Source organism: Bacillus gaemokensis (assembly GCF_001590835.1).
In the GTDB taxonomy this organism is placed as follows: domain Bacteria; phylum Bacillota; class Bacilli; order Bacillales; family Bacillaceae_G; genus Bacillus_A; species Bacillus_A gaemokensis.
Map to the genome: position 1 here is coordinate 173,014 of NZ_LTAQ01000012.1, position 57,671 is coordinate 230,684.

At 36.9% G+C, this 57,671-nt stretch carries 58 protein-coding genes and 1 pseudogene (1 of these 59 running past the window's edge); 56 read left to right on the top strand and 3 right to left on the bottom strand.

Going from position 1 to position 57,671, the window contains the following annotated elements; translation table 11 throughout:
• Positions 1 to 127 precede the first annotated feature (127 nt).
• The 8 genes from prfA (at position 128) to AZF08_RS12100 (ending at position 6,242) form a co-directional block, all read left to right on the top strand.
• Positions 128 to 1,195: a peptide chain release factor 1 gene (gene prfA, locus AZF08_RS12070; RefSeq protein WP_033673363.1), complete on the top strand. Its 1,068-nt coding sequence runs from the start codon at positions 128 to 130 to the stop codon at positions 1,193 to 1,195.
• Positions 1,195 to 2,046 (top strand): peptide chain release factor N(5)-glutamine methyltransferase, encoded by an 852-nt coding sequence (gene prmC, locus AZF08_RS12075; protein ID WP_033673362.1) that lies wholly within the window; start codon positions 1,195 to 1,197, stop codon positions 2,044 to 2,046. Before prfA ends, prmC begins: the two co-directional genes overlap by 1 nt.
• 313 nt (positions 2,047 to 2,359) lie before the next feature.
• Positions 2,360 to 3,211, top strand: coding sequence for a stage II sporulation protein R (gene spoIIR, locus AZF08_RS12080; RefSeq protein ID WP_033673360.1), 852 nt, complete (start codon positions 2,360 to 2,362; stop codon positions 3,209 to 3,211).
• A 50-nt stretch (positions 3,212 to 3,261) separates the two neighbouring features.
• The gene (locus AZF08_RS12085) at positions 3,262 to 3,720 is read left to right on the top strand and encodes a GNAT family N-acetyltransferase (RefSeq protein WP_033673359.1); all 459 of its coding nucleotides are present in this window, start codon (positions 3,262 to 3,264) and stop codon (positions 3,718 to 3,720) included.
• Positions 3,721 to 3,828: 108 nt separating this feature from the next.
• Entirely contained in the window at positions 3,829 to 4,872 is a 1,044-nt protein-coding gene (locus AZF08_RS12090; RefSeq protein ID WP_033673357.1) for an L-threonylcarbamoyladenylate synthase, read from the top strand.
• 291 nt (positions 4,873 to 5,163) lie between these two features.
• On the top strand, positions 5,164 to 5,712 hold the full coding sequence (locus AZF08_RS12095) for a manganese efflux pump MntP (RefSeq protein WP_033673356.1): 549 nt from the start codon (positions 5,164 to 5,166) through the stop codon (positions 5,710 to 5,712).
• A 36-nt stretch (positions 5,713 to 5,748) separates the two neighbouring features.
• Positions 5,749 to 5,880: a hypothetical protein gene (locus AZF08_RS31770; protein WP_265182890.1), complete on the top strand. Its 132-nt coding sequence runs from the start codon at positions 5,749 to 5,751 to the stop codon at positions 5,878 to 5,880.
• 86 nt (positions 5,881 to 5,966) lie between these two features.
• Positions 5,967 to 6,242: a DUF3935 domain-containing protein gene (locus tag AZF08_RS12100; protein ID WP_033673354.1), complete on the top strand. Its 276-nt coding sequence runs from the start codon at positions 5,967 to 5,969 to the stop codon at positions 6,240 to 6,242.
• Between the two features lie 624 nt (positions 6,243 to 6,866).
• Here the strand turns inward: AZF08_RS12100 and AZF08_RS12110 are convergent.
• Positions 6,867 to 7,478, bottom strand: coding sequence for a flavin reductase family protein (locus AZF08_RS12110; protein ID WP_033673352.1), 612 nt, complete (start codon positions 7,476 to 7,478; stop codon positions 6,867 to 6,869).
• A gap of 382 nt (positions 7,479 to 7,860) precedes the next feature.
• Positions 7,861 to 8,247, bottom strand: coding sequence for a DoxX family protein (locus AZF08_RS12120; RefSeq protein WP_033673349.1), 387 nt, complete (start codon positions 8,245 to 8,247; stop codon positions 7,861 to 7,863).
• A gap of 389 nt (positions 8,248 to 8,636) precedes the next feature.
• Here AZF08_RS12120 and AZF08_RS12125 point away from each other — a divergent pair, with 389 nt between their 5' ends.
• From AZF08_RS12125 to AZF08_RS12210, 19 genes and pseudogenes are all read left to right on the top strand, one after another.
• Entirely contained in the window at positions 8,637 to 9,134 is a 498-nt protein-coding gene (locus AZF08_RS12125; protein WP_033673348.1) for a PTS sugar transporter subunit IIA, read from the top strand.
• Positions 9,135 to 9,400: 266 nt separating this feature from the next.
• The gene (locus AZF08_RS12130; protein ID WP_033673347.1) at positions 9,401 to 9,841 is read left to right on the top strand and encodes a low molecular weight protein arginine phosphatase; all 441 of its coding nucleotides are present in this window, start codon (positions 9,401 to 9,403) and stop codon (positions 9,839 to 9,841) included.
• 133 nt (positions 9,842 to 9,974) lie between these two features.
• On the top strand, positions 9,975 to 10,418 hold the full coding sequence (gene rpiB / locus AZF08_RS12135) for a ribose 5-phosphate isomerase B (RefSeq protein ID WP_033673346.1): 444 nt from the start codon (positions 9,975 to 9,977) through the stop codon (positions 10,416 to 10,418).
• A gap of 66 nt (positions 10,419 to 10,484) precedes the next feature.
• Positions 10,485 to 11,057, top strand: a complete 573-nt coding sequence (locus AZF08_RS12140; protein WP_033673345.1) for a TIGR01440 family protein — start codon at positions 10,485 to 10,487, stop codon at positions 11,055 to 11,057.
• Positions 11,058 to 11,306: 249 nt separating this feature from the next.
• Complete coding sequence (gene glyA / locus AZF08_RS12145; protein ID WP_033673344.1) at positions 11,307 to 12,548, top strand: serine hydroxymethyltransferase; 1,242 nt, start codon at positions 11,307 to 11,309, stop codon at positions 12,546 to 12,548.
• A gap of 397 nt (positions 12,549 to 12,945) precedes the next feature.
• On the top strand, positions 12,946 to 13,575 hold the full coding sequence (gene upp / locus AZF08_RS12150) for a uracil phosphoribosyltransferase (RefSeq protein ID WP_033673343.1): 630 nt from the start codon (positions 12,946 to 12,948) through the stop codon (positions 13,573 to 13,575).
• Between the two features lie 391 nt (positions 13,576 to 13,966).
• Positions 13,967 to 14,080 (top strand): DUF4024 domain-containing protein, encoded by a 114-nt coding sequence (locus AZF08_RS28620; protein WP_082246008.1) that lies wholly within the window; start codon positions 13,967 to 13,969, stop codon positions 14,078 to 14,080.
• A 26-nt stretch (positions 14,081 to 14,106) separates the two neighbouring features.
• Positions 14,107 to 14,331 (top strand): AtpZ/AtpI family protein, encoded by a 225-nt coding sequence (locus AZF08_RS12155; protein ID WP_033673342.1) that lies wholly within the window; start codon positions 14,107 to 14,109, stop codon positions 14,329 to 14,331.
• Positions 14,331 to 14,723 (top strand): ATP synthase subunit I, encoded by a 393-nt coding sequence (locus AZF08_RS12160; protein WP_033673341.1) that lies wholly within the window; start codon positions 14,331 to 14,333, stop codon positions 14,721 to 14,723. The genes AZF08_RS12155 and AZF08_RS12160 overlap by 1 nt, the downstream gene beginning before the upstream one ends.
• 7 nt (positions 14,724 to 14,730) lie before the next feature.
• A complete protein-coding gene (gene atpB / locus AZF08_RS12165; protein ID WP_033673340.1) occupies positions 14,731 to 15,450 on the top strand; it encodes a F0F1 ATP synthase subunit A in 720 nt (239 codons plus the stop codon).
• A 60-nt stretch (positions 15,451 to 15,510) separates the two neighbouring features.
• Entirely contained in the window at positions 15,511 to 15,729 is a 219-nt protein-coding gene (atpE, locus tag AZF08_RS12170) for a F0F1 ATP synthase subunit C (protein WP_000052064.1), read from the top strand.
• A gap of 128 nt (positions 15,730 to 15,857) precedes the next feature.
• Positions 15,858 to 16,364 (top strand): F0F1 ATP synthase subunit B, encoded by a 507-nt coding sequence (gene atpF, locus AZF08_RS12175; RefSeq protein ID WP_033673339.1) that lies wholly within the window; start codon positions 15,858 to 15,860, stop codon positions 16,362 to 16,364.
• On the top strand, positions 16,361 to 16,903 hold the full coding sequence (locus AZF08_RS12180) for a F0F1 ATP synthase subunit delta (RefSeq protein WP_033673337.1): 543 nt from the start codon (positions 16,361 to 16,363) through the stop codon (positions 16,901 to 16,903). The genes atpF and AZF08_RS12180 overlap by 4 nt, the downstream gene beginning before the upstream one ends.
• 11 nt (positions 16,904 to 16,914) lie before the next feature.
• A complete protein-coding gene (atpA, locus tag AZF08_RS12185; protein WP_033673335.1) occupies positions 16,915 to 18,426 on the top strand; it encodes a F0F1 ATP synthase subunit alpha in 1,512 nt (503 codons plus the stop codon).
• 335 nt (positions 18,427 to 18,761) lie between these two features.
• Positions 18,762 to 19,622, top strand: coding sequence for a F0F1 ATP synthase subunit gamma (gene atpG, locus AZF08_RS12190; protein WP_033673334.1), 861 nt, complete (start codon positions 18,762 to 18,764; stop codon positions 19,620 to 19,622).
• Positions 19,623 to 19,859: 237 nt separating this feature from the next.
• On the top strand, positions 19,860 to 21,254 hold the full coding sequence (gene atpD / locus AZF08_RS12195) for a F0F1 ATP synthase subunit beta (RefSeq protein ID WP_033673333.1): 1,395 nt from the start codon (positions 19,860 to 19,862) through the stop codon (positions 21,252 to 21,254).
• 20 nt (positions 21,255 to 21,274) lie between these two features.
• A complete protein-coding gene (gene atpC, locus AZF08_RS12200; protein ID WP_033673332.1) occupies positions 21,275 to 21,676 on the top strand; it encodes a F0F1 ATP synthase subunit epsilon in 402 nt (133 codons plus the stop codon).
• Positions 21,677 to 21,706: 30 nt separating this feature from the next.
• Positions 21,707 to 21,994: pseudogene (locus AZF08_RS12205) on the top strand (DUF975 family protein); the annotation flags it as partial.
• 117 nt (positions 21,995 to 22,111) lie between these two features.
• On the top strand, positions 22,112 to 22,741 hold the full coding sequence (locus tag AZF08_RS12210) for a DUF975 family protein (RefSeq protein WP_033673331.1): 630 nt from the start codon (positions 22,112 to 22,114) through the stop codon (positions 22,739 to 22,741).
• Positions 22,742 to 22,767: 26 nt separating this feature from the next.
• On the opposite strand, the gene AZF08_RS12215 is transcribed toward AZF08_RS12210, so the two are convergent.
• Positions 22,768 to 25,476: a putative bifunctional diguanylate cyclase/phosphodiesterase gene (locus AZF08_RS12215; RefSeq protein WP_033673584.1), complete on the bottom strand. Its 2,709-nt coding sequence runs from the start codon at positions 25,474 to 25,476 to the stop codon at positions 22,768 to 22,770.
• Between the two features lie 404 nt (positions 25,477 to 25,880).
• Here AZF08_RS12215 and AZF08_RS12220 point away from each other — a divergent pair, with 404 nt between their 5' ends.
• The 29 genes from AZF08_RS12220 to AZF08_RS12360 all read left to right on the top strand — a co-directional run.
• Entirely contained in the window at positions 25,881 to 26,249 is a 369-nt protein-coding gene (locus AZF08_RS12220; protein ID WP_033673330.1) for an NADH-quinone oxidoreductase subunit A, read from the top strand.
• Complete coding sequence (gene nuoB, locus AZF08_RS12225; protein ID WP_033673329.1) at positions 26,240 to 26,758, top strand: NADH-quinone oxidoreductase subunit NuoB; 519 nt, start codon at positions 26,240 to 26,242, stop codon at positions 26,756 to 26,758. Before AZF08_RS12220 ends, nuoB begins: the two co-directional genes overlap by 10 nt.
• Positions 26,755 to 28,017, top strand: coding sequence for an NADH-quinone oxidoreductase subunit C (locus AZF08_RS12230; protein ID WP_063177287.1), 1,263 nt, complete (start codon positions 26,755 to 26,757; stop codon positions 28,015 to 28,017). The genes nuoB and AZF08_RS12230 overlap by 4 nt, the downstream gene beginning before the upstream one ends.
• A gap of 4 nt (positions 28,018 to 28,021) precedes the next feature.
• Positions 28,022 to 29,122, top strand: a complete 1,101-nt coding sequence (locus AZF08_RS12235; RefSeq protein WP_033673327.1) for an NADH-quinone oxidoreductase subunit D — start codon at positions 28,022 to 28,024, stop codon at positions 29,120 to 29,122.
• Positions 29,122 to 30,123 (top strand): NADH-quinone oxidoreductase subunit NuoH, encoded by a 1,002-nt coding sequence (nuoH, locus tag AZF08_RS12240; protein ID WP_033673326.1) that lies wholly within the window; start codon positions 29,122 to 29,124, stop codon positions 30,121 to 30,123. The genes AZF08_RS12235 and nuoH overlap by 1 nt, the downstream gene beginning before the upstream one ends.
• Before the next feature lie 24 nt (positions 30,124 to 30,147).
• Positions 30,148 to 30,567: an NADH-quinone oxidoreductase subunit NuoI gene (gene nuoI / locus AZF08_RS12245; protein WP_033673325.1), complete on the top strand. Its 420-nt coding sequence runs from the start codon at positions 30,148 to 30,150 to the stop codon at positions 30,565 to 30,567.
• Positions 30,564 to 31,088: an NADH-quinone oxidoreductase subunit J gene (locus AZF08_RS12250; protein ID WP_033673324.1), complete on the top strand. Its 525-nt coding sequence runs from the start codon at positions 30,564 to 30,566 to the stop codon at positions 31,086 to 31,088. The genes nuoI and AZF08_RS12250 overlap by 4 nt, the downstream gene beginning before the upstream one ends.
• Complete coding sequence (gene nuoK, locus AZF08_RS12255) at positions 31,081 to 31,395, top strand: NADH-quinone oxidoreductase subunit NuoK (RefSeq protein ID WP_033673323.1); 315 nt, start codon at positions 31,081 to 31,083, stop codon at positions 31,393 to 31,395. The genes AZF08_RS12250 and nuoK overlap by 8 nt, the downstream gene beginning before the upstream one ends.
• A gap of 29 nt (positions 31,396 to 31,424) precedes the next feature.
• Complete coding sequence (gene nuoL / locus AZF08_RS12260; RefSeq protein ID WP_033673322.1) at positions 31,425 to 33,287, top strand: NADH-quinone oxidoreductase subunit L; 1,863 nt, start codon at positions 31,425 to 31,427, stop codon at positions 33,285 to 33,287.
• Positions 33,284 to 34,786 (top strand): NADH-quinone oxidoreductase subunit M, encoded by a 1,503-nt coding sequence (locus AZF08_RS12265; RefSeq protein WP_033673320.1) that lies wholly within the window; start codon positions 33,284 to 33,286, stop codon positions 34,784 to 34,786. The genes nuoL and AZF08_RS12265 overlap by 4 nt, the downstream gene beginning before the upstream one ends.
• 7 nt (positions 34,787 to 34,793) lie before the next feature.
• A complete protein-coding gene (nuoN, locus tag AZF08_RS12270) occupies positions 34,794 to 36,308 on the top strand; it encodes an NADH-quinone oxidoreductase subunit NuoN (protein ID WP_033673583.1) in 1,515 nt (504 codons plus the stop codon).
• Between the two features lie 214 nt (positions 36,309 to 36,522).
• Positions 36,523 to 36,759, top strand: a complete 237-nt coding sequence (locus tag AZF08_RS12275) for a DUF1146 family protein (protein ID WP_003202077.1) — start codon at positions 36,523 to 36,525, stop codon at positions 36,757 to 36,759.
• Between the two features lie 45 nt (positions 36,760 to 36,804).
• Positions 36,805 to 37,518 (top strand): YwmB family TATA-box binding protein, encoded by a 714-nt coding sequence (locus tag AZF08_RS12280; protein ID WP_033673319.1) that lies wholly within the window; start codon positions 36,805 to 36,807, stop codon positions 37,516 to 37,518.
• Positions 37,519 to 37,553: 35 nt separating this feature from the next.
• Positions 37,554 to 38,858 (top strand): UDP-N-acetylglucosamine 1-carboxyvinyltransferase, encoded by a 1,305-nt coding sequence (murA, locus tag AZF08_RS12285; protein WP_033673318.1) that lies wholly within the window; start codon positions 37,554 to 37,556, stop codon positions 38,856 to 38,858.
• 310 nt (positions 38,859 to 39,168) lie between these two features.
• Positions 39,169 to 40,182 (top strand): stage II sporulation protein D, encoded by a 1,014-nt coding sequence (gene spoIID / locus AZF08_RS12290; RefSeq protein ID WP_033673317.1) that lies wholly within the window; start codon positions 39,169 to 39,171, stop codon positions 40,180 to 40,182.
• 227 nt (positions 40,183 to 40,409) lie between these two features.
• A complete protein-coding gene (locus AZF08_RS12295) occupies positions 40,410 to 41,417 on the top strand; it encodes a LytTR family transcriptional regulator DNA-binding domain-containing protein (protein ID WP_033673316.1) in 1,008 nt (335 codons plus the stop codon).
• A gap of 189 nt (positions 41,418 to 41,606) precedes the next feature.
• Positions 41,607 to 42,449, top strand: a complete 843-nt coding sequence (locus AZF08_RS12300) for an ABC transporter ATP-binding protein (RefSeq protein WP_033673315.1) — start codon at positions 41,607 to 41,609, stop codon at positions 42,447 to 42,449.
• The gene (locus AZF08_RS12305; RefSeq protein ID WP_033673314.1) at positions 42,449 to 43,156 is read left to right on the top strand and encodes an ABC transporter permease; all 708 of its coding nucleotides are present in this window, start codon (positions 42,449 to 42,451) and stop codon (positions 43,154 to 43,156) included. The genes AZF08_RS12300 and AZF08_RS12305 overlap by 1 nt, the downstream gene beginning before the upstream one ends.
• 162 nt (positions 43,157 to 43,318) lie before the next feature.
• Complete coding sequence (locus AZF08_RS12310; protein ID WP_063177288.1) at positions 43,319 to 44,242, top strand: M23 family metallopeptidase; 924 nt, start codon at positions 43,319 to 43,321, stop codon at positions 44,240 to 44,242.
• A gap of 226 nt (positions 44,243 to 44,468) precedes the next feature.
• Positions 44,469 to 44,603, top strand: a complete 135-nt coding sequence (locus AZF08_RS12315; RefSeq protein ID WP_033673312.1) for a hypothetical protein — start codon at positions 44,469 to 44,471, stop codon at positions 44,601 to 44,603.
• A 165-nt stretch (positions 44,604 to 44,768) separates the two neighbouring features.
• Positions 44,769 to 45,608 (top strand): polysaccharide deacetylase family protein, encoded by an 840-nt coding sequence (locus tag AZF08_RS12320; protein ID WP_033673311.1) that lies wholly within the window; start codon positions 44,769 to 44,771, stop codon positions 45,606 to 45,608.
• Between the two features lie 344 nt (positions 45,609 to 45,952).
• Positions 45,953 to 46,225: a sporulation transcriptional regulator SpoIIID gene (gene spoIIID, locus AZF08_RS12325; RefSeq protein WP_000544012.1), complete on the top strand. Its 273-nt coding sequence runs from the start codon at positions 45,953 to 45,955 to the stop codon at positions 46,223 to 46,225.
• Positions 46,226 to 46,387: 162 nt separating this feature from the next.
• Complete coding sequence (mreB, locus tag AZF08_RS12330) at positions 46,388 to 47,389, top strand: rod shape-determining protein (RefSeq protein ID WP_033673309.1); 1,002 nt, start codon at positions 46,388 to 46,390, stop codon at positions 47,387 to 47,389.
• 303 nt (positions 47,390 to 47,692) lie between these two features.
• Entirely contained in the window at positions 47,693 to 48,952 is a 1,260-nt protein-coding gene (locus AZF08_RS12335) for a glycosyltransferase family 4 protein (protein ID WP_033673308.1), read from the top strand.
• A complete protein-coding gene (locus tag AZF08_RS12340) occupies positions 48,903 to 50,201 on the top strand; it encodes a glycosyltransferase (protein ID WP_033673307.1) in 1,299 nt (432 codons plus the stop codon). Before AZF08_RS12335 ends, AZF08_RS12340 begins: the two co-directional genes overlap by 50 nt.
• Positions 50,202 to 50,270: 69 nt before the next feature.
• Complete coding sequence (locus tag AZF08_RS12345) at positions 50,271 to 52,991, top strand: glycosyltransferase (protein WP_033673582.1); 2,721 nt, start codon at positions 50,271 to 50,273, stop codon at positions 52,989 to 52,991.
• Positions 52,992 to 52,995: 4 nt separating this feature from the next.
• Positions 52,996 to 54,183, top strand: coding sequence for a glycosyltransferase family 2 protein (locus AZF08_RS12350; RefSeq protein ID WP_033673305.1), 1,188 nt, complete (start codon positions 52,996 to 52,998; stop codon positions 54,181 to 54,183).
• Entirely contained in the window at positions 54,146 to 56,305 is a 2,160-nt protein-coding gene (locus tag AZF08_RS12355) for a CDP-glycerol glycerophosphotransferase family protein (protein WP_033673304.1), read from the top strand. The genes AZF08_RS12350 and AZF08_RS12355 overlap by 38 nt, the downstream gene beginning before the upstream one ends.
• A gap of 113 nt (positions 56,306 to 56,418) precedes the next feature.
• Positions 56,419 to 57,671 carry the 5' portion of a DUF6270 domain-containing protein gene (locus AZF08_RS12360; RefSeq protein WP_051725649.1) on the top strand. The gene runs 397 nt beyond the window's last position, so only the first 1,253 of its 1,650 coding nucleotides appear in the window; it begins with the start codon at positions 56,419 to 56,421; its stop codon lies beyond the right edge, outside the window.

The window sequence follows — 57,671 nt, forward strand, 5'->3', positions numbered from 1 at the left end:
TTGTGCGAGAGAACCTTAGCCGGTCAGAGCTGAGCGAGCCACCTCCACTTTTAAATATAATTTGCGTTTTTTTGATTAAGTACCATATACTAATTGTATTAGATACTAGGATGTAGAGGTGAATGATGTGTTAGATCGTTTGCAAGCTGTAGAAGATCGTTATGAGAAGTTAAATGAGTTGTTAAGTGATCCAGAGATTATTAGTGATTCGAATAAGCTTCGTGAGTATTCAAAGGAACAATCTGATATGCAACAAACGGTAGAGGTGTACCGTGAGTATAAAGATGTTCGTGAGCAATTACGTGATGCAAAGGCAATGTTAGAAGATAAGTTAGATGCTGACATGCGTGAAATGGTAAAGGAAGAAGTTTCTGAGTTAGAGGGACAAGAGAAGGAATTGTCAGAGCGTCTGAAAATTTTACTTGTTCCGAAAGACCCGAATGATGATAAAAACGTTATCGTGGAGGTTCGTGGAGCTGCTGGTGGCGATGAGGCTGCTTTATTTGCTGGTGATTTATACCGTATGTATAGCCGTTATGCTGAGGTGCAAGGTTGGAAAACTGAAATTATCGAAGCGAGCTATACAGAGTTAGGTGGATATAAAGAGATTATCTTTATGATCAACGGTAAAGGCGCTTTCGCAAAGCTGAAATTTGAAAATGGTGCACACCGCGTACAACGTGTTCCGGAAACGGAATCTGGAGGACGTATCCATACTTCTACAGCAACTGTAGCTGTATTACCGGAAGCGGAAGAAGTAGAAATCGATATTCATGAAAAAGATGTTCGTGTTGATACGTTTGCTTCTAGTGGTCCTGGAGGACAAAGTGTTAATACAACGATGTCAGCGGTACGTTTAACACATTTACCGACTGGTGTAGTTGTGTCTTGTCAGGATGAAAAGTCACAAATTAAGAACAAAGAAAAAGCAATGAAAGTATTACGTGCGCGTGTTTATGATAAGTTTAGACAAGAAGCGCAAGCTGAGTACGATCAAAACCGTAAACAAGCTGTTGGTACGGGAGACCGTTCAGAGCGTATTCGTACGTATAACTTCCCGCAAAACCGTGTTACAGACCATCGAATCGGTTTAACGATTCAGAAGCTAGATCAAATCTTACAAGGTAAGTTAGATGATTTCATCAATGCCTTAGTGATGGAAGATCAGGCGCAAAAGATGGAGGCAGCTGAGTAATGCGTGTCTATGAAGCCCTGAAATGGGCTTCTTCTTTTTTACAAGAAAATGGGCGAGATGCAAATGCGGGAGAAATTGTCCTTTGTCATGTATTAAAGACGAATCGAACAGGCTTAATGATGAACATGCGTGAAGAGATGTCTGAGGAACAAGAAAAAACTTTTACAGAATTTATCCACAAACATGCGGATGGAATTCCTGTTCAATATATGATGGGTTATGAAATGTTTTATGGTCGTTCATTTTTTGTAAATGAAGAAGTACTAATCCCAAGGCCAGAAACAGAAGAACTTATAGTAGGCGTGTTAGAGAGAGTTCAGCGCAAGTTTGATAAGCAAGAACTACATGTAGCTGATATTGGAACTGGAAGCGGGGCAATTTCAATTACGCTCGCTTTAGAAAATCAAAACCTTCATGTGTATACAGTAGATATTGCGCAGGAATCTATTGAAGTTGCGAAAGAAAATGCGAAAACATTAGACGCAAATGTAACGTTCTATCATGGGGATTTATTATCACCATTTTATGAAACGGGGCAGAAATTAGATGTTGTTGTTTCAAATCCTCCATACATCCCAGAAGAAGACTGGAGAGGCCTTTCTTCGGTTGTGAAAGAGCACGAACCGAAGCGTGCACTTGTTGGTGGAGAAGATGGACTAGATTTTTATCGTCGTTTTATGGAAGAATTGCCAAATGTATTACAAAATAAAGCGATTGTTGCTTTTGAAGTAGGTGTAGGGCAAGGTGAAGATGTAAAAGGATTATTACAGCAAACATTTCCACATGCTTTTGTAGAAGTTGTTTTTGATATTAATGGAAAAGATCGTATGGTATTTGCAGAAATGGAGTAAGGGTTAACTTTACTCCATTTTTTTATATAAATCCATTGTGACTTTTCAACATATAAGTCGCTGCCACGAAGCACAAAAGTTGACCTGCTCTCGTTTCCTCTCTCTGTTTTAACTTGGCATGGGGCAGGAAAAAGCTCTGACCGCTTCTATGCATAACTGGATGCACAAAAGAAATATTTTATGTAGGTTGTTCAGTTTTGGTTTTTCAATTTGTATTTACATATCCTTGAAAGTTTTTCTATAGATTGAGAATTTAATAGTTTAGAAAGAAGAAAATGTGTCTACACTGTTTACAGAAGGGACGGTGTAGGAGATGAAAAAACAAGCGATTGCCTATTTTCTTTTATTATTAATTGGTGCACAGTTACTTGTGCAGTTTGGATATATGAAAGCTGATGCAAAGGGGCCGACTGTTATTCCAAAAGAAGCTGTTCGATTACGGATTTTGGCAAATAGTGATTCGAAAGAAGATCAAGCACTAAAACGTAAAGTGCGCGATGAAGTAAAAGCGCAAATTGATGGCTGGGTAGCAGATTTAAAATCGTTTGAAGATGCACGTCGCGTTATCCAAAGTCACATCCCTGAAATTGAAAAGACGGTTGCGAAAACATTAAAACAAGAAGGAAGTAAAGAATCATTTCAAGTTACATTTGGAAAAAATATAAAGTTCCCTACAAAAGTATATGGGAATTTTATTTATCCCGCAGGGGAATATGAAGCGGTACTTATTTCAATCGGTAAAGGGGAAGGCGCAAATTGGTGGTGCGTGTTATTCCCGCCGATGTGTTTCCTAGACTTTTCTAGTGGAACAGCTGTCAAAAAGGAAGAGCATGTTGTAAAAGCGGAATCTGTGGAGGAAGAGGAACAACCGGTGACAACGCAGAAAGAAAAAGAAATTGTATCTGAAAATAAAGAAGTGGATGCAAGACAGGCAGCTAGAAAAGGAGTACCGAAAAAAGAGGTTACTCCGAAAGTGAAAACAACTGTGAAGGAGACAAAAGAAGAATTAAAACAAGAAGAAATAAAATCTGTGGAAAAAACGGAAGAGCCTGTGGAAAAGAAAGAAGAAAAATCAAATGAAACAGTACAAGTAGAAGAGGAAGAGGAACAACCGAAAGTAAAGTTATTTATTGTCGAAGCATTTAACTCTTTATTTTCTAGGTAAGTACTATTTGTGTATCCCTCCTCATATATAGAATTGAGGGGGGATACGTTGTGAAAAAGATCGGTTTTGCTACAGAAGCTGATATTGAAAGATTACATTCTTTTTTCGGACAAGCTAATAAAAAAGATGATAAAATAAATGAGTTATATGAGCAGTTTATGATGCTTGAAGATGACGGAGAAATAGAAGCTGTTATTGGTTATGAACAAGAAGGGGAGGATGTTCTCATTCGTTCTTGCTTGTTCACACCAAATGTGGATAACCAGACTTTCTTATACTTTTTTGAAATGTTTTTGCAGTATATGAAAGAGAAAAGTATTCACCAATTGTATTTACTCACAAATCATCCACAATCTGTGACGATATTTCAGTTTTTTCACTTTACCACTGTGGAAAAAGATAAAGTTCCAGAGGATATTCAGCAGCTAGAACATTTTTGTAAAAATATAAAACAGCAAAATGTAATAATACTAAATTGTCAGCTATTCACAAAGTTATCCACGGATTAATCAGGTTTATCCACATTTTGTGGATAAACCTTGTTTGTCTTTTGGGTAAATCTCATAGTAAACTACAAATAGATAAGTATTATATGGAAGAAAAGGACGTGGAAAAAAATGCATACAAATATGTGGGTTGTGGATAATGTTGTGGAAATAAAAAAATATTATCCACAACTACAAGAAGCAGCAAGATTATTAAGAGAAAATGAAGCGATTGCCTTTCCGACAGAAACGGTATACGGACTAGGGGCAAATGCGATGAATGATGAAGCGATTGCGAAAATTTTTGAAGCAAAAGGCAGACCAAGTGATAATCCACTAATTGTCCACATTGGTGCAAAATCACAGTTAGAAGGAATTGTTAGAGAGATTCCGCCCGTTGCGGAAGTATTGATGAAGCACTTTTGGCCAGGACCATTAACCATTATTTTGCCTAAAAAAGAGGGTATTTCTGAAAAGGTTACAGCAGGTTTAGATACAGTTGGAGTTAGAATGCCAGATCATCCAGTAGCACTTGCTCTTATTGAAGAAGCCGATGTACCCGTTGCCGCACCGAGCGCCAATCGTTCTGGGCGCCCGAGTCCGACTTTAGCATCTCACGTATATGAAGATTTAAATGGGAAAATTGCTGGTATTGTTGATGGTGGTGCAACAGGTGTTGGTGTTGAATCAACAGTAATAGATTGTACGAGTGAAGTGCCGACGATTTTACGTCCAGGTGGTATTACGAAGGAGCAGTTAGAAGAAGTAATTGGAACTGTTTCGTTAGATCCTGCGTTAAAGGACGAAAAAGAAAAACCGAAGTCGCCAGGGATGAAATATACACATTACGCACCGAAAGCTCCACTTCGTATCGTTGAAGGATCTCGTGATTTTATTCAACAACTTGTGGATAAGAAACAAAGTGAAGGTTATACAGTTGGTGTATTAACGACAGAAGAATATCAACATGTGTATAAAGCAGATAGCGTATTGTCTTGTGGTATGCGAAGTGATTTGGCAAGCGTTGCAACTAAATTATACGATGTACTTAGAACATTTGATGCAAGAAATGTAGATGTAATTTATAGTGAGTCGTTTCCAAATGAAGGAATCGGGAATGCGATTATGAACCGTTTAACGAAAGCGGCAGGACATCATATCATTATTGAAGAGTAGACGAGTATGTAGCGCGTCTTTCTATAGGAATACAAATTGAAAAACGGCATAAAACCTTTCTTTTTAGGTGGGAGAGAGCGTCCGACCGTGCATAGAAGCGGTCAGATCCTTTTTTAACCCCATGCCGAGTAAAAATAGAGAGAAAAAATAAGTGCGGATCACCTTTTGTTCTTCGTAGCCCGTAACTTGTATGTTAAACAATCAAAATGGAATTATATAGAACACTTTCATAGATTCTATTTCTCCTCGGATGAGCATATTGTGAAGTAGCACGTCCGAGGAGGGGCAAGAATGACGTTTGAACAGCTAGTACCTTTAATTATTATGGCATTTGCCTTAGGGATGGATGCTTTTTCTGTAAGCCTCGGCATGGGTATGGTGACATTAAGGATGCGGCAAATTTTTTATATTGGTGTGACAATAGGTGTATTTCATATTATTATGCCATTTCTAGGTATGGTCCTTGGACGCCTTTTATCAGAAAAATTTGGCCAAGTTGCTACTATTGCTGGAGCTATTTTATTAATCGGATTAGGATTTTATATTATGTATTCTTCTATTTTAGAAAGTGAAGAAACAAGGTCTACTCCTGTTGGGATTAGTTTATTAGTATTTGCATTTAGTGTAAGTATTGATAGCTTTTCGGTTGGGCTCAGCCTTGGGATCTACGGAGCGCAAATGGTTCTAACAATAGTGCTTTTTGGAGTAGTTAGTATGATATTAGCATGGAGTGGATTATTGATTGGCAGACATGCAAAGCGTATGCTTGGTACATATGGCGAAGTATTTGGTGGTATAATTCTTGTTGGTTTTGGAATATGCCTTCTTTTTCCACTATAATCTTGCTATCGTGTAAGGAAATGAAGGAGGAGAAATGTGGAAGCGTTACTGAAATGGTACATTCGGTTTTTAACATTTTTCCCAAAATGGTTACGCAGGCTCTTTGTTTGGGGTATTATTTTGCAAATTGTAGTACTTGGCTGGATTAAATTGATTCGTGAATGGTAAGTTAAGTTCCTTTCTGTACAAAATATAGTTCCTATTCATATTCGTTATAACAAATATAAATCATATATGTAGAAAGGATGATATGAATGACAAGAGTAAAGCAGCTTTGTGGCATTATTATTAGTTTCTTTGTCTTTTGGTTCAGTATGCTCGGTGTACAAATGTTTGCTGAGTTTTTAGATATAGATTCTTTAAAATTTATTGAGGGTAAAACAGAAGCGGCACGTATGTTTTATTCACCTTATCCATTCTTTATTGTATTTATCATTACACTTCTTTCATTATATTTCTTTGTTTTAAAACTTGGAAAGCCGAAGAAGGAGAAGGTGCCTACGTTAGAGGAGAAGCGAGAAGAAGTATAAGTTTCAGATAAAAGAGGAGAAAACCAATCATCTACTAACCAACTATTGTGATAGAAGTCGATGATCACCTTTTCCTTTTTTCTAGGATAAAAAAGACCAGCTTAAGTGATGTTTAAGCTGGTCTTTTGGCTTTTGAATTAATGATCTGTCTGAGAGGCAAGAATGGTCGGTGGCTTCACGTCTTCCTGCGAGGCAAAAAGCATCTCTCTGTCAGAAGCTCCATCCCCCTCGCATTCAGGGCGAGCCACTTGCGCTTTTAAAATATATCCAGTTCCGACGGCTAGAATCTTCGGCCATTTCACCCCCTCGATCGAAGCCAAAAGCGCTTCTCTGTCGGAAGCTCCAATGTCATGTGATTCTGAGCGAGCTGTCTCCGCTTTTAAATATATCCAGCTCCCCCTCCTAGGCCCTTGCGTCTAAGAACCTTCCCCACCAGAAGGTAAAGAGCACCTTCTGTGGGAAAGAACCTTAACCACCGGGCCTAAGCAGTCGGTTCCACTTTTAAATATATCCAGTTCCAGCGGCAAGCTCTTCGTGTCTAAGAACCTTCCGCCCAAAAGGCAAAGAGCGCCTTGTGTGCGAAAGAACCTTAGCCAGTCAGAGCTGAACGAGCCGTCTCCACTTTTAAATAGGCCTTACAAGTTCAAATTGTTCTCCTAATTTAGCATAGTTGTGTCCTGCTAGTCGGCTTACTGGCTTTAGTCCTTCTGCGTGAATTCGGCCGTTTTCATATAGGTGTTCTGCGACATGGAAACGAACGACGCGCCCGATTAGTAGGTCACATGCTGGGGAGTCTTCTGTTCCCCCTAGTGGGATGGCGCGTTCTAGTATGCATTCCATTCGAATATTTGCTTCTTTTACGCCAGGTACTGAGATGACATCACTTTCGATAGGAGTTAGTTTGGCTAATTCAATTTCACTTTGATTGGGAGGAAGGTTTGCAGCAGTTTCGTTAATCGCTCCCACGTAGGATTCGTCAGAAATATGTACAACAAATTCACCTTGTTCAATTGCATTTCGAGAGGTATCTTTATGTTCTCCTTCTTTTCGTTGCACTGAAACAGAGATGAGTGGAGGGTTGGCAGCAACAATATTAAAGTAGCTATAAGGAGCGCCGTTTAAAACCCCGTCTTTTGTAACAGAAGTTACGAATGCGACTGGGCGCGGAATAATACTTCCTGTTAATAATTTGTAATTATCTTTTTCTGTTTGTTCATTTGGATTGATCGACAACATATTTGTAATCTCCCTTCCTCGATATGAATACTTCTTTGTTTGTTTACAAGATAGTGGAGGGAAACTCCTGCTAAAAAAATATTTTTTTGACGTTTTTTGTAGAGGAATCCAAAAAGAAAAGGAGTAGATTTCAGTTTGAAATCTACTCCTATCATTAATAAATATATAAATCCACTTTGATTTTTCGACATATAAGTCGCTGCTATGAAGAACACAAGGTGACCTGCACTCGTTTTCTCTTTTTGTTTTAAACTTAGAGCATGGGGCAGGAAAAGGGTCTGACCGCTTCTATGCAAGGTCGGATGCTCTCTCCCACTTAAAAAGAAAGGTTTTATGTCATTTTTTAATTCGCACTTAAATATCTTGAAACTGAGATAGTTGATTAAAGTAAAACGTAAGCGCCAGGTCCGATTAAAGCAACGCCAACTGCAACTGCGATTAACATTAAGTTATATTCGAAACCATTTTGTGTTACCCAGTATCCATTTTTACCGTGAACTGTAAAGATTGCCACTAGCATTGTGCCAACGATAAATAATGCACCAACCCAAGTGAAGATACCTGCTGCAAATAAGAAACCGCCTAATAGCTCAGTTGTGCCAGCCATAAATGCCATGAATACGCCAGGACGTAAACCAATTGATTCCATCCAACCACCTGTTCCTTTTAGGCCATGCCCACCAAACCAACCAAATAATTTTTGAGTACCATGACCCATGAATGTAATCCCAATAATAAGACGAATAATAAGAAGACCGATGTCCATCATTTATAAAACCTCCAAAAAGTTATTTACTTATCTTATGTAAGTAATGATAAATCAGTAACTTACTTTAGTCAAGTAACTTTTGATAAAAATATGGAGGAAATTTTACAAATCGATAACAAAAAACAAAATGTTGTAAAGACCTCTAGACAAGTTAGGGGAAAAAAGAGAGAATATAAGAGAAGAAGTGAATTCCATCATTGTTATTCAGACAATCTGAATTGACTGGAATTTTACAAAGCGATACAATAAGATTCTATTGGTAAAAAAGCACTTCATTTCGAAAGCGTTTTTACAATATAATATTTGAAGTATGAAGTCTTACGTGTATCTCAATCTTTACTAGGGATTGCCCTATACATTTGCAAGCTAATTATAAGGAGGACTATCCTATGTTTAAAAAATTATTCGGTCTTGGTTCAAAAACAAATGAAGAAACAATCGTAGCTCCCTTAACTGGAGAAGTGAAAAATATTGAAGAAGTACCAGATCCAGTATTCGCTGGTCGTATGATGGGTAACGGTGTTGCAATCGTTCCAACTGAAGGTGTTGTTGTATCACCAGTAGATGGCGAAATCGTACAATTATTCCACACAAAACATGCTGTTGGAATTAAAGCGAAAAACGGTACAGAAATCTTAATCCACGTTGGTTTAGAAACTGTAAAAATGGAAGGCGAAGGTTTCGAAGCACATGTATCTGAAGGACAAGCTGTAAAGAAAGGCGACAAATTAATTTCTTTCGACTTAGAATTAATTCGCGAAAAAGCAAAAAGCACAATTACTCCAATCGTAATTACAAACACAGATGCAGCTGAATCTATTAACACAACTGTAGATGTATCAGCTACAAAAGGTGCAACTGAAGTAATGAAAGTTACAATGAAGTAATGATTTTTTGTAAGGAATCCATTTTATGTGAAATGGATTCCTTTTTTTATTTAATGATGAGATTTTTTTCATGTGATGCTTTAGTTGTGTATGATACTATATTGAAGGTACTTGGAACTAGGGCTTCACATATATGTGGATAAGGCGTATTTCTCTTAGGAAAAATAAAGGAGGAATACGCCTTTTTGCATGTTCACATTTCTTTTGTTCCATTGTAATGTACGTTATGATGAATATAGAGTATTCACCATAAGGAGTGATTTTAGATGAAGCGAGTGTTGTTTGTTTGCACTGGAAATACATGTCGTAGCCCGATGGCAGAGGCGTTGCTTCGTCACTATGGAGAAGGGGAAGTTGACGCGAAGTCTGCTGGTGTTTTTGCATCTCCTGGAAGTGATGCGTCTTTACATGCGAAAGAAGCATTAGCGGAGAAGGGGATTTCAATTATGCATACCTCACAGCAAGTAACGGAAGAAATACTTGAATGGGCGGATACTGTGTTGACGATGACAGAAAGTCATAAGCAGCTTGTACTTAGGTACCATCCAAGTGCAGAAGCGAAGTTGCATACATTATATGAATTTACAGAAGGTATCAGTAAAGATATTTCAGATCCATTTGGCGGTTCTTTGTCTATTTATCAAGCAACATTAATAGAGATGGAAAAACTTGTACAAACTTTACTGAAAAAACATTCAGAAAGTTAATGTTTCGTGTATAATACGATATTGGAGATGATCTTGCTAGGAATGAGCAAGTTTCGGGTTGATGTAACAATATATGAATGGTGAGAAAGAATTCCATTGATAAAAGTTGTACTAAAATTTTGGAGGGGTCAAAATGAAAGTAGTAGTAGCATCTGATCATGGTGGCATGAATATCCGTAAAGAAATCGTAAGTTTATTAGAAGAATTAAATATCGAATATGTTGATTTAGGATGTGAATGTGAAGAAGGATCTGTTGATTACCCTGATTTTGCATTTCCAGCAGCAAAAATGGTTGCAAACGGTGAAGTAGATCGTGGTATTTTAATTTGTGGAACAGGTATTGGTATGTCAATTGCAGCAAATAAAGTACACGGTATTCGCTGTGCATTAGTTCACGATACATTTAGTGCAAAAGCAACAAGAGAGCATAATGATAGCAACATGTTAGCGATGGGTGAGCGTGTAATCGGAGCTGGTTTAGCACGTGACATCGCACAAATTTGGTTAACAACTGCTTATGAAGGTGGACGTCACGAAAATCGTGTAGGGAAAATTAAAACATACGAAACGAAGTAATAGATTCTAACTTCTATCGGGACGTAATATAATTTGTTGAACCAACCTGTGAAAGGAAGAGGCGTAATGACGGAAATAGTAAAAGTGAAAGAGCAGCTACAAACATCGCTTTCTGATTTTCAAGAGCAAGCTTCACTGCAAAGCGGTCAAATTTTTGTAGTGGGCTGTAGCACGAGCGAAGTGCTAGGAGAGAGAATAGGGACATCTGGAACGATGGAAGTGGCAGAAGCGATTTTTTCTGAACTAAAACAATTTCAAAAGCAAACGGGTATAGAATTGGCATTTCAATGCTGTGAGCATTTAAATCGTGCTTTGGTGATAGAGAGAGAAGTAGCAATGAAATATCAATTTGAAATTGTAACCGTTACGCCTGTTAGATCAGCAGGTGGTGCACTAGCAACATATGCCTATCACAATCTGAAGGATCCTGTAGTGGTGGAATTTATTAGGGCAGATGCGGGTATGGATATTGGTGATACGTTCATTGGTATGCATCTTAAACATGTAGCAGTTCCAATTCGTACACGTATAAAGGAAATTGGAAACGCGCATGTTACGATGGCTAAAACACGTGCGAAACTTATTGGGGGAGCCCGTGCTGTCTATGCCGCAGTAGAAGAAACTATTACTTGTAGTTAAAAGCAGAGAAACCGAAAGTCCTACTGAACCTTTCTATTATATAAGAGGTACGGAGTCTGACTTTTTATATCATAAAAGAAAAGGCCAAACTTGGTCTTTTTTTTCTTTTATGATATAGAAAGTCATGTTAGAATGTAGTTGAAAACATGAAGGTTCGAAAGAATTACAACTTGAATTTTCGTTTTTTCTGAATAAATAGGAAAAAACTAATGGGAATTGGTGTAATTCGTTCAGAAAAGGGGGATTTTGGTGAATCATTTAAAACGTCAAGATGAAAAGGTATTTGCTGCAATTGAAGCAGAACTAGGAAGACAGCGTTCAAAAATTGAATTAATTGCTTCAGAAAACTTCGTAAGTGAAGCTGTAATGGAAGCGCAAGGTTCTGTTTTAACAAACAAGTATGCAGAAGGATATCCTGGTAAACGTTACTATGGTGGCTGTGAGCACGTAGACGTAGTAGAGGATATTGCACGTGATCGCGTAAAAGAAATTTTCGGTGCTGAACATGTGAATGTTCAACCGCATTCTGGCGCACAAGCGAACATGGCTGTATACTTCACGATTCTAGAGCATGGCGATACAGTACTTGGTATGAACTTATCCCACGGTGGTCATTTAACACACGGAAGCCCTGTTAACTTCAGTGGAGTACAATATAATTTCGTAGAATATGGTGTTGATGCTGACTCTCACCGTATCAATTATGATGATGTGTTAGCAAAAGCAAAAGAACATAAGCCAAAATTAATCGTTGCAGGTGCAAGTGCGTATCCTCGTGTGATCGATTTCAAGAAATTCCGTGAAATCGCAGATGAAGTAGGTGCATATTTAATGGTAGATATGGCTCATATTGCTGGTTTAGTTGCAGCGGGCTTACATCCAAATCCAGTGCCACATGCACATTTTGTTACAACAACAACACATAAAACATTACGTGGCCCACGCGGCGGTATGATTCTATGTGAAGAGAAATTTGCGAAGCAAATTGATAAATCGATTTTCCCTGGTATTCAAGGTGGACCACTTATGCATGTAATTGCTGCGAAAGCTGTTGCGTTTGGTGAAGCACTACAAGAGGATTTTAAAATATATGCACAAAATATCATTAACAATGCAAACCGCTTAGCAGAAGGTCTTCAAAAAGAAGGACTTACACTTGTTTCTGGTGGAACAGACAATCATCTTATCTTAATTGATGTTCGTAACCAAGATATTACAGGTAAAGTGGCAGAGCACGTGCTAGATGAAGTTGGTATTACAGTGAACAAGAACACAATTCCATTTGAAACAGCAAGCCCATTCGTAACAAGTGGTGTACGTATTGGTACAGCGGCGGTAACATCTCGTGGCTTCGGTCTAGAAGAAATGGATGAAATTGCAGCAATCATTGCTCACACGTTAAAAAATCATGATAATGAAACTGCACTAGAAGAAGCAAGTAAACGTGTAGAAGCATTAACGAACAAATTCCCAATGTATACAGATCTATAATAAGAATGAATGAAGACTGCCGAAACGTATATGGTTTCAGCAGTCTTTTTTTGTTTCTAAAAATAAACTCTTGTTATATAGTTTTTTGAAATATTATTTACGTAGCAAATAGAGGGGCATTATTGTAGGTAACTTTCAGTTTTCAATTAACCAAGAGGGATTAAATTAAGATAGGACATATATAGCACTGTAAGTATGTATACAAACGATGAATAAATTTTGGATAAATAATGAAGGATATGACTTCCATAATTGGTAAGGATATTAGGTAGGTTCTTGATGAATTTAGCATTTTTCCAAATTTGTCCTTGAATATTAGTAGCGTTTTCTTTACAATCGTAAATAGTGCAAAAAGGCGTGTGCGCACGCATGAATATCATCTGAAGGAGAGATTCACATGGGAAAACTGTATGTATTTGATCACCCGTTAATTCAACATAAGATTACATATATTCGCGATAAAAATACAGGTACAAAAGAATTTCGTGAATTAGTGGATGAAGTAGCAAGCTTAATGGCATTTGAAATTACGCGCGATCTTCCACTTGAAGAAATTGAAATTGAAACACCTGTGAGCAAAGCGAAAACAAAAGTGATCGCTGGTAAAAAGCTTGGTTTAATTCCAATTTTACGTGCAGGCTTAGGAATGGTAGACGGAATCCTGAAATTAATTCCAGCAGCAAAAGTAGGACACGTGGGCTTATACCGTGACCCGAAAACATTGCAACCTGTAGAATACTATGTGAAACTTCCAACGGATGTAGAAGAACGTGACTTTATCGTACTTGATCCGATGTTAGCAACAGGCGGTTCTGCAGCTGAAGCGATTAACTCTCTGAAAAAGCGCGGTGCGAAACACATTAAATTAATGTGTATTGTAGCTGCTCCAGAAGGAGTAAAAGTTGTACAAGAAGAACATCCTGATGTTGATATTTATGTAGCGGCATTAGATGAAAAGTTAAATGACCATGGTTATGTTGTTCCAGGTCTTGGCGATGCTGGTGACCGTTTATTTGGAACGAAGTAAGACAACAGACGAGAGGGGATTCCCTGCTCGTCTTTTTTGTATAAATATTGCTAGTGGGGGAGGGGAAGGTGAATGTATACACATATGGAATTTTTTGTATATACAACATAACTTGCATATACACCACATATACTATAGAAGTCTAACTTCTAATGAGCGCCATATTATAGAAGGAAAACGTTATATCGTAAAAATATAATGGTGACAAACTTGTGAACTTTTTCTTCTATTATAAGGAGAAAACTTCTAGAAATTACATATCTTCCACCAGTATTTTGAAGGGGAACGTTTTCATTTTTGGTAAGAAATGACTAATACTCAAATTTTTTGATTTTTTACGATTTCTCGTTGACACTGTTAATACCCTATTGTATGCTAACAACGGGGATAGATGGTAGGGCTTTCAGTGACAAATATACATCTATTTTGTGACGAAAAAGTAAACTTTTTATTTTGTATAGGATTTATGCAAAAAAATGAGTTATTATTAACACATCGTGAATGAGGTTACATAATTGGAGGGATGAATCCTTGCAAAAAGACGATCGCAACCCATTGAAAGCATATGCTTTAATGACAGGAATTCTTGCTCAGTTAGTCGGTTCCATTCTTATTGGAATTTTCGGTGGGCAATGGATAGATGGTAAGGTTGGAACGTTTCCATTGTTTCTTATTATAGGCTTACTGCTTGGATTAGGAACAGGAGTTTACGCAATGATTCGACTCATTCGACATTATTATTCGGGAGAGCAATGATGATAGACGTACATGGACTTGTCCAAAGACAAAAGAAATATATGTACTACTTGCTTGCGCTTTTTGTACTAGGATGGGGCTTTACCTCTTACAAGGATGTATTTCTAGGGCTGATTATCGGAACGATTTTCAGTTTTCTTAGTTTGCGCATCATTGCACGTAGAACAGACAAGCTATTAGATCGCGTTACAAATGGAGAAAACGTGAAATTTAAAGCGACGGCTGTAAGTACATATTCGAGATTTGCTACGATTGGGTTATTAATTTTATTTGCAGCAAAATATCAGCATTTAATTGCGATGTGGAGCTTAGGTGTAGGATTGCTGACAGGGTATCTTGTCATGATCATAGATTTTCTTTATTTAGAGTATAAGAGCAGGGAAGAGAGGTGAATTACTAGTGGAACACGGTAAATTAGTTGAATTTCTAGGTTTAACGTTCGATTTGTCCGCTGTCCTTATGGTTACTGTCGCAGCACTCATTGTTTTCTTAATCGCTGTTATTGGAACTCGAAGCTTAGCTCTTCGTCCAACAGGAATGCAAAACTTCCTTGAATGGATGTTAGACTTCGTAAAAGGGATTATTAACAGTACGATGGACTGGAAAACAGGCGGACGCTTTTTAACACTTGGCGTTACGCTGATGATGTTTATTTTCGTATCAAACATGCTCGGCTTACCATTTATGTTTTCAACAACTGAGGCTGGTGAACACATTGCATGGTGGAGATCGCCAACGTCTGACCCAGCAGTTGCATTAACATTAGCCGTGATGGTAGTTACCCTCACCCATTATTATGGAATTAAGATGAAGGGTACAAAAGAATATTTAAAAGGTTATTTCCAACCTATGAAGTTCTTATTTCCTTTAAAGATTATTGAGGAATTTGCTAACACATTAACGTTAGGTCTTCGTCTATTCGGTAACATCTATGCTGGTGAGATTTTATTAACGTTACTTGCTCAGTTAGGTGCGAGTGGTGCATTTGGAGCGTTAGGTGCTGTCGTGCCGATGTTAGCGTGGATGGGATTCAGTGTGTTCGTTGGTTCAATCCAAGCGTTTATCTTTACAATGTTAACGATGGTTTATATGGCTCATAAAGTAAGTCATGACCATTAATATACTTTAATAAGTAAGTAAAAAATCTATTTTTTTATAATACAAAGGAGGACAAATTAAATGAGTTTAGGTGTAATCGCAGCTGCAATTGCAATTGGTTTATCAGCATTAGGTGCAGGTATTGGTAACGGTCTTATCGTATCACGTACAATCGAAGGTGTTGCTCGTCAACCAGAATTAAAAGGCGCACTTCAAACAATTATGTTCATCGGGGTTGCTTTAGTTGAGGCACTTCCAATCATCGGTGTAGTTATTGCATTCATCGTAATGAACAAATAAGGGATACTCCCCTTACATAGATGGCGAAGAGTGTTTTTTGAACTTTCTTCGCCATTGCTTTATGAACGAAACGTATGTCTTTTTTTTTCATATAGTAAATTTAGATATCTCGAAGGGAGTGAATCCTTGTGCCAACTTTAATCTTAGGAGCTGCCATTCCATTTGGAACGATCGCTTATACATTGTTCGTTTTCCTAATTTTATTAGTAATGCTTCGTAAATTTGCTTGGGGTCCTTTGATGGGAATTATGAAGGAACGTGAAGAGCATGTTTCTAACGAAATTGACGCTGCAGAAAAGAACAATGCTGAGGCGAAAAAATTAGTAGAAGAACAACGTGAAATGTTAAAACAATCACGTGTTGAAGCACAAGAGTTAATTGAAAGAGCGAAAAAACAAGCTGTAGATCAAAAGGATAGTATTGTTGCTGCTGCGAAAGAAGAAGCAGAATCTATTAAAGCATCTGCTGTACAAGAAATTCAACGCGAAAAAGAGCAAGCAATTGCTGCTCTGCAAGAACAAGTTGCTTCTTTATCTGTTCAAATTGCTTCTAAAGTAATTGAAAAAGAATTAAAAGAAGAAGACCAAGTGAAATTAATTCGCGATTATATTAAAGAAGTAGGAGAAGCGCGATGAGCAATGAGATTGTAGCAAAACGTTATGCTGTCGCTCTTTTTAAAATTGCAAAAGAAAAACACGTATTAGAAATGTTTGAAGAGGAATTACGCCTTGTACAAAACGTTTTTGTAAAGAACGGAGAACTACATAGCTTTTTAACACAACCGAACATTTCAAAGGAACAGAAAAAAACATTTCTTTCTAACGTGTTCGCTTCTGTTTCTGAATCAATTCTAAATACGTTATATATTTTAATTGATAACAAACGTATTGAAATCCTACCTGAAATTGCAAATGAATATGTTGTTCTTGCTAATGAAGAACGTAACGTAGCCGATGCGACTGTATACTCAATTCGTCTTTTATCTGAAGATGAAAAGCTTAGCGTTGCAGAAGCATTTGCAAAGAGAACAGGAAAAGATGCAATCCGCATCAAAAATGTTGTAGATGAAGATTTACTAGGCGGCATTAAAGTACGTATTGGAAATCGCATTTATGATGGTAGTTTACAAGGAAAGTTAGCACGTATTCAGCGTGAACTTATGAAGAATAGATAGGGGTGAAGCACATGAGCATCAGAGCTGAAGAAATTAGCGCACTGATAAAGCAACAAATTGAGAACTATCAGTCTGAAATCGAAGTTAGTGATGTTGGTACAGTTATCCAAGTTGGTGATGGTATCGCACGTGCTCATGGTCTTGATAACGTTATGGCTGGTGAACTTGTAGAGTTCTCTAACGGCGTTATGGGGCTAGCACAAAACTTAGAAGAAAACAACGTAGGTATCATTATTTTAGGACCTTACACAGAAATTCGTGAAGGTGACGAAGTTCGTCGTACTGGTCGCATCATGCAAGTACCAGTAGGGAAAGAACTAATCGGTCGTGTTGTAAACCCATTAGGTCAACCAGTAGATGGTTTAGGCCCAATCAATACAACAAACACTCGTCCAATCGAAAGTCCAGCACCAGGTGTAATGGATCGTAAATCTGTTCATGAGCCACTTCAAACAGGTATTAAAGCGATTGATGCGCTTGTACCAATTGGTCGTGGTCAACGTGAATTAATTATCGGTGACCGTCAAACAGGTAAAACAGCAGTTGCACTTGATACAATCATCAATCAAAAAGATGAAGATATGATTTGTATCTACGTTGCAATTGGACAAAAAGAATCTACAGTACGTAACGTAGTAGAAACACTACGTAAGCATGGTGCATTAGAGTACACAATCGTTGTAACAGCATCAGCTTCTCAACCAGCTCCATTACTATACCTAGCTCCTTATGCTGGTGTAACAATGGGTGAAGAGTTCATGTACAATGGTAAACACGTATTAGTAGTATATGATGACTTATCGAAACAAGCAGCAGCTTATCGTGAACTTTCATTACTATTACGTCGTCCTCCAGGTCGTGAAGCATATCCAGGGGATGTATTCTACTTACATTCTCGCTTACTAGAGCGTGCAGCAAAATTAAGTGATGCAAAAGGCGGCGGTTCTTTAACGGCGTTACCTTTCATCGAAACACAAGCAGGGGACGTATCAGCTTACATCCCAACAAACGTAATCTCTATCACAGATGGACAAATCTTCTTACAATCTGATTTATTCTTCTCTGGTGTACGTCCAGCGATCGACGCAGGTACTTCTGTATCTCGTGTTGGTGGATCTGCTCAGATTAAAGCAATGAGTAAAGTATCAGGTACACTTCGTCTTGACCTTGCATCTTATCGTGAGTTAGAAGCGTTCGCTCAGTTCGGTTCTGACCTTGATAAAGCAACACAAGCGAAATTAAATCGTGGTGCGCGTACAGTTGAAGTATTAAAACAAGGATTACACAAACCGTTAAGAGTAGAGAAGCAAGTTATAATTCTTTACGCTTTAACACGTGGATTCCTAGATGATATCCCAGTAGCAGATATCACTCGTTTTGAAGAAGAATTCCATGCTTGGTTAGATTCAAATGCAAATGAGCTATTAAGTGAAATTCGCACAACAAAGAAACTTGCGGATGACGAAAAATTTGCTACAGCAATCAATGGATTTAAAAAAGTATTCGTAGCTTCTGAAGCATAAAAAGCGGAGCCGACTGTTTAGTCCCGCCGGCTAAGGTTCTTTCTCACAGAAGGTGCTTTTTACCTTCTGGTGAGGAAGGTCCTTAGACGAAAGGGGCTAGGAGGCGTAGCTAGATTGATAAAAAGCGGAAGCGGCTCTTTAGCCGCCGAAACTAGATTATATAAAAAGGCAACTCCTACAGGGATTGCTGACGGTTATGTAGAGGAAAAGAGTAGGTGCACCTATTCTTTTCCTTCAATCATGAGCAAGAATATCTTGCAACATAGGTTAGGAAGATGAACCAAAAGGATTCTTACTAATCGTGCCAACTTCCGGAAAAAAGGTGGTGAAAACCTGTGGCATCTTTACGCGATATAAAAGCGAAAATTAACTCGACTAAGAAAACGAGTCAAATTACGAAAGCGATGGAGATGGTATCTGCATCGAAGTTAAGTCGTGCAGAGCAAAATGCTAAATCTTTCGTTCCGTATATGGAAAAGATTCAAGAAGTAGTAGCGAGCATTGCACAAGGAAGCAAAGGAATTAATCATCCAATGCTAACAGCACGTCCTGTAAAACGTACAGGATACATCGTTATTACATCTGATCGCGGACTAGCAGGTGGTTATAACAGTAACGTATTACGTACGGTAAGTAATGTAATTCGTGAACGTCATAATATGGATTCAAACCAATATTCAATTATTGTGCTTGGACGACTAGGACGTGATTATTTAAAACGTCGTGGCTTTAACATTATTGATGAAGTAGTTGGATTATCTGACCACCCATCATTTGCAGATATTAAAGATCTTGCTTCTAGAGCAATCGCGATGTTCGCAGATGGTGCTTATGATGAGCTGTATATTTACTACAACCATTTTGTAAGTAAAATTTCACAAGAAGTAACGGAAAATAAAATTTTACCGCTTACGGAAGTGACGTCTGATAAACCGACGACAGCTTATGAATTTGAACCTTCTGAAGAAGATATTTTAAAAGTATTATTGCCACAATACGCAGAAAGCCTAGTGTACGGTGCATTACTAGATGGTAAAGCAAGTGAACACGCAGCGCGTATGACAGCAATGAAGAGTGCTACAGACAACGCGATGGAAGTTATCGATTCACTTACACTTTCATTCAACCGTGCTCGTCAAGCAGCGATTACGCAAGAAATTACGGAAATCGTTGGTGGCGCAGCAGCGTTAGAATAGTAATAAAAAGCGGAGCCGACTGTTTAGCCCTGTCGGCTAAGGTTCTTTCCCACAGAAAGTGCTTTTTACCTTCTTGTGGGGAAGGTTCTTAGACGGAATGGGCTAGGAGGCAAAGCTAGATTAATAAAAAGCGGAAGCGGTTCGTTCAGAAGAGTCGCTGAAGCTACACGAATAAAAAATGAAAGCCGACTGCTCATAGAAAGCTGGCTAATTTAAAGAAAGCTAGGAGGGAACCCGATGAATAAAGGGCGCGTTACGCAAATCATGGGTCCGGTTGTAGACGTTAAGTTTGACGGCGGAAAGCTACCTGAAATCTACAATGCCCTTAGAATTAAAAAAGATGAAGTTAACTTAACTTTAGAAGTTGCACTTCATTTAGGGGATGACACAGTTCGTACGGTTGCGATGTCTTCCACAGACGGACTTGTTCGCGGTACTGAAGTAGAAGATACTGGTAAAGCAATTTCTGTTCCAGTTGGTGATGCAACACTTGGTCGTGTATTTAACGTATTAGGTGATGCAATTGACTTAGATGGTGAAGTTCCAGCGGATGTACGCCGTGATCCAATTCACCGTCAGGCACCTGCATTTGAAGAGTTATCTACAAAAGTAGAAATTCTTGAAACTGGTATTAAAGTAGTAGATTTACTTGCACCATATATTAAAGGTGGTAAAATCGGTCTATTCGGTGGTGCCGGTGTAGGTAAAACGGTATTAATTCAGGAATTAATTAACAACATCGCACAAGAGCACGGTGGTATCTCTGTATTCGCTGGTGTAGGTGAGCGTACTCGTGAAGGTAACGACTTATACCATGAAATGAGCGATTCTGGCGTAATCAAGAAAACAGCGATGGTATTCGGACAAATGAACGAGCCACCTGGTGCGCGTCAACGTGTTGCATTAACAGGTTTAACAATGGCTGAACATTTCCGTGATGAGCAAGGACAAGATGTACTATTGTTCATCGATAACATCTTCCGTTTCACGCAAGCGGGTTCTGAAGTATCTGCCCTTCTTGGTCGTATGCCATCTGCGGTAGGTTACCAACCAACACTTGCAACAGAAATGGGTCAATTACAAGAGCGTATTACATCTACAAATAAAGGGTCTATCACGTCTATCCAAGCGGTATATGTACCAGCCGATGACTATACTGACCCAGCACCAGCAACAACGTTCGCTCACTTAGATGCAACAACAAACTTAGAGCGTCGTTTAACACAAATGGGTATTTACCCAGCGGTAGATCCATTAGCGTCGACATCTCGTGCACTTTCTCCAGAAATCGTAGGAGAAGAGCATTATGAAGTAGCTCGTCAAGTACAGCAAACTCTTCAACGTTATAAAGAGCTTCAAGATATCATTGCTATCTTAGGTATGGATGAGATTTCTGAAGAAGATAAGTTAATTGTACAACGTGCTCGTCGCATTCAGTTCTTCTTATCACAAAACTTCCACGTAGCGGAGCAATTTACAGGTCAAAAAGGTTCTTACGTACCTGTAAAAGAAACAGTTCGTGGTTTCAAAGAAATTCTAGAAGGAAAATATGATGACCTTCCAGAAGATGCATTCCGTCTTGTTGGTGGTATTGAAGAAGTTATTGAAAACGCGAAGAAAATGATGGCGTAAGGCCTTAGGAGGGACGAATTATGAAGACATTTCCAGTCAGTATTGTAACTCCTGATGGACCGGTTTACGAAAAAGAAGTAGAAATGGTAAGCGTGAAAGCAGAAAGTGGGGAAATGGGGATCTTACCAGGTCACATTCCAACTGTTGCACCGCTGAAAATTAGTGCGGTTCGTTTGAAAAATGGCGGTCACACTGATTATGTAGCAGTAAGTGGTGGCTTTATCGAAGTTCGTCCAGATAAAGTAACAGTGTTAGCATCTTCTGCTGAAGAAGCAAACCATATCGACCTTCACCGTGCAAACGAAGCAAAGCGTCGTGCTGAGCAACGTTTGCAAGATAAACAAGTACATGTTGACTTCAAACGTGCAGAACTGGCGCTGCAGCGTGCAGTAAACCGTTTGAAAGTTTCCGATATGAAATAAAAAAATCCGTAAAGGTTCATTCCTTTACGGATTTTTTTTATGAATAAAATTGTAGTTACTATTGCTTATTTTTCATATGCGATGACTTATTATGTTTTGGTGGAGAATCCTGAATACGGTGTCTTACAAGCGATGAAAGAAAGTAAAGCGATGATGAAAAGGCATAAAATGGATTTATTCCTTTTATGCCTTTTCATCATCGGTTGGGGAGTGCTAGTAATATTTACTTTTGGAATTGGAACGCTTTGGTTTTACCCGTATTTCAATACAACAACAGCACATTTTTATCAGTACATATCAAAGAATGAATCGTATTAAGAAGCTATAGAAAAGAGGTGCATCATATTATATGCATCTCTTTCTTAGGACTGTAAGATACTAGGGACATGTTATACTAATATAAAATAGTGGTTCATTAGATGTAGGAGGTTTTATATGATTAGTGAGTTAAAAGGAAGAGCACTTGATGCATTAGAAGGGAAATGGGGATTAGCGGTAGGTGCTACATTACTTTTTGTAATTCTTGTTTCTATTTGTAGATTAATTGTGACATTTCCTTTTTCAACAGTTTGGGGATGGGAGGAAGCAAGAGAGTCTCTTTCAGTAGATATTGTTGTAATGCTTATTATTGGACCATTAACTTTAGGGGCATATTATCTTGTTTTGAATGCGATTCGTGAGAAAGAAGTTCGTATCGGACAGTTGTTTAGATGGTTTACAGATGGGAATAAGTTTATAAAATCATTTTTGACATATTTGTTAGTATACATCTATATTGCTTTATGGACATTGCTACTTATTATTCCAGGAATTATTAAATCGTTTTCTTATTCTATGACGTACTTTATCTTAAACGATCATCCAGAGTATTCAATGAATCAAGCGATTACTGAAAGTCGTCGTATGATGGATGGGCATAAAATGGATTATTTCTTATTATGTTTAAGTTTCATCGGTTGGTTCTTACTAAGTATCGTTACTTTAGGAATTGGTTTCTTATGGTTAGTACCATATTTTTACACAACAACCGCAGCGTTTTATGAAGAAATTTCGCAGGATTATTGATCCTATAATAAAAAACACCAAGCAAACTAATTGTTCATGCTTGGTGTTTTTTGTAGGAAGTTTATAAATTGTTTGCCGCTGAGCGGCTTACTAAAGTAGTAGCCTTGCATGTACGTGCAGCCGTTGTTTTGTAGAAATTGCAATTGTTCTTTCGTTTCAATCCCTTCTGCGACAACAGAGAGGTTTAATGTGTTAGCAAGCGAAAAGATTGTTGATACAATCGCTTTTTCTTCCTCTTTATGATCGGCTAACTGTGTGAATTCTCTTGGTATTTTTAATGTATCAATTGGAAAAAGCGATAGATAAGCAAGAGAAGAATAGCCTGTGCCAAAGTCATCAATGGATGTTTGAATGTCATTCTCTTTTAATTGTCTGAGCTTCAATAATGTTTCTTTTTCATCTATCATTGCGATACGTTCAGTTAATTCAAGGGTTAAAAATTTAGGTTCTAGGTTTGTTTCTTCTAGTGTATTTAATATGACTTCAAGTAAGTCTTCTTGTTGAAATTCTTTTGCTGATAAGTTAACGCTCATTTTTAAATCATAATAACCAAATGTTTGCCATGACCTTAATTGCTGGCAAGATTCTTTGAGCAACCAATGACTAAGTGGAATCATTTGTGTCGTTTCTTCCACAATCGGAATGAATTCGCACGGAGAGATAAAACCTAGATCAGGATGTTTCCAACGAATTAACGCCTCTGCTCCAATTATTTTGTTCTTGCTGATATCAATTTGAGGTTGATACACAACAGAGAATTCGTTATTTGCTAAGGCAAGTGGTAAATCTTTTTCAATTCTAGCTTTACGCTCCATTTTCTCATAGAGTTTTTGTGTATAGATTGAGCTTCCATTTTTTCCTTTGTTTTTTGTTTCATACATTGCCATGTCAGCATGTTGCAAAATAGATAACGCATCTTCACCGGCTTCTGGATAGATAGCAATACCGATACTAGGTGAAATTTGCAGTAGATGGTTTTCGATTTCAAAGGGCTCATTCATTGCTGCAATAATCTCATTTGCCATTTCTTGAATTTCAGTTTCCTCTTCATAATCTTCTATCAGAAGTGTAAATTCATCTCCCGCAAGCCGTGCAATCTTCATATTTGGTTTTGAAATTTGCTGTAATCTTTTTGCCACAGCCATTAAAAGAAGATCTCCCATTCGATGGCCAAGCGTGTCATTTATAATTTTAAAGCGATCTAAGTCAAGAAACATCACAGCAAAGGAAAGTTGATTCTCTTTTGCTCGTATAATAGCTGATTCTAGTTGTTCCTGAAAAGCACGGCGGTTTGCAAGTTCTGTTAATGTGTCATGGTATGCTAGGAAGTTAATTTGTTCTTGTTGCTGTTTACTTTCCGTAATATCTTTAATCATCAAATAGATACCTGGAATATGTTCCTTTAAAATGATGGGAACGGCCGTGACATGTAAATAATAAATATCTCTATTTTTATGGTACGCTCGTATTTCTAAAGAAATAGAATGACCTTGTTTTACATGATGAAAAGCATCAATAATTTTAGGCAGATCATCATTATAGATAAGGGAATAATAGGGTTGATATAACAATTCATTCGTTTGATAGCCAAGTAATGTGATACCTGCATTATTTACATTTAAAAAATTCCCGTGTAAATCTAATGTGAAAATTGGATCTGGATGGTGTTCATATAGGGATTTGAACATTTGTTTGCTTCGATACAATTCATTTTTTTGTTTTACTAAATCTTCTGTGCGTAGTTCAATTTGTTTTTCTAATTCTGAGTTAAATTGCATTTGTGTGAGTAATAACATTTTATTTTGTCTTCGTACTAAAATATGACGAATTAAGACGAAGACAAATGTAAGAATAAGACCGATTACTAAAACTGATGCAAAAATGTGCTCTACTAATATAAACAAACTAAGTGCAATGACTGATATATACGGTAATGATAAACGTATTGCTTCACCAATCTGTGGTGTTAACAGCACCTGCTCATGGTTCGGTGTTTTCTCTGTGTGAAGTACACATGCAATTGCAACCATCATTAATACAACTTGATATAATGGTGCGACTGTAAACATAGAATATTCAGGTGTGAAATATTTAATGTAAGCATAAATAACATCTGTACTTGTATACAAGATAAGAGAGCTTCCAAGCAGTGCAGCTACTTGTCTTGAAATCAGTGAAAGTTGCTGAAACAGTAAGCTAATTCCTATTAATAGAAATGCTAAATCTGCCATCGGATATAGGAGCTGAACAATCCTATCGAGACGAGATGTGGTGAATATATGAATTGCTCGTTCAATGAGAAGATAATAGCTTAATGTGAATTGCGCAGTTAATATGATACAAATATCACATATCGTAAAAAGCTTTTCCCATATGTTCCGGTTATAAATCATTTTGTAAAAAAAAGCGAATGCAAAACTGATTAAAAATAGTAGATAAAAAAAGTCAGATGGATCAACAAATGTATAATAGTCATGCCATATTATGCGCTGGTAGGTAACAAGGATGTCGCCAATAACATAAGATAAGGAACCGATTGTTAATAACATCCAAAATCGGTGAGAATATCCTTCTTTAATGGATGAAACATAAAATAAATAACCACAAATAATAATGTCGAGCAAAATGGTAGTTATGCACGTAATCATTTGAAATGTAACAGAATAACTGGACCAAAAGAGTAATCCTATATAGTGAATCATAAGATATAGGAGTAAAGAACCTATCAGAATCATTAAATGTGTGTGCCTCGTTGTTTTCACTAACGTCACCTACGATACGGACGAATGTAAGTCGTCCTTTTATTGGTATATTGTATGTTTTTTTGAAGGAGTTGTATGAGAAGTATATATGACTTCCATATTTTATTTTACACATTTATAGCAAATTGTAAAAATGGATAGTGAACATGGAGATTATGAGACAAGATAAATTTATCGTGCAACAAGTGAAAAAGGTGGGATTTCACCTCATGTTACTTGTTGTTTCTTTTTCCCAATATATCGACATAGGAATTTGAAGTTTGTTATAATGATAATAATTGCATTATTTAGAAAAATTTAAAAATAATAAATAATGCGGATGAGACATATTGTTTACTAAGTGAACTTGTTCTTAATTTAGGGGGGAGGGTTTCAGGGTGGCAAATGTATATGAAAATAGTTATATGATTGCTAGCATCTTCTTGCTATTAGGGATATTGCTGCCGGTAGTGGCTCTTACATTAGGAAAGTTGCTGCGCCCGCATAAACCGAGTGTGGCAAAGGAAACGACATATGAAAGTGGGATTGAACCCTATCATGATGCAAATATTCGTTTTCATGCTCGTTATTATATTTTTGCATTACTATTTGTCATTTTTGATGTGGAAACCGTATTTTTATATCCGTGGGCGGTTGCGTATGACAAACTTGGTTTGTTCGCGCTTATTGAAATGCTAATCTTTGTGATTATGTTGTTAGTGGGCCTCGCATACGCTTGGAAAAAGAAGGTGTTACAATGGTTATAAATTTTGAGGAATTACATCCACAGGAGCGGGCAGAACTAGAAAGAAATATCTTTTTTACCACATTAGAACAGATGAAGGGATGGGCGCGGAGTAATTCTTTATGGCCGATGACATTTGGACTTGCATGTTGCGCGATTGAAATGATGGGAGTTGGGTCATCGCACTATGACTTAGATCGGTTTGGTTCATTTTTTCGGACATCACCAAGGCAATCAGATGTCATGATTGTTTCTGGAACAGTGACGAAGAAAATGGCACCTATTGTGCGTCGCTTATATGATCAAATGCCAGAACCAAAATGGGTAATTGCGATGGGCTCTTGTGCAACAGCTGGTGGGCCATACGTGAATTCTTATGCGGTTGTCAAAGGAGTAGATCAAATCGTACCAGTGGACGTATATATTCCGGGGTGTCCTCCCAATCCGGCAGCCTTAATCTATGGGATTAATAAATTAAAAGAGAAGATTCGTTACGAAGCAAAGAGCGGGAAGCAGGTGACGAATAGATGAGTGATCCAAATAAAAGTATAGAGGATATGAAAAAAGCAGCTGCTAGGCATGCAAAAGAAGAAGCGAGAAAACGGCTTGCAGCAAAGTATGAAGCGGGAATAGATAAAACTGAAGAACAAGAAAAAGAGAAAGCGCTACCAAAAAGTAGTGAGATAAATATAGAAGAAGCAAAAACGAAGGCAAAAGCAGCGGCAGCAGCCAAAGCAAAAGCAGCGGCACTAGCGAAGCAGAAAGCGTCAGAGGGTAAAGAGGTATCGGAAGAAGAGAAAGCAAAAGCGAAGGCAAAGGCAGTGGCGGCAGCCAAAGCAAAAGCGGCGGCACTAGCGAAGCAAAAGGCAACAGAGGGTAAAGAGGTATCGGAAGAAGAGAAAGCAAAAGCGAAGGCAAAGGCAGTGGCGGCAGCCAAAGCAAAAGCGGCGGTACTAGCGAAGCAAAAGGCAACAGAGGGTAAAGAGGTATCGGAAGAAGAGAAAGCAAAAGCGAAGGCAAAGGCAGTGGCAGCAGCCAAAGCGAAAGCGGCGGCGTTAGCGAAGCAAAAGGCAACAGAGGGTAAAGAAGAGGTATCGGAAGAAGAGAAAGCAAAAGCGAAGGCAAAGGCAGTGGCGGCAGCCAAAGCAAAAGCGGCGGCACTAGCGAAGCAAAAAGCAGCGGGTGGTGAAGTTGAGCCTAACGATGAAAAGGCGAAGGCGATTGCAGTAGCAAAAGCGAAAGCCGCAGCGGCAGTAAAGGCAAAAACAGCCGCAGGCAAGAAGGAAGAAGAATCGCAACAAGAGGAGCCGTCACAAAATCAACCATATTTAGATGCTTATGTAGAGATTGTTAAGGCGTCGATCGGTGAACAATCATTAGTAGATTACTATATTAATAAGCTTTCAAAAGACGTACCAACACTTGTTATTGAGCTAGAACGTTACTATGAAGTAATGGAGTTATTAAGACATCATGAAGGACTTGCCTTTGATTATATGTCGGAGCTACATGCAACGGATTTTGTTACGCATATGGAAGTATACGTTCACCTGTTTTCATATGGGAAGAAACAGTCCGTAGCAGTTAAGGTGAAGCTAGACCGGGAAGCGCCGCAAGTAGCATCGGTTACACCATTATGGAACGGAGCGAATTGGCCAGAGCGCGAAGCTTATGATTTGCTTGGTATTGTCTTTTTGAACCATCCGAATTTAACGCGTATTTTAATGCCGGATGATTGGGCGGGGCACCCGCTTCGCAAAGATTATGAGCCGCTGGATGAGGGGGTGTGAAAATATGATCCGTACAGAAGAAATGCTTTTAAATGTGGGACCTCAGCATCCTAGTACGCATGGTGTATTCAGACTTGTTATTAAAATCGACGGAGAAATCATTAAGGAAGCTACGCCTGTCATTGGATATTTACACCGCGGAACGGAGAAAATTGCAGAAAGCTTACAGTATACGCAAATTATCCCTTATACCGATCGAATGGATTATTTATCAGCTATGACCAATAATTATGTCATTTGTCACGCTGTTGAGACGATGATGGGTCTTGAAATTCCGGAACGTGCTGAATATTTACGGGTACTTGCGATGGAACTTGGTCGCGTTGCCAGTCATCTCGTTTGGTGGGGTACAAACCTTCTTGATATTGGTGCGGTGAGCCCGTTTCTATATGCGTTTCGAGAGAGAGAGATGATTATTAATCTTTTAAATGAATTGTGCGGTGCACGGCTAACGTTCAATTATATGCGAGTAGGCGGCGTGAAATGGGATGCACCGGATGGCTGGACCAAAAAGGTGCGGGAGTTTGTCCCCTATATGAGAGAACAGTTAAAAGGGTACCATGATCTTGTGAGCGGAAATGAAATTTTCTTAAATCGAGTGAAAGGTGTTGGCACGTATAGCGCGGAAGACGCACTTTCTTATTCACTAAGCGGAGCAAACTTACGCTGCACAGGTGTGAAGTGGGATCTTCGTAAGGATGAGCCGTATTCCATTTATGACCGTTTTGATTTTGATGTACCTGTAGGAAGTATCGGGGATGCTTGGGATCGTTATGTTTGTCGGATGGAAGAGATTGAAGAGTCCCTCAAAATTATTGAGCAGGCGGCGGAGCAGTTTCCGGAAGAAGGTAAATTCATGGCGAAAGTGCCAAAGATTATTAAAGCGCCAAAGGGCGAGGCATTTGTCCGCATCGAGTCGCCGCGTGGAGAAATTGGTTGTTATATTGCAAGTGAAGGGAAGAAAGAGCCTTATCGCTTGAAATTTCGCAGACCATCTTTCTACAACCTACAAATTTTGCCGCATATTTTGAAGGGCGAAAATATCGCGAACTTAATTACGATTTTAGGCGGCGTTGATATTGTGCTTGGGGAGGTTGATGGCTGATGATTGAGCATCTGTTAGAATCATCTGCAGGTTGGACGAATTTCTTCATTTTTTTCGGATTAGCGGTACTCCTTTTATTTGCCGTCCTTGGATTTGTTACATACGGAATTTTAGCAGAGCGGAAAGTGATGGGATTTATGCAAGGGCGGATTGGACCGAACCAGGTCGGTGGTCGCTTTGGTTTATTGCAAACAGTGGCGGACGTTTTAAAGCTTCTGTTAAAAGAAGATACGATTCCGAAATCAGCGGATAAGCCGTTGTTTATATTTGCACCTGTTATTGCATTTGCACCAGCCTTTATGGTACTTGCAGTGATTCCGTTTACGGATAAATTTCAGTTTGCTGATATTGGAGTCGGACTTCTTTACTACATTGCGGTTTCAGGGATTACAACGATCGGTGTTGTGATCGGGGGCTGGGCATCAAATAATAAATATTCACTCTTAGGCGGAATGCGTGCGGCGGCGCAGATGATTTCCTATGAAATCCCTCTTGTGATGAGTGTAATTGGCGTTGTTTTATTAGCTGGTAGTCTCAATCTAAATGAAATTGTAGCGGCGCAGGAGAAGGTTTGGTATATCTTTGCGCAACCGATTGGTTTTGTTATTTTCTTAATCGCCGCAGTCGCGGAGTTAAACAGGACGCCATTTGACTTACCGGAAGCAGAATCAGAACTTGTTTCTGGATATCATACGGAGTATTCAGGGTTTCGCTGGGCGTTCTTTATGCTCTCTGAGTACGTGTACTTCTTTGGAATGGCTTCGCTAATTACGGTGCTCTTTCTAGGAGGATGGAATCCGGTTATGTTCCTTGGTTTTATTCCTGGCGCTGTATGGTTCGCTTTAAAATTTAGCGCGGTAGTCTTTCTCTTAATTTGGTTCCGCGTCACGTTTCCACGTATAAGAGGCGATCAGTTGATGGAGTTTGGCTGGAAGGTGCTATTACCAATCGCACTTGCGAATATTTTCTTAACGGCATTGATTAAGGAGTTGTTCTTCTAATCTAAAAGGGGGTGCCAGTAAGACATGAAGGGACTATTTAAAGGTTTGAAGTATACGCTTAGCAATTTAAGTAAGAAAAAGGTAACGTACGATTATCCCAATCAACCGTTGCCGCTACCAGATCGCTTCCGAGGTATTCAAAAGTTTTATCCAGAAAAATGTATCGTTTGTAACCAATGCGCAAATATTTGTCCAACCGATTGTATTCAACTAACTGGGCAAAAGCATCCAGACCCTACGAAAAAAGGGAAAATTATTGATACGTATGACATCAACTTTGAAATCTGTATTCTTTGCGACCTATGCACAGAGGTTTGTCCGACAGAAGCAATTGTGATGACAAATAACTTTGAGCTAGCGGAGTATACGCGTGATGATTTATTCAAAAATTTGCAGTGGCTCGATGAAAACGACGAGAACGTCAGAAAGGAGAATAAGGCATGAACGGCGAATTTGTAGCGTTTTTTGCATTATCCTTAACGGCGATTATCGGCGGGATCCTTATGCTGAATTTAACGAAAGTGATGCATATGATGCTTGCACTTGTGTTTACCTTTCTTAGCATCGCGGGCTTGTATTTTCTCTTATCAGCGGAATTTGTAGGGGTCGCGCAAATTTTAATTTACTCCGGAGCAGTTACGATTATTATGATTTTTGGCATCATGTTAACGAAGCATGACGCTGAAAGTGAATCTAGATTTAACCTTCGGAAATTTTTCGTTTTCCTCGCGGTTGTCGTATTTGGTGGGGTGATGTACTTCGCAGTAAATAATATAGATTTTGCAAATCAAAATGTACAAGGGAGCTTGCCGCTTCATGAACAAAATACCCTTCAAATTGGTACGCTCTTGTATTCGAAATATGTAATCCCATTTGAATTAACATCGGTCATTTTACTTGTTGCACTTGTTGGGGCGATTGTACTTGCGAAGAAAGATGAGAAAGAGGGGGATGCCAATGAGTAGTGTTCCAGCCTCTGCCTACTTAACGCTTGCTATAATCTTGTTTTGCATCGGACTATTCGGGGCTTTAACAAAGCGGAATACGGTCATTGTATTAGTTTGTATCGAACTGATGCTAAATGCAGCGAATTTAAACCTAGTCGCTTTTAGTAAATTAGGCTTTTTTCCAAACTTAACAGGACAAATCTTTTCGCTGTTTACGATGTCTGTTGCGGCAGCAGAAGCAGCGGTTGGTCTTGCGATTTTAATTGCATTATACCGGAATCGTACAACAGTGAACGTAGATGAAATGGATTCGCTCAAGAGTTAGCGTTGTGACCGAAAAGGGGGAAGGAAACAATGATCGATTATGCATGGCTCATACCGCTTTTCCCACTTGCTTCGTTTTTTTTACTCATTCTATTTGGAAAGAAATTAAAAGAAGGAAGTAGTTTACTTGGTATCTTTTTCACATTTCTCTCCTTTGTGGGTGCGGTGGTTGTATTAATAGAACGTTTTTCATCGGAAACACTCAAACATGGGTGGTTGTGGTTACGGGTTGGTGATGTAGATGTTTCATTTGGTTTTGAAATTAATGCACTTAATGCATTAATGCTCTTTATTGTTACGCTCGTGAGTTTCCTTGTACATGTATATTCGAAAGGGTATATGCATGATGATGAAAGGATGCCAATCTTTTATGCCTATTTAGGGTTGTTTACATTTGCAATGCTTGGTCTTGTGATTTCTACGAATCTACTGCAGCTCTATATATTTTGGGAATTAGTTGGTCTTGGTTCGTTTTTACTAATTGGTTTTTATTTCTTTAAGGAAGAAGCGAAGGCAGCTGCAAAAAAGGCGTTTATTATGACACGCATTGGAGATGCCTGTTTATTTATCGGGATCATTATGCTCTTCTGGCAAGCTGGTAGTTTTGAGTACGATGCCATTTTTAAAGCGATGAAAATGGGAGATGTGTCACCTTCTATGATTACTCTGACAGCGATTTTAATCTTTGTCGGTGCGATGGGGAAATCAGGTCAGTTTCCGCTTCATACGTGGTTACCAGATGCGATGGAAGGACCGACACCGGTATCAGCGCTCATTCATGCGGCGACGATGGTTGCGGCGGGTGTGTACTTAGTGGCGACGATGTTTCCGTTATTCTCTGCAAGCCCTGTAGCGATGCAAACGGTCGCAATTGTTGGCGCCTTTACCGCAATCTTTGCGGCGTCCATTGGGATTGTGCAAACAGATATAAAAAGAATTCTCGCATATTCAACGGTTAGTCAACTTGGATATATGATGCTTGCGCTTGGCTCTGCAGGTTATGTGGCGGGGGTCTTCCATTTAACAACACATGCTTTCTTTAAAGCACTTTTGTTCTTAGCGGCGGGAAGCGTTATTCACGCGGTGCATACGCAAAACATTAATGAAATGGGCGGATTGCAGAAGAAGATGAAAGTGACGGGAATACTTTTCTTAATTGGAACACTTGCAATTAGTGGAGTCCCGCTCTTTTCAGGATTTTTTAGTAAGGATGAAATTTTAGCGGCGGCGTGGATACACGGCAATTATGCTTTGTTTGTCCTTGCAGTGATTGCAGCATTCTTGACGGCGTTCTACATGTTTCGGTTATACTTTCTTGTTTTTACAGGAGAAGCAAGGGCAGAGGAGGATGTGCATGAATCTCCGCGCGTCATGACATATCCGATGATTGTCCTGGGTATTTTTGCAGTCTTAGCAGGTTACATGAATACGCCATGGTTTGGAACGTTCTTAGGGGATTGGCTTACAAAGAATGTCCCGTTTCAAGTGGAGCAAATTCATGGACCGGCATGGATTATGATTGTTGCGACGCTCGTTTCGTTTGCTGGTATTCTCTTGGCATACCTTATTTATGGGAAACGCTCCATCTCTAGAGAATGGGTAGGCGGAACAGAAACGATTCTGCATAGCGTCCTAACGAAAAAATATTATATAGATGAAATATATAATGTGACCGTGCTTCCGCTTGTAAAAGGAATCGCTTATGTGCTTCGCTTATTTGAAGTATATATTGTGGAAGGAATCGCTCAGTTAATCGGCGGTCTTGTTAGAGGAGCAAGTGCTACTGGTTCTAAACTTCAAAATGGGAACGTACAAGTATATGGAACCGTGACTGCTATTTCTTTAGCGGCATTAGTTGTCATTCTGCTATATACAGGGGGGTATTGGCAATGAATGCATTATTATTATCGTTCTTCATTTTCTCCCCGCTTCTTGGGATCGTTTTACTTGCATTAACACCGAAGGCGGAAACGCGTGCGGTGCGAGGGTTTGGTTTCGTTGGAACGCTAATTCCCCTTGGAATCGCGGTAGTTTTAGCTAGTACATACGCTTCCGGAAGGGATTTATCGATTTTTGCAGAGAAAGTAAAATGGATTCAATTTGGGGATTTTCCAGGGATGGATAAAAATTTATTCGCCATTTATTACGAAATCGGCATCAATGGTTTTTCACTGGTGATGATGTTGCTTACCGCGCTGTTAGCAACGCTTGCAGCAATTACAGCCTTTTCAATTCAGAAAAATATAAAAGGATTTTACATGTTGTTATTAATACTTGAGGTTGGGATGCTCGGTGTATTTGCCGCTGAAAATCTCCTGTTATTCTTTGTTTTCTTCGAAATTACATTACCACCAATGTTTTTGCTCATTGGGAAATGGGGGAAACTAGAAAGTGAAAAGGCTGCCTACAGTTATTTAATTTATAACGGTATTGGATCAGCAATTTTACTCATTGTCTTCTCTATTCTTTTTGCAAAAACGGGCACAACTAACTTTGTAGAATTAAAAAATATTTTAACTGGAGCGGAGACAACGTTGCTAAGCGGTGTTTCAAATTCTTTGCAAATTGGTTTATTTATTGCTCTTATGATTGCTTTTGCGATTAAGTTGCCAATCTTTCCTCTGCATCGCTGGATGGTAAATGTGCATGTAGAGGCTCATCCTGCGGTAGTCATGTTGCATGCTGGTGTTTTATTAAAAATCGGAGCATACGGAATTGTCCGTTTTGGTAAAGGACTATTCCCAGAGCAGTTTCAAAATTTTGCGCTAGTGCTGGCGATTCTAGGGGTAATCAATTTGCTATATGGTGCATTTCTAGCGTTGATTCAAACAGATTTTCGAAAGGTCCTCGCGTATTCTAGTATTTCACATATGGGAATTGTCTTAATGGGGCTTGCTGCCCTTAACACAGCGGGCGTAAAGGGTGCTTTATTCCAAGTTGTTTCTCACGGCTTAATTGCAGCAGTATTATTCTTCTTGATTGGCATGATTGAAGAGCGTTACGGCACCTCTGATATTACAAAGCTGGGTGGCCTGGCAAAACAAGTTCCAGTTCTAAGCGGATTTTTATTGGCGGGAGCTATGGCTTCGCTTGGACTCCCTGGAATGTCTGGGTTCGTTAGTGAGTTTCTCGCATTTCTCGGTTTATTTCAAGGGAAGCCGATAATAGCGGCGATCGGTGTACTTGGCATCATTTTAACAGCGGTATATGTCTTAAGGGCTACGCTTCAGGTGACGTTTGGAAAACGGGAATTGGAAGCGAAGCGGGATATTCACGGCTGGGAATATGTCCCGATTATACTCTTGCTTACGTGCATTATTGCGATCGGCGTTATGCCAGAATTGTTAGGGGCACCACTGCAAGATACATTGAAAATACTGGGGGTGAGATAGGGTGGATATCAATACATTACTTAGCTTATCGTGGCATTTAATGGTGCCAGAGTTCATCATTCTTGGGGTGGCCATCCTTCTCTCGCTTCTTGATTTATTTTTAAAGTTTGATCGCAAGTATGTAGCACTTGGAGCTACTAGTGCTGTTGTACTATCACTAGTAGCATTAATTACACTATATAGTGAACCGGCTGGTGATATTTTAAGTGGTTCGTTTGTATTAGATGGATTTTCAAAAGGGTTTAAAACACTGTTATTGCTTGGAGCGATCTTTGTCTTATGTATGGCGCTGAGCGATGATAAAAAGGAACCTATTCAAGATAAGGGAGAATATTATTATTTATTTTTAATGGCACTTCTTGGTGCAATGTTTATGGCGTCTAGCGTCGATTTTATTACACTCTTTATCGGTTTAGAGCTACTATCGCTTTCTTCCTATATCTTAGTAGGGATTCGAAAGAGGAATCGTGCTTCGAATGAGGCGGCGATGAAATACGTCATTAATGGCGGGATTGGGACGGCTATTACGCTCTTTGGAATGAGCTATTTATATGGGATTACGGGATCGACAAGTATCATTGATATGCAGCGTGTACTTACGCAAGGCGCGGCTGGAGGTATTCAGCTTTTATTAGCACTCGCTTTCTTGCTTCTGTTTGTTGGTTTATCCTTTAAAATTGCGACAGTACCATTTCATATGTGGGCACCAGACGTATATGAAGGAGCTCCGGCACCTGTAACTGCTTTCCTTGGGACAATCTCCAAAATTGCTGGTTTTATTATGATTGTTAGATTGTTCCTCATGGTATTTTCGAATGTACCGATTCAAGGGAGTACACAATCTTTACTTGGTAATATGAGCGTTTATATTGCATGTTTAGCTGGCGTGACAATGATTATCGGGAATGTAGTGGCGCTAAAGCAATACAACATAAAACGCCTGTTTGCGTATTCAGGTATAGCGCATGCTGGATATTTACTTGTTCCCCTTGTAGCGTTATCACCATTTACGATGGATAGTATGTGGTTTTATATGCTTGCCTATTTGTTAATGAATATTGGAGCCTTTGCCGTTATTCACGGGTTAATCTTACATGACGGAAAGGAAAATTTAACAATTTTCTCAGGTTTATACAAACGTTCTCCATTTACGGCAGTAATGATGACCATATTTATATTATCTTTAGCCGGAATTCCGGGGACAGCTGGATTTATCGGAAAGGTAAATATTTTCTTAGGGGCGTTTATTGTAGAACCTGCGCATTATATACTAGCATCCGTGATGATGGGGACGACGGTTATCTCATTTGTATATTATTTCCGTATTTTGCAGCATATATTCTTTCGTACGAGTAGTGAAGAAGATAGGGTTCACGTACCGATTAATTTAAAAATCGTGATGGGTTGTTGTGCAATTGCAACCTTATTACTCGGGATTTTACCGGCGATTGGCTACGATTTCTTTTATGAATATTTTCCATTGATGAAAGATTTCTTCTTCACAGGGAACGTGGTACAATAGTGAAAACAAAAAGTGTAGAGCTGTCACTCTACGCTTTTTATTGTGGAGTAATAGCGAAAGCTGAACGCTGATAGGTAAGTAATCTCTCACGCGATCTGTAGCCGTGTGGGATAGATTGTGATTTCCTGTTTGAGCGGGAAAAAGTGTGGTTTCCATTTATATGGATCGTTTTTGCATCCTGGTAATGGTAAGCCAAATAAAGGGGTCGATTGTTTTGGCACAGCTTTTAGGGCAACAAGCACTAATTGCGATTGTCTCGCATTTATTGTTTATTACCATTACGTGGTGGGCCTTACAAGGTATTCATATTGAACGCTTGATGAAATCTGGAAAGGTATTGCAAACAAGGATTTTACTTATTCTTGTTACGATTGCAATCGGGACGTCTGTCAGTAACTTTTTCCTTGATTATTTAGGCTATTCGAAGAGTTTAACGTATTTAGTAAAGTAAGTGTATAGAACCTCATATCTCCGTTAACAATGGGGGTAGGAGGGGATGAAATTGAAGAGGTTACAAACAATTCTTCTTGTTGTCTTAAGTATTGTCGTATTCTTAGTGGGATATAAAGAGATCAAACCCATAAGTGAAGAAGAGAAGATGGAGACAATGATCGCAGCTCTTGAAAAAAATGGAGCAAGTGTGGAGCGGTGGTCATGGTTAGCGCGAGAAACCAAAACCATTTCTAATATACATACGTTTCAAAAATTGTTAAACGAAGTGAAAGAAAAAGCGAATATTCAAAAGTGGGACTTGGAACAGTCTCATGATGGATATAAAGCAACAGCATACAAAAAGTTTGCTTCTCATGAAGAACGCATAGTAGTAACTTGGAGTAAGGAAAATACTAAAGAAAACACTTTCATTATCTTTGAAACAAGCGGGGCGAAATGGGACCCGAAAAACATTCGGAAAATGGATACAATTTTTAGTACAAAACCTATAATTTACACTTGTGTTCAAGGTGTACTGGATGATAAGATTGAAGGTGTTTTGCAAAATAAAACCAAAAAGGTTTTGAAAGATCTTTCAGCAAGAGCGATCGAAGAGATAGAAGAAAGAGCATTTGTATCAGTCTCCGCATATAATAAAAAGTGGAATGACGCTCTTTCAACAAATAGAGAGAAAATCAATGTGCAAATAGCAATACGTTCTACAGACAACAAAGATACAATTGTGGTTGGCACACCGATCATAACTTCTGAGTATTGAATAGATATTGAAAAAAGGACACGGAGGGGAATAAATTGGAAAAAATCATCGTCCGTGGCGGAAAGCGGTTGAACGGCACAGTGCGTGTTGAGGGCGCAAAAAATGCTGTATTACCTATAATCGCTGCAGCCCTATTAGCGAGTGATGGAAAGAATGTACTATCTGAAGTACCAGTATTGTCTGATGTATACACAATTAATGAGGTATTACGTCATTTAAATGCTGAAGTTGGATTTGAAAATAACCAAGTAACAATTGATGCTTCAAAGGAATTAAATATTGAAGCACCATTTGAATATGTACGTAAAATGCGTGCGTCCGTTCAAGTAATGGGGCCGTTATTAGCACGTAATGGTCGTGCTCGTATTGCACTTCCTGGTGGATGTGCAATTGGTTCACGTCCAATTGACCAACATTTAAAAGGCTTCGAAGCAATGGGAGCAAAAGTAAAAGTTGGTAATGGATTTGTTGAAGCATATGTAGATGGACAATTACAAGGTGCAAAAATTTACTTAGACTTCCCAAGCGTAGGCGCGACAGAAAATATTATGTCTGCTGCTACATTAGCAAAAGGGACAACAGTACTTGAAAACGCAGCGAAAGAACCAGAAATCGTTGACTTAGCTAACTTCTTAAATGCAATGGGAGCAAAAGTACGCGGAGCTGGAACTGGAACGATTCGTATCGAAGGCGTTGATAAATTATATGGTGCACACCATTCTATTATTCCTGACCGCGTAGAAGCAGGAACGTTTATGGTTGCAGCAGCAATTACTGGTGGAAACATCTTAATTGAAAATGCTGTACCAGAACATTTACGCTCTATTACAGCGAAGATGGAAGAAATGGGTGTTCAAGTTATTGAGGAAAATGAAGGTGTACGTGTTATCGGCCCAAATAAATTAAAAGCCGTTGACATTAAAACTATGCCTCATCCAGGATTTCCAACAGACATGCAATCACAAATGATGGCATTGTTATTACATGCTGACGGAACAAGCATGATTACAGAAACGGTATTTGAAAACCGCTTCATGCATGTTGAAGAATTCCGTCGTATGAATGCAGATATTAAAATTGAAGGTCGCTCTGTTATTATGAATGGACCTAACAACTTACAAGGTGCAGAAGTAGCAGCAACTGATTTACGTGCTGCAGCGGCATTAATCTTAGCTGGTTTAGTATCAGAGGGTTACACACGTGTAACTGAACTAAAACATCTTGATCGTGGATATGTAAACTTCCATGGTAAGTTAGCTGCATTAGGTGCAACTATTGAACGTGTAAATGAAAAAGTAGAAGAAGTGACGGAGCAACAAGTTTCTGACCTTCACGCTTAATTGAAATAGTCTCTATGTCTTTTGACATGGGGGCTATTTTTTTGGAGTTACCCCGTAAAAGCCCGATTGGCGAAGGTTAATAATCCCCTCACTAATTAAAGTTTCACTTTATTACTGTTATAGTCAAGAAATTCTAGACTTATGCATGTCTCGTTAAAAATATTTGGAAAATTCGTTTGTTTGAAGTGAGGCCTTGCTATAGTTGATCTTATTCGTTTTTTTTAAAGAAGAAGTTCTCCTGTATATGTTCTAAAAGCTCGTCATGTTCCATAAGAATGAAATGAGTCTAATTTCATAGCGGGGGAAAAAGATGAAAATTTCAAAGCCACTGTTCATTACAATGGCGCTCTTAATAGCGCTTGTCATTATTATACCGGCCGTACTTGTTGTTCCGTTTACGAAAGCGAAGGAAGAGCGACCAAAAGCGAATCCTCCAGCCGTGCAAGCACTGCCAGTTCCTGCAAAGACTAAAATGGACCTAAAGGTTGCTGTGTATCGCAGCGCACAAAAGAAGGTAGAAACAGTGCCGATGGAAGAGTATGTTGCAGGTGTAGTCGCTTCTGAGATGAATGCCAGCTTCGAAGTGGAGGCGTTAAAGGCGCAAGCATTAGCAGCGAGAACATTTGTCACGCAGCGCATGTTAAGCGGAAACAAGAAAAACAATGCGGATGTAACAGATACGGTCAGTGATCAAGTGTACAAAAGTAAAGAAGAGTTACAGAAGACATGGGGAAAAGAGTATGAGAAAAACTTGAAAAAGATTGAAGAGGCTGTGTCTAAAACAGCCGGACAAGTTTTAACGTATGATGGCAATCCGATTACCGCATCCTTCTTCTCAACGAGTAACGGTTATACAGAGAATGCGGCTGATTACTGGGGGAGTGATTACCCGTATTTAAAAAGCGTCAATAGTCCTTGGGATCAAGCTTCTCCGAAATTTGCGAGTGAGCAAACTTTCCGTGTCGATGATTTTCAAAAACGTCTCGGCGTAAAAGTTCTTGCGAACGGAAAGGTCGGTAACATTAAAGAGCGTACGGAAGGGAAACGAGTGAAGGATGTAGAGTTTCAAGGGAAAACATTATCAGGAAGAGACGTTCGAGATAAGCTGGAATTACGTTCCTCTGATTTCACGTGGAAACAACAAGGAGAGAGCATTATCGTCACAACGAAAGGTTTCGGCCATGGGGTTGGTATGAGTCAATATGGTGCGAATGGAATGGCGAAAGAGGGGAAAGGATACACAGACATTGTTGCTCATTACTATAAAGGAATTGAGATTAAAACGTTAAATGATTATGAAGGAAAATTAATGGCGAAGAACTAGGTTTCAGGGGATCCTGATACCTAGTTCTTTGTGTGGAAATATATCGGCGCTTTTTCAAATATATCGACCGTTCTGGGCAAAATATCGGTGTTTCGACACAATATATCGACCATGCGACAAAAAAGGAGCTAATCTGAATTAGCTCCTTTTTAATTCCGGAATAAATATCATAATTTTCCATTAATTGTTTGGTATAATAAGATAAAAACTCATCTGGAGGAAAAAACATGGCGTTACTGGAGTTAAAACAATTGGGGAAGACGAATCAGTTGCCAGTGATTCAACTGGAAATTGAAAAGGGACAATGTGTTGTGTTGCAATGTAATAATCATACGGCAAAAGTTTTGCACCGCATTATAATTGGTGAAGAAGAGGCTTCTTCGGGAAGTATCTTGTTTGACGGGGAACCAATTGGGAAGAGAGTATATCCGTGTATTGGTTTTTGTTTTTTAAAAGATGAAGCATACAATCGTTTGAAAGTGAAGGAATATCTTTCTTTTGTAGCTGGATTGTATAAATCGAATATTAGCATAGAAGAAGTTGTTCAGTCGGTTGGTTTACTCGATAAATTGAACATCAAAATAGAAAAATTGTCATTCTCTGAAAAACGTCGTCTTCATATTGGCCGGGTTATGATTCATAATCCAGATTTAATCATTTTGGAAGAGCCAGAACAAAATGTAGATATAGAAAGCACGATTATTATTCGAAAAGCAATTATGAAAATGAAAGAACAAGGAAAGGCAATCTTTATTACATCATCCTTTTTATCGGACGCACTCTCTTTAACGGAAGATGTGTATATATTGAATCAAGATGGCGTGAAAAAGGTGGAAATTGAGCAGGAAGAAAGTGAAGAGATAGATACAGAGAAAGTTGTTCAAATGATTCCGCAAATGAAGCTTGAAAGAATTCCAGCAAAGGTGAACGATAAAATTATTTTGCTTGATCCGATGGAGATTCACTTTATCGAAACACAGAATGGAACGACGTATATTCATGTTCGTGAGGGAGATTTTGTTTGTGCATTAACGTTAAGTGAATTAGAAGAGAGATTAAAAGGATTTGGATTCTTTAGATGTCATCGTTCTTACCTTGTGAATTTACAGCGCGTACGAGAAGTAATTACTTGGACACGTAATAGCTTTAGCTTAATTTTGGATGATGAACGAAAAAGCTCCATTCCACTTTCTAAAGGAAGAATGGATGAATTAAAGGGTGTTATTGGACTGTAAATCTGCTCCAATAGGACAGAAATAGGATTCATTCACCAGTAAAAATACTCCTTTTACCGGTATTTTACTGCGTAACCCCTTTGTTTTTCATATGATTGAGTCAAGAACAGCGCAACCAAAAAGCAGAGGCGGCAAAACAGTCGCTAAAGCAAACTTCAATTATAAAAGAAAAACAAAGGGGATGACGACGTGGCACTAGCAATTGAAATGAAGGATGTAATGAAAACCTTTAATGAAAAAACGGCACTTCAAAATGTAAATATTGAAGTAAAACAAGGAGAAATCTTTGGGTTCCTTGGACCAAGTGGATCAGGGAAAACAACAACAGTGAAAATCTTAACTTCTCAGTTGCTTCATAGCGTTGGAACAGTGAGAGTACTAGGTAAGGATATTACAGGACCAAACAGCATGGATTATAAACAAATTGGTATTTTAACAGATAACAGTGGTTTATATGAAAGACTTAGCATTTATGATAACTTACTATTATTTTGCGACTTATACGACTGTAAAAAAGAACGAATTGATGAAGTGTTAGCGCAAGTGAACTTATTAGAAGATAAAACAACACCAGTGAAAAAATTATCAAAAGGGATGAAGCAACGCGTTACATTAGCGCGTGCAATTCTGCATAAACCGGATATGCTTTTCTTAGATGAACCAACGTCTGCACTGGATCCAGTGAACGTCCAAAACATTCATAGTATCTTAAGAGATTTAAATAAAGAAGGAACAACAATCTTCTTAACAACGCACAATATGGATGAAGCAGAAACGCTTTGTGACCGCATTGCCTTCTTATGCGGCGGTGAAATTGTGGCGCTTGATACACCAGAAAACTTAAGGCTTAAATATGCGAAAGATAAAATCGAAGTAGTGTTAAAGGATAAGAAAAAAGAAACAGTACAAAAAGATGAATTAGGGGCAAAACGTATTTCAGAATGGATGAAGAAAGGTGAATTACTATCGATCCATTCTTATGAGCCAACACTTGGGGATATCTTTATTGAAGTAACAGGGAGGGGATTATGATGACATTTTCTATGAGAAGATTTTCAGCTATTTTTCGGAAAGAGATGCGGGACTTTAAATCTAATTCACAAGTTTTAATGATGATTGGAGTCCCAGTACTTTTCGCTATTATATATGGTCAGGCAGAGCAATTTAGAGGAGTAGCGGCTAATTTAACTGTTATTATGGCTCTTGTTTTTATCGGCGGATTTGTGCAAGCGATGATGATTGCTGAAGAAAAGGAAAAACATACGCTTCGTGTTCTTATGTTGTCACCGGCGTCTTCAGCTGAAGTGTTGATTGGGAAAAGTTTTTTAACAGGAATCACGACCATAGTGGTATGCTTTACTAATTTACTTATTTTAGACAAATTAGAAGGTAATATTGTACTTTTATTCTTCATCTTTTTGCTTGGAACTATTTTATTCAATCTGATCGGAACATGTATAGGATTGCTTGCTCAAAACGTACCACAAACATCTCTTATCGGAATGCCAATTCTATTCATATTTCTTCTTTCAGATCTATTAGAGATGTTTGTGAAAAATGAAAGTTTGAAGAAAGTATTTCAATATTTACCAACTAAAAGCATTGGGGAAGCGATGAATAGTGTGATACAAGGGAAAGGCTTTAGTGTAATTTCAGGAAACGTATTGAATATATCCATTTGGTTAGTTGCAGCGCTTGTTATTTGTCTCTTCCTCTACAAAAAGAAACAACTAGACTAAAAAACTGAGCCGAAACGCTCAGTTTTTTTCTTTTTTTATCATTTCCTCGGAAATTTTGTAATTCCTATACATATTTTTACATATTTTGTCGAAAAGTAATTAGTTATAGGTTGTATAGGATGAATGAATATTGTTCAAAATGATTGCTGAGGTGATGATAGAATGCGAGGAAGGAATAATAAAAAGTCGCGAAAAGTAGTTCATTTGTTTCAAAAAAGATGGGTATTTCCGGCACTCTATATTGCGTGTGCAGCAGTAATCTTGTCGGTTGCTCTATGGTTCCAGGCAGCTAATCCAAAGAAAACGCCGAATCAGGACGGGGCAGCGCCGTATAGTCAAACGGAAGATCCAGGGATTCCAGTAACAAAATCTTCAGAAGTTGTGAAAATGCCAGCTGCAGCGAATGCAGAAGTTGTTGTACAGAAGAAGTTTTACGAGGATGGAGCACCGGAGAAAGAGCAAGAACAAGCACTTGTCTTTTATAACAACACATATTCTCCGAATAAAGGAATCGATATTGCTGCGAAAAGTGGCAAAGAGTTCGATGTTACAGCTGCTTTAAGCGGTACAGTAACAAAAGCGGAAAAAGATTCACTACTTGGTTATGTTATTACAGTTGATAGTGGTAATGGTCTTGCAACATCTTATCAAAGCTTAGGTAGTGTAAAAGTAGAAAAAGGTGCAAAGGTTGCACAAGGTGAAGTATTAGGAAAATCCGGTCTAAGTGCAATGAATAAGGATGCAGGTTCTCATGTCCACTTTGAAGTACGTAAAGATAACGTAGCTGTAAATCCAGAGCGTTACCTGAATAAATCTGTAACAGAAATTAAAGCGGACGCAGGTGCAACAAAAGCAGCGAATGGTTCTGCTAGCAAAACGGAAGAAAAGCAGAAAAAAGAAGAAAAATCAACGAACGGTTCTACTGAGGAAAAAGCAACAAACAGTAAAACTGATGACAAAGGTCAAAAAGAAGAGAAATCAACGAACGGTTCTACTGARGAAAAAGCAACAAACAGTAAAACTGATGACAAAGGTCAAAAAGAAGAGAAATCAACGAACGGTTCTACTGAAAGCAACAAACAGTAAAACTGATGAAAAAGGTCAAAAAGAGGAAAAATCAACAAATGGTTCTACAGAATCATCTAGTAATTCTTCCTCTACACAAGAATAGTAAAACAAAAAAATCAGTTTCCTTAGGGGAGCTGATTTTCTTATGTTTATATAGAAATAATCAGTTTCGAGAAAAAAATAGCATTAACAAGGAAATTTGACGAAATTCTCGAATATATATTACCAAAAGGGGGGATTCTCTGTGTCATTTGTCTTTGTTCTGTCGATTGCCCTTATTTTATTGTTTGTTTTATTTACTTTATATTATTATATTGCCAGTAAGAAAGAAGTTCCCCGCCATCAATTATTAGAAGAAGAATATGATCGTGAAGAATGACACTCCTGCATGAGGAGTGTTTTTCTTTAATATATCATTGGAATTTATAATTTTTACACGTATAATGATAATTGTGATTTTTTTACATAATAAAGCAATGTTGAGATGCAGTATAGTGTTAAAAAGTACTGTGTTTTTTGTTGTGTTTGAGGGGGAGTTTTAAAATTGAAAGCTAGAGAGAGTAAAGGTTCAAAAAAACTATTTATTTTTATCGCTGTAGCAGTCGTATTAATTGGTGCGATTGGATTTGCTGTTTTTAGTAAAGGTAATAAAGAACAAAAGGTACCGGTATTGTTATACCATCACTTATTGACAGAAAAAGAAAAGGATTCTCATCCGGCCTTTAAAAATAAAGGAACTACTTTATCGGTTGAACAGTTTGAAAAGCAAATAAAATATTTGGCGGATAATAAATATCATGCTATTACATTAAAAGAGTTTGAAGAATTTATGAAAGAGAAAAAGAACCTTCCGAAAAAGAGTATATTAATTACTTTTGACGATGCATCAAAATCAAACTATGTTTATGCATATCCTATTTTAAAGAAATATAAGATGCATGCGGCTTCTTTTGTTGTCACATCAAGATTAAGTGATAAAGAAGAGAAATTCGATTCTAAAATAATTCAATCGTTAAGTAAATCAGAAATTGATAAAATGCAGGATGTTTTTGAGTTTGGTAGTCATACTAATGCTCTGCATAAATTAGAACAAGGAAAAGCTGTAATACTTAGTAAGAAAGATGTGGAAATTAAGCAAGATATTTTAGAAAGTCAAAAGATATTAAAAACAAATTACTTCTCTTATCCATTCGGAAAATTCAATGAGAATGTTATTAAAGCGGTAAAAGAATCAAAGTTCCATGTAGCTTTTCTAAATTCTAGTGGATATGCTACTCGAGAAAGTGACATTTTGAAAATCAATCGATTTGGCATTTCTCCTGATACCAATATGAAAGAGTTTTCTCAAATAGCATCTGGGGAGTATGCGAATCCGAAAAAATAATATTTTAAAAAAGACATATAGTGTTTGCTATGTATAACAAGCAAATACTATATGTCTTTTGTTGTTTAAGGAAAGTATATTTTATGATGTTGATCATGTGAATTTTTTTGTTTTTCTCACCTTGGTCCACAAAAATATGGAACTTATAGCATATATCAGTAATGTGGGCAATACAATGGTATAAACCAAAGCAAAGAGAGTGTTTGAGGTGAGAAATCGTGAATCATTTCATTATAAATTCCAGAATATTTAACGCTTACAAACAGCACTCGAATTTACTTCTTAGTCGTATGCAGCGAGTCTCATTTCACGCTTCTCACATCCAATTTAGGGAGGCGAGTGGTGTGCACGATTACATCAAAGAGAGAACTATCAAGATTGGCAAGTATATCGTGGAGACAAGAAAAACAGTTCGTGTGATCGCGAAGGAGTTTGGGGTATCAAAAAGTACAGTCCATAAAGATTTAACAGAACGTTTACCAGAAATTAATCCAGAGCTCGCAAATGAAGTGAAAGAAATTCTTGATTACCATAAGTCGATTCGCCACCTAAGAGGCGGGGAAGCGACAAAGCAGAAGTACCGAAAAGAAGATGTAGAAAAGCCTGTGCGGCAATAATTTATTATATGGCAAACATTCCTTACGGATAACGTAACATTTTTCAGAAGAATTCTTTTTTCAAATATTACGTTTTCGTTAAATTTATGATAAAATCAGAAATTAGGTGTAAAAGAATTCGGGTACAACCTGATTTTGAATATCAAGGAGGAAAACACAGGAATGTTTGCGAGAGATATCGGAATTGACCTAGGCACGGCTAACGTATTGATTCATGTAAAAGGTAAGGGTATCGTATTAAATGAGCCATCAGTTGTGGCAATTGATCGTAATAGTGGAAAAGTATTAGCAGTAGGTGAAGAAGCAAGAAGTATGGTAGGGCGTACACCTGGTAATATTGTAGCGATTCGTCCGCTTAAAGATGGTGTTATTGCAGATTTCGAAATTACAGAAGCGATGTTAAAGCATTTCATTAACAAATTGGACGTAAAGAGCTTCTTTTCAAAACCTCGCATTTTAATTTGTTGTCCAACAAATATCACATCAGTAGAACAGAAAGCGATTCGTGAAGCTGCTGAGCGTTCAGGTGGGAAAACAGTATTCTTAGAAGAAGAACCAAAAGTAGCTGCTGTTGGTGCTGGTATGGAAATTTTCCAGCCAAGCGGAAACATGGTTGTTGATATTGGTGGAGGTACAACAGATATTGCCGTACTTTCAATGGGTGATATTGTTACCTCTTCCTCTATCAAAATGGCTGGCGATAAGTTTGATATGGAGATCTTAAACTATATTAAACGTAAGTATAAGCTATTAATCGGGGAACGTACATCAGAAGATATTAAAATCAAAGTCGGTACAGTATTCCCAGGTGCACGCAGTGAAGAGCTTGAAATTCGCGGACGTGACATGGTAACAGGCTTACCTCGTACAATTACAGTATGTTCAGAAGAAATTACAGAAGCATTAAAAGAAAACGCTTCTATTATCGTACAAGCTGCAAAAGGTGTATTAGAGCGTACACCACCAGAACTATCTGCAGACATCATTGACCGCGGTGTTATCTTAACAGGCGGCGGTGCATTACTACACGGTATCGACATGCTTCTAGCAGAAGAATTAAAAGTACCAGTATTAATCGCTGAAAACCCAATGCACTGCGTTGCAGTTGGTACAGGTATTATGTTAGAGAATATTGATAAATTACCACGTCGCGCGTTGCGATAGGTATTAAAAAAGTTGTTGATAAATATAATTTATCAACAACTTTTTTATTTCGTTATATTCGAATGTGAAAAAGGAGAATATTTAAGTCAAAAAAACATGAATTAATGTGGCTTATAGGTTCAAATTTGTCAGATTTAATGATATTCTAGTATTTGTAAATTTAAAATTAAGTTTGTAAATTTTTTGTTAAGGCGAGAAACTTAATTTTAAACTCATTATAAATACATATTGATAAAATTAAAATTTTTTAAAGTACGGGATGGGAGATGTAGTTTTTGTGGGGGAAAAGAGGTATGAAATAAAATGAAGAAAGTGTTAGTAGTAGCGCAAAATTTTTATCCAGAAATCGGTAGCGCTGCAAATCGTATTAAGAATATTTATTCTGAGCTAACAGAAGCTGGCTATGATGTCACAATCCTTACAACAGATCCTCGTTATCCAAATCAAAATTTATATAAGAATAAGGAATTTTGGGATGAGGAATTTTTAGACAGTGAAAAAATAATTCGTGTTAAGCCAAAAACACGGAAGTATACGAATAATATGATTAGACGGCTATTTTTATACTTAGAAATTACTTTCCGATTTATTATGGCCATTTTTGGGATGAAAGAAAAATATGATTATGTATTTGTTTCAACACCACCTATTTTTATAGGGGCAGCGGGTATATTTGCGAAAAAGAGATTAAGTGCTAAACTGATTTTAGACGTTCGAGATTTATGGCCGGAATCTTTGCTGGGGGTTGGCGTTTTCGCAAATCGTTTTGTGTTATCTATTGCTTATGTCTTAGAGAAGTTTTTATACCGTTCAGCCGATCAAATTATTGTAAATAGTGAAGGATTCATTCCCTATATTGAGCTGAAAGGAATTAAAAGAGAAGTTATATCTTTTATGCCAAGCTCACTTACAGAGAAAGAATTGGAGATGGTAACACAGCAATCAAGAGTGAATGTTAAAGACACAGATGAGATTACAGTAATTTATACAGGAAATATTGGCTTAGCGCAAGATGTGAGAAAATTAATTGATGTTGCAGAGTATGTAAAGCAGAATAAGTATCTTAAATTCAAGATAATTGGTTATGGGTTTAAAAGTTATGAGGTAGCGGAAGTTATTAAGAAGAGAAACCTTTCTAATATAGAAATTGTTAAGGCGAAAAGTCGTAGTGCTACTTTGAAAGAAGTTGAAAATGCGCATATTGCGTATGTTAGTTTAGTAGATAAAAAGGTATTTCAAACAGTATTACCAGGGAAAATTATTGACTATATGTGTATGCGAAAGCCCATTGTTGGAGACGTATCTGGTTATGCTGAAAAGGTCATTACAGAAGCAGAGTGCGGTATAATTTCACATGATCGTACAGTAGAAGAGTTAGGAAAACATATTTTAACCTTGGCTGAAAACGAAGTGTTAAGGAAAGGAATGGGAAATAAAGCCCATAGTTATGCCTTTCAAAATTTAAGGTGGAAAAACAACATCAAAGTATTAACTAATTTAATGGAGGAACAGGATGTCTCAGCAGAAAGTTTGTATGTTCGTATGGAACCACTTCACAAATGATGCACGTGTGTTAAGAGAATGTACTGCATTAGCTGAAGCTGGATATGAAGTAGATTTAATATGTATCCATGATTGGAAACAACGGGACTTGCCGAAGCGGGAGATACGAAAAGAAGGATTTACAGTAACACGTGTAAATAATCGCCTCTTGCCTTTACAGAAAATGTTTGGAGCGGTAAATCGTGTGAAGCAGTTTGCTATGAAAAATATAATTACAAAGTTACTATTTGCTGCAGGCGCTGTTTTGACATTATGGAAGTTCCCGGTATTTGCATCAGTCGTATTGTTATTTGCCCTTTTATTTTCTACTAGAAAGATAAGAACTTTAATTATTCGTTCCTATATTCTAAGTCAAATGGTGATAAGTGGAATGAAAAAAAATTATGATTTATATCATTCTAATGATCTGAATACGTTACCACAGGGATGGCTGTGTGCTAAAGTATTTAGAAAGAAAAAATTAATTTATGACTCTCATGAAGTGCAGACAAGTCGTACAGGTTATAATAGTAAAATTTATGGGGTTATGGAAAGGTTTTATTTGAAATTTACTGATGTAATGATTATGGAAAACCATACACGTGCAAAATATGCGGAAGATTTGTATGGGTTTTATCCGAAAGTTATTCATAATTATCCTTTCATTACACAACCCGAGCAAAGCAATTCGGTTGATTTACATAAAATATTGGATCTTTCTATAGGAGAGCCGCTCCTTTTATATCAAGGTGGTATCCAAACAGGAAGAGGGTTAGACAAATTAATACAAGCAGTGCCGATGTTTAAAAGAGGAACGGTTGTATTTATTGGTGATGGACGTATCAAACCTGATTTGCAAAAAATGGTCGTGGAATTAGGTTTAGAAAACAAGGTAAAATTTATGTCAAAGGTACCCGTAAATGAATTGTTACACTATACTAAAAATGCTTATTTAGGTTTTCAGGTATTAAATAATGTTTGTTTCAATCACTATTCAGCCTCTTCTAACAAACTATTTGAGTACATGATGAGTGGAGTGCCTGTTGTTGCATGTAGCTTTCCTGAAATTCAGCGTGTGGTAGAGAAAGAGTATACAGGCATTTGTGTAGATTCACATGATCCATCTTCTATTGCAGAAGGTGTAAATTATTTACTCGATCATCCAGAAGAACGGGGAAAAATGAGGGGAAATTGTTTTACTGCACGGGAAAATTATAATTGGGATAATGAAAAAAAGATCTTTGTAGATATATATAAGAGTTTGCAATAATGTAAAGAATAGAAGATCATTTCTATTCTTTACGTTATTGTACGGTGTAGAAAACGGGGTTGATGATTGTTGATAAAGACAAAATTAAGTGTTGTAATTACGAATTATAATAAAGAACAGTATTTAGAACAGTGTCTTGAATCTGTTATTAGTCAAACATTGAAGAATATTGAGATTATTGTTGTAGATGATGGGTCAACGGATAATAGTAGGAAAGTTTTACAGCAGTATCAAAAACAACATGAGCATTTAACAATTTATATGCAGAAGAATGCAGGGGTAAGTGTTGCACGTAATGTTGGGCTTCAACATGCGAAAGGTGAATATGTCACATTTTTAGATGCAGATGATTATGTAAATAAGATGGCGTATGAACAGCTGTATGAGCTTGCAAATCAAAAAGGTGCGGATATCGCTATTGCTAATATTACTTGCTTTAATGAATATAGACATTGGCCACTTTCGTATATGAAAAAAGTATTCGATAAGAAACTTCCCGTTATCAGGCATATTACAACACATTCAGAATTACACCTTACGCCATCTGCCAGTAATAAAATATTTAAACGAGAGTTGTGTAGACAACATAACATCTTGTTTGATGAAGATTTACAAGTAGGAGAAGATTTATTGTTTACACAGCAATCTTTTCTTACAGCTAAGCGTATTATTGTAAAGGATATCCCCTTCCTTAATTATAGGGTAATAAATAGTGGAGAGAATTTATCTAAAAAAACGAGTATATCTTTTTTTCAACAATTAGTTACATTACAAAAAAAGTTAGAAAATCTGTATAAGAAACATCAAAAAAAATCGTATATTCAGTTCATTGAGAGAAGGCAATGGAAATTCTTTTTGGATTCCATTATTTTGAAATGTCCGTTTTTTTCGAAGGAACAAATCTCTCAAGTTATTCAGTTGGGGAATGAATTTCTATTGAACTTATGTGATCCAAACGTTACAGAGAATTTAAATGTCCGTGATCAATTAGTGACAGAAATGATTAAACAGGATGATTGTGCAGCTTTAGAACAATTGTTAATCATTATTCGAGATGAATCTATTTCGAAAGAACATATTTATGAGAATGAAAAATACTATTATTATTTTTATCGATTTTTTCCTCAATATAAGTTTTTTTTACAAGTCAATAATTTAATATTGAATCATCGAATCGAAGGCATAAAACTTCGTCAGGAAGTTCTAACACTTAGTGGATATGCATTTATTGAAAACATGTCTACAAAGAGAATAATTAAAGAGTTGGTATTTCGTAAAAAAGGAACTACAAAAATAATTCAATTAAAAAGCTCCTTACGTACCGATATAACATATCTATTTTCTAACAATACCATTGACTATAATGATGCGGGATTTGAAACAATAGAAGTTAATGTTAAAGATTTGTTAGAAAAGGGGGAATGGGAAATATCAATACGCCTCAGCATAGGGAATACTGTTGTTGAAGAACCAATGAAGGTACTATTAGCACAGTTACGCAATAATACAAAGCATCAAAATTTAAATCCACTAGAAATTAGAATGTTATATAAAAATAATGAAGCTACAATTCATATTCGTAAATGTAACTATGTACAACAAATAATGAATACATATCGTGAAATAAAAAGAGCAATGCGTTATGATATAGGTCTTTTGAAGAGAAGAAATTATGCAGCATTTTTTGCAATAATAGCCTATAAATTATTTGGTTCATATTTTCGTAGAAAGAATATATGGCTTATTGGGGAACGGCAAGATACTGCACAAGATAATTCTTATCATTTGTTTACATATATTCGAAAAGAACATCCTGAAATCCCGGTTTATTACGTTATAGATAAAGGATGTAATGACTATAAAAATATTAAGAATTTAGGGAATAGTATTCAGTTCGGAAGCTTTAAACATACACTATATTTGTTAATTTGCAATAAAACAATTAATAGTTATTCAGAAACAGCGAATATGTACACAGATGCGTATAGGCATATATTGAAGTATTATCCTGAATGGCAGCAGAATAAAAAAATCTTTATTCAACATGGTGTCATAGGCGTGAGCCGGGTTAATCATGTGCTAAATAAAAATCGAATGGGTTATTCTTTGTTTGTTGTATCATCACAGTTTGAAAAGGATCATATCGTAAAAGAATTTGGTTATACGGAAGATGAAGTAGTTGTAACAGGTCTTGCACGTTGGGACGCATTGCAAGATGAGAGTAAAGGAAATGAAATCTTACTCATGCCAACTTGGAGAAGTTGGATTAAAATGAAAGAACAATTAAAGGAATCACAGTATTGGCAAACGTATATGTCACTTTTACAAAGTAAAGAACTCCATCGGATATTAGAAGAGAAGAATATAACATTAACGTTCTTCCCGCACTACCAAACACAAAAGCTGGGTGCAGAAATGCCTGTTTTTCACGAACGAATCAAAATCGTTAAACAGGGAGAAGAGACTGTACAAAGCTTATTAAAACGTCACCGTTTATTGATTACGGATTATTCTACTGTTTCATTTGATTTTGCTTATATGAATAAACCGGTTATTTTCTATCAGTTTGATTATGATGAATTTTATTCTAGGCATTATAATGAAGGGCCGATTGATCATAAGACGGGGCTATTTGGAGAAAGGATAGAAAGGGAAGAGGATGTCCATTATTTATTAAATAAGTTTGAGAATTTATTAAAAAATTCTAATTTAGATAGAGTAGATAGATATGTTGTTAAATTGAAAAAATCGCATTGTCAAACACTATTTAAAAGGATAAAAGAGGTGTAAGAATTTGAAAAAAACATTAATTTCTGTAATATTGCCGATATACAATGTAGAAATGTATATAGCAGAGTGCTTAGATTCTTTAGTTGATCAAACAATTGGCGTAGAGAATTTAGAAGTTATTATGGTGAATGATTGTTCTACAGATGGTACTGGAAAGATTTTGGATCAATATGCTTTGAAGTATGATAATTTCAAAGTTATACATTTAGAAAAGAACTGTGGTGCACCCGGAAAACCAAGAAATATTGGTATTGATCTTGCGAGAGGTAAATATTTAATATTTATGGATCCAGATGATTATGTACCAGCAGATGCATATGAAACTCTATTTAATATAGCAGAAGAATATAAATCAGATTTTGTTATGGGGAAAATGGAAAGTTTTAATGATAGTGATGGATCAACATTCCAACATTCAACATTTAAACATTATCTTTTACAAAAACCATATATGAATACCAATACAGAAATTTCTCCATTCTTTTTACAGGTGAAGACAGCTATTACTTTAAAGTTAGTGAGAACTTCATTCATTAGGCAGCATAAGATTTCTTTCATTGAAGGAATGAGAAATGGAGAAGACAAGTTTTATGATATACAGCTATTCGCAAAAGCAAAGAAATTTAGTTATATCCCTAAAAATGTTTATAGATATAGAGCACGTGATGATGAGAATAATTTATCTTTGACACAACAAGACATTATTGCTTCAGTTACGAATGATGTAAAATCTGCAGAAGTAATTAAACTCAAGTTGAATAAAAAAGAATATAACTATTTTCAGGTAAATGCTTTGAGGTCTATTTTATGGAAAGTTTGCGATCCGGATTTTAATAAACTATCAATCCAACAAAAAAAAGAACTTATTAATTTAATTAAAGGCGTAGTGGATGACTATGATGTTGAAATAACAAGAAAATATTTGGTATGGGAAGAGCCTCTTTTGAGTTTAATTGCCAAAGAACATATAGATGAAGCGTTAGAGTATAATAGCATGCTAATTTCAAGAAGATGGTGGTTAAAGCAAGGAACTGAATTACAGCAAAAATACAGAAAACAAAGTGCTATTCGTAATAGTTTTTCGTGGAAAATTACTAAATATCTCAGAAAAAAGAATTTCAAATTGAAAGATATTATAAAAAGGAGATTTAGGAATGAAACTAAGCGTAGTAACACAATTACAAACTCATGATGAAGCTGTAATTAAACAAGCATTCGACGTATTACAGAGACAGACTATTAATGTTAATAATTTTGAATGGGTTATTTTCCACAATAACGAAAATGCCACTCAAGAAATAGTTGAATATGTGGAAACCTTAAAAAGAAGTTATAAAGTGAATATATTGATAAAAGAAGGGGATCTTGAGGTTAAAGAATTAAAGGGAGAGTATGTTACTTTCTTTGATTTTTATGATAAATTTAGACCTAATGTATATGGGTTATTATATGACGCTGCCAAAAAGAGTGATTTAGATTTTATAGCAGCTTGTTTAGAAAAAAAATCCCAAAAAAATTTGATAAATAAAGAGAATATACTACATAGTGATTTCAATACAATTACTACATTAAAGTTGATAAAAAAGGAAGTTTTATTATCACAAGGACTGAGTTTTATTTCGAAAATGAATTCATCTAATATTAGATGTTTAGATTTTAGATTATACTTATCAAATCTTCGTTATGAGTTTGCGAACGAAATAAAATATAAAAATAAAACGCCATTTAATGAAGACTATGTAATAAGTTCTATACAAGATATAGATTATATTTTAGAGTTTTTAATAAGTAATTATGGACAAGATTTTAATAAGGATATAAGAGTAATACTATTTAATCAAATATTATATTTAATAGATAAAAATACCTTTTTAAATGAAATAGAAAAAAGCCATCAAGATAAATTATTGGATACATTAAGAAAAATCATATATATTTCGGATAAATCTGTTTATGAAGGAAATGAAGGATATAATACCTTTTTAGATCTTATAAACTTAAATTTATATGAAGAAGCAATTCAGTATATGAAAATTTTCAGAAGTCGACGATATTGGTATAATCAATCTCAAAAATTTGAAAAGTATTTTAAAAAAAATCCGCATGATTTAGAAGAGTCCTTATCATGGAGAGTCACAAAGCCGATCAGAGGGATCAAATCTACGTTTGAATATGTTAAGGGTTCTTTATATAAATTCTTTATTCTCTTGCTAAGCTTATTTGTACGAGTAAAAGTTGGTGGGAAACAAATTTGGTTGGTTGGAGAACGTGAAGATCAAGCTGAAGATAATGGATATTTCTTTTTCAAGTATTGCCGTGAAAACTACTCATCACAAAAAATATATTATGTAATTAATCAGGATTCACCTCACTTAGATAAAGTGGAGAAGTATGGTAACGTTATATATCATTCATCTCTTAAGCATAAAGTTTATATGCTAGCTGCAAGTACTTATATAAGTGCATGGGTGTTTGAAGAGTGCTCATATCCTAGACAGAAACAAGAGTTTATTAGATGGTTTGGGAAAAGGGTTTCTAAAAAAACTAATATTTGTTTACAGCACGGTGTGATTATTCACAACATTGCTCCGTATTTAAGTAAAGAAAGATATAAACAAGATTTAATTATTTCAAGCTCAGAATATGAAAAGAAAATTATTATGAAAACATTAGGATATCCTGAAGGGGATGTAGCGGTAACTGGACTGGCTAGATTTGATAATCTTCATCAAAGAAAGACGAAGAAACAAATTTTAATTATGCCAACATGGCGTAGACATTTATCAAATGTAAATAAAGTTCAATTTCTACAGTCGGATTATTATAAAGCCTATAAAGATTTAATTACTAATCAAGAATTTTTAGATCTAATAGAAAAGAAAGATATACCAGTTAAGTTTTATGTGCATAGTCAAATGCAAAAGTTTATGGATGAATTTGTTATAGAGCATCCTCAAATAGAATTTTTAGTAAAAAGTAATGCAATTGTATCAGAGCTGTTAAAAGAAAGTGCATTGCTAATTACTGATTACTCATCTGTATCATCGGATTTCTTATATATGGAGAAGCCGGTTATAATGTATCAGTTTGATCCGCATAATAATCACCATGCTCCTTGTGAAGAAATAAAATATAATGAATTGGGCTTTGTTGTTTCTTCTGAAAATGAATTAATTAAGCAAATAAATAAAGTTATAGATAATAATTTAAAAATTAATAAGAGATATCTAGCGAATTCGAAAAGGATTTTCAAACATAAGGATGTTCATAATGCCCAAAGGATTTATAACATAATTAAAGAAAAAACTTCTTAAATAAAATGAAGAAATGTGTATGGGAATGATTGAATCCATACACATTTTTAGAGGTAAGTTAGAAATTGATTTTAAGGTAAGTGAATAAAAATGTTTTTTAGAAAGAGGTATATATGTATAAATTAAGCAGCTTGAACTTTGACAATAAAAGCGTATCTATCAAAGTTATGTCTCAAGGGAATATTGATAAAAATAATGATTTTCGATTGAGTTGTTTCATTTTTAATGAGAAACAATTGCTTATACATGAACATATTGAAAAAACGGTTATAAGAGAAGATTTGCTTGAGAGTAACATAGAATTTAATGCTATTTTATATTTGAATTTATTACTACAGCAGGGTTATGTAGTAAATCTATTCATAAAAGTGGACGAAAAGTATTATCCTATTCAGATGGATATCTTAGAATTTGGACAACCTAAATATAAAATACCTGTTACAGATACTTTGTATCTAGAACCAAAAAATAATAAGACTCTTTCATTTATGACTTATCAAATACAAAAAGCCATTAAATTATCAGGATTCGAAATGAATGAAGATAATTTAAATCTTTCAATTCCTAAAAATAAGAAGGAATTGAAAGGTTGTGGTAAATGTTGGATTGTATTTAAGAGAAGAAATGAAGACGAGTATGATGAACAATTAAAGTGTGAAGTTCAGATCAAAGAAAATATATTAAATTTTAAGAGTACAGTTAAAGAGGTATTTCATAATTTTAGTTTACATAATGAAACTATTATAGATGTTGTTATTGGGATAGAAGGTAATAATGTATATGAAGAGTTTTACTTGGAAGCCCCTAATAAAAATTATAGTTATACTAAGGTTAAATCCAATAGTTCTGTTAAAGCGTACATAAATAATAAAGGATACTTGAGTATTTATACACGAAAAAATGGTGAGGAATTAAATACTAAGAAAGAGTTTGTAACAAATAAAGATTCAAAGGCAGTTACTGTAGCGATTTTAGGTTCTTGTGTAACAAGAGACAATTTTAATAGTAAATTTAATTATGATTATAAGCGTTATTATGAATGTGTTTTATTACAAAATCAAACTTCAATTATTAGCTTGCTGGAAAAACCAATAACATTCCCAGTAAATAAAGTTACTGAGTTAAATCAGTGGGATTCTAATGATATGAGGGCTGATTTTGAAAAGAACTTTTTAAATAAATTAGAAGAAGAACAACCAGATTACCTTATTATGGACTTTTTTGGTGATGTTTTCTTCGGATGCATGAAGCTTGCTGATACTTATGTTACAAATAATTATTGGAAATTAGGAAAAACACAATTTGTTAAAGAAGTAAAAAATCCACAGTACTTAAATATTATAAGAGATACTGAAGATTATCTAGT

Bases quoted from the DNA above. Each gene is read 5' to 3' on its own strand.
- prmC (WP_033673362.1), top strand. From the start codon at position 1,195: ATGCGTGTCTATGAAGCCCTGAAATGGGCTTCTTCTTTTTTACAAGAA.
- spoIIR (WP_033673360.1), top strand. From the start codon at position 2,360: ATGAAAAAACAAGCGATTGCCTATTTTCTTTTATTATTAATTGGTGCA.
- AZF08_RS12090 (WP_033673357.1), top strand. From the start codon at position 3,829: ATGCATACAAATATGTGGGTTGTGGATAATGTTGTGGAAATAAAAAAA.
- AZF08_RS12095 (WP_033673356.1), top strand. From the start codon at position 5,164: ATGACGTTTGAACAGCTAGTACCTTTAATTATTATGGCATTTGCCTTA.
- AZF08_RS12100 (WP_033673354.1), top strand. From the start codon at position 5,967: ATGACAAGAGTAAAGCAGCTTTGTGGCATTATTATTAGTTTCTTTGTC.
- AZF08_RS12110 (WP_033673352.1), bottom strand. From the start codon at position 7,478: ATGTTGTCGATCAATCCAAATGAACAAACAGAAAAAGATAATTACAAA.
- AZF08_RS12120 (WP_033673349.1), bottom strand. From the start codon at position 8,247: ATGATGGACATCGGTCTTCTTATTATTCGTCTTATTATTGGGATTACA.
- AZF08_RS12125 (WP_033673348.1), top strand. From the start codon at position 8,637: ATGTTTAAAAAATTATTCGGTCTTGGTTCAAAAACAAATGAAGAAACA.
- AZF08_RS12130 (WP_033673347.1), top strand. From the start codon at position 9,401: ATGAAGCGAGTGTTGTTTGTTTGCACTGGAAATACATGTCGTAGCCCG.
- rpiB (WP_033673346.1), top strand. From the start codon at position 9,975: ATGAAAGTAGTAGTAGCATCTGATCATGGTGGCATGAATATCCGTAAA.
- AZF08_RS12140 (WP_033673345.1), top strand. From the start codon at position 10,485: ATGACGGAAATAGTAAAAGTGAAAGAGCAGCTACAAACATCGCTTTCT.
- upp (WP_033673343.1), top strand. From the start codon at position 12,946: ATGGGAAAACTGTATGTATTTGATCACCCGTTAATTCAACATAAGATT.
- AZF08_RS28620 (WP_082246008.1), top strand. From the start codon at position 13,967: ATGGTAGGGCTTTCAGTGACAAATATACATCTATTTTGTGACGAAAAA.
- AZF08_RS12160 (WP_033673341.1), top strand. From the start codon at position 14,331: ATGATAGACGTACATGGACTTGTCCAAAGACAAAAGAAATATATGTAC.
- atpE (WP_000052064.1), top strand. From the start codon at position 15,511: ATGAGTTTAGGTGTAATCGCAGCTGCAATTGCAATTGGTTTATCAGCA.
- AZF08_RS12180 (WP_033673337.1), top strand. From the start codon at position 16,361: ATGAGCAATGAGATTGTAGCAAAACGTTATGCTGTCGCTCTTTTTAAA.
- atpA (WP_033673335.1), top strand. From the start codon at position 16,915: ATGAGCATCAGAGCTGAAGAAATTAGCGCACTGATAAAGCAACAAATT.
- atpD (WP_033673333.1), top strand. From the start codon at position 19,860: ATGAATAAAGGGCGCGTTACGCAAATCATGGGTCCGGTTGTAGACGTT.
- atpC (WP_033673332.1), top strand. From the start codon at position 21,275: ATGAAGACATTTCCAGTCAGTATTGTAACTCCTGATGGACCGGTTTAC.
- AZF08_RS12210 (WP_033673331.1), top strand. From the start codon at position 22,112: ATGATTAGTGAGTTAAAAGGAAGAGCACTTGATGCATTAGAAGGGAAA.
- AZF08_RS12215 (WP_033673584.1), bottom strand. From the start codon at position 25,476: ATGATTCTGATAGGTTCTTTACTCCTATATCTTATGATTCACTATATA.
- nuoB (WP_033673329.1), top strand. From the start codon at position 26,240: ATGGTTATAAATTTTGAGGAATTACATCCACAGGAGCGGGCAGAACTA.
- AZF08_RS12230 (WP_063177287.1), top strand. From the start codon at position 26,755: ATGAGTGATCCAAATAAAAGTATAGAGGATATGAAAAAAGCAGCTGCT.
- AZF08_RS12235 (WP_033673327.1), top strand. From the start codon at position 28,022: ATGATCCGTACAGAAGAAATGCTTTTAAATGTGGGACCTCAGCATCCT.
- nuoH (WP_033673326.1), top strand. From the start codon at position 29,122: ATGATTGAGCATCTGTTAGAATCATCTGCAGGTTGGACGAATTTCTTC.
- nuoI (WP_033673325.1), top strand. From the start codon at position 30,148: ATGAAGGGACTATTTAAAGGTTTGAAGTATACGCTTAGCAATTTAAGT.
- AZF08_RS12250 (WP_033673324.1), top strand. From the start codon at position 30,564: ATGAACGGCGAATTTGTAGCGTTTTTTGCATTATCCTTAACGGCGATT.
- nuoK (WP_033673323.1), top strand. From the start codon at position 31,081: ATGAGTAGTGTTCCAGCCTCTGCCTACTTAACGCTTGCTATAATCTTG.
- nuoL (WP_033673322.1), top strand. From the start codon at position 31,425: ATGATCGATTATGCATGGCTCATACCGCTTTTCCCACTTGCTTCGTTT.
- AZF08_RS12265 (WP_033673320.1), top strand. From the start codon at position 33,284: ATGAATGCATTATTATTATCGTTCTTCATTTTCTCCCCGCTTCTTGGG.
- AZF08_RS12280 (WP_033673319.1), top strand. From the start codon at position 36,805: ATGAAATTGAAGAGGTTACAAACAATTCTTCTTGTTGTCTTAAGTATT.
- spoIID (WP_033673317.1), top strand. From the start codon at position 39,169: ATGAAAATTTCAAAGCCACTGTTCATTACAATGGCGCTCTTAATAGCG.
- AZF08_RS12295 (WP_033673316.1), top strand. From the start codon at position 40,410: ATGGCGTTACTGGAGTTAAAACAATTGGGGAAGACGAATCAGTTGCCA.
- AZF08_RS12305 (WP_033673314.1), top strand. From the start codon at position 42,449: ATGACATTTTCTATGAGAAGATTTTCAGCTATTTTTCGGAAAGAGATG.
- mreB (WP_033673309.1), top strand. From the start codon at position 46,388: ATGTTTGCGAGAGATATCGGAATTGACCTAGGCACGGCTAACGTATTG.
- AZF08_RS12335 (WP_033673308.1), top strand. From the start codon at position 47,693: ATGAAGAAAGTGTTAGTAGTAGCGCAAAATTTTTATCCAGAAATCGGT.
- AZF08_RS12340 (WP_033673307.1), top strand. From the start codon at position 48,903: ATGTCTCAGCAGAAAGTTTGTATGTTCGTATGGAACCACTTCACAAAT.
- AZF08_RS12355 (WP_033673304.1), top strand. From the start codon at position 54,146: ATGAAACTAAGCGTAGTAACACAATTACAAACTCATGATGAAGCTGTA.